This is a genomic window from Hyphomicrobium sp. (assembly GCF_036833075.1).
Taxonomy (GTDB): domain Bacteria; phylum Pseudomonadota; class Alphaproteobacteria; order Rhizobiales; family Hyphomicrobiaceae; genus Hyphomicrobium_C.
Window position 1 is genome coordinate 1 of sequence record NZ_DAITQL010000005.1, and the last position, 56,908, is coordinate 56,908.

Here is a 56,908-nt window from a genome sequence, read left to right on the forward strand (position 1 = left end):
CGGCATCGCGACGGGCAAGCTGCACGCGCGCGGGCCGGTCGGCGTGGAGCAGCTCACCAGCTTCAAATACCTCGTGCACGGAACCGGCCAGACGCGGCCGGTGTGACTTCGGCCGGCGTGAGACGCGCGCTCAGGCGCGAGCTTTCGCGATCGTGTCGGAGAGGATCACGCGACGGCGAGATTAACGAAGCCGTTGGCGGCGAGAACGCCCTCGAGCGTCCGCTCGAGCACATCCAGCTTGAACGGCTTCACGAGATAGCCCGTGGCGCCGGCCGCCTTGGCGGCGAGGATGTTCTCGCGCTTGGCTTCGGCGGTTACGAGGACGAAGGGTGTCTGATGCGTTCGCGGATCGGCGCGCACGACCTTGAGCAGATCGAAACCACTCATGCCGTCCATGTTCCAGTCGGAGAGGATCAGATCATAGCGCTTCTCGCGGATCATCCCGACGGCCTGGCAGCCGTTCGCAGCCTGGTCGATGCGTACGAATCCGAGCTCGACGAGCAGACGACGGATGATCTTGAGCATCACCTCCCGGTCCTCGACGATCAGGAGCTCGAGATCTTTGCGCCGGTCCATGCATCCCCCGCCAGGACGACCGGCTCTATCGGCCGCCCTCCTGCCCGGCCTTCACCATTCCCGACAGCCGTTACGAAATCGTGTGCGCGGACGCTCGGCATCAGTTGCAGGACCGATCGGCGCCGATGCCGCATCCGACACCCGGTGTCTTTTGTGCCCGATCTCGGCGATGCTGGGCGGCTGTCCTTAGAGCCTTTTTCGCCTCTGAAAGAATCAGGGGCGAGGCTCCATGCTTTTGCTTTGACGCGCTTTCTTAACGCGAAGTGGGCACCACTTCGCGTTAAGAAAACGCTCTAGGGGAGACGACGTGAGCACCGGCATCGACATGGCGTCCGCAGCCCCTCCGCAGGGGCGGGCGGAGCCATGAGCGGCCGCGACCGCATCCGGCGCCTCGTCCGCTACACGGGCGTCAATCTCGCGAGCCTTGCGGTCGACTATGCCGTGTTCCTCTGGCTCACCTACGCCTTCGCAATCCCCATCATCGCCAGCATGGCCGGGTACGCGGTGGCGTTCGCCCTCAACTACAAGCTCTCGCGCCGGTTCGTGTTCGCAGGCCACGGCGCGCACAAGAGCGAGCGGCGGCTCTTCACCGAGTTCATGGCCTCGGGCGCGTTCGGGCTCGTGCTCACGGCCGTGGTGACGGGCGGGGGGATTCACCTTCTCGGGCTTTCACCGGCTATCGCCAAGACCGCAGCCGTGCTCCTGTCGTTCGTCGCGCTCTACCTCATCCGCAGCCGGCTGGTGTTCACGCGGCTGGAACAGAACGTGACGTTCCCACGTCCGCACGTCTCGATTGGACCGATGCGCGCCCGCCATACGACCAGAAGCTTCGGATCGCTTGCCGTCCGCCTCCCCCCCGCCGTCAGGGGCCAGCGGATCGGCCTGCTCGGCGGCTCGTTCAACCCGCCGCACCGGGCGCATGTCGCGGTCTCGGAAGCGGTCATGAAGCGGCTTGGGCTCGACGAGGTCTGGTGGATCGTGACGCCGGGAAACCCCCTCAAGGCCCATGGAGACCTCGCCCCGCTCACCGAGCGGCTCGAGGCGTGCCGGCAGCTCGTGACCAATCCGCGGATCCGGATCACGGCGTTCGAAGCCGACCTCGGCTCCACCTCCACCATCGTCACGCTGTCGTTTCTCAGGCGACGGCTGGCGGGCGTCCATTTCGTGTGGATCATGGGCGGCGACAATCTCGCGGGGTTTCACCGCTGGGCCGCCTGGCGCGAGATCGCGTCCCTGATGCCGTTCGTGGTTGCAGATCGGCCGCAATGGCGGCTCCGGGCGCTCTCGGCCCCGGCCGCGCGCGCCCTCGGGCGGTTCCGGCTTGCGGACGACGACGCAGGGGCGCTGGCGCTCGCCAAGCCGCCGGCCTGGTTGTATCTGACGCTGCGGCTCTCCCCGGAATCCTCGACCGAGATCCGCGCCCGCCAGGCCGCACGCAAGCCCGTTTGACGGCCCGTTTCCGGGATATTCTCCCGGCGCCCTCTCCCCAACGGGGTGCGACACTCCGGACTCGCCCCTATTGCTGGCGCCCCCTCCGACCGCTATCCTCTTCGTGCCGTCAGCGTGATGAAACGCCGCGGTGGTGGAGGGCACCGGCCAAAACGTGCGGGTCGGCCGGGTCCGCATACCTGTCGCCAGGCGGCCGCAGTCGGGCATGGCCGCAGGGAGCTCGAACGGAAAGGATATTGAGCCAAAGATGCGAACCGCCATTGAGGGTATCCGCAAGGGTGCGCCTCCCGCCGAGATCGCGCGAAAGCATGCGAGCTCGGAGCCGCTTCTCGAGAAGGTCGTGCACTGGCTCGATGAAGCCAAAGCCGAGCAGATCGTCACCATCGATCTCAAAGGCAAGTCGTCCATGGGCGACTTCATGGTGATCGCCACCGGGCGGTCGGACCGCCACGTCGGCGCGATCGCCGATCAGCTTCGCAAGCATCTCAAGGACAATGGCGTCGGGACCGTGCGTGTCGAGGGTCTCGAGACCTGCGACTGGGTGCTGATCGATGCCGGCGACCTCCTCGTGCACGTGTTCCGCGCCGAGGTCCGGGATTTCTATAATCTCGAAAAGATGTGGTCGCGGCCCGGCGAGCAGATCTCGCACTGACGCCGCCGGTCCGAGGCGGCATCGCACCAGGGCAGCCCTGCGCCCCTCCGTGAGGGCTCAGGGCTCGCGGGCTGGCATGTTTGGCCGGCACGCTCGAATGATCAGGCGCTCCCCAAGCGAGCGGAGCGGGGTCGGATGCGTCTTTCCATCATCGCCGTGGGGCGCCTCAAGGACGGCCCCGAGCGCGACCTCTATCTCAAGTATGCCAAACGGATCGACGAGGCCGGACGCGGTGTTGCGCTCGGCCCGCTCACGCTGTCCGAGCTTCCCGAGGCGCGCCAGGCGAGCGCCACGCAGCGCCGCTCGGACGAGGCCGCGCGGATTGTCGCCGGTGCGGGGGCTGCGGATTTCGCCGTGGCGCTCGAGGCGGGCGGCACGTCTTTCGGCAGCGAAGCCTTCGCGCGTTTCCTCGCGGCGCGGCGCGACGAGGGCCTGCGCACGATGGCCTTCCTGATCGGCGGGCCGGACGGCCACGGAGATCAGGCGCGCCGGCATGCCCGGCTCACGCTCTCGCTCGGCCCCATGACGCTGCCGCACGGCCTCGCGCGCATCGTGCTCGCCGAGCAGCTCTACCGCGCGGCGACGATCCTCGCGGGCCATCCCTACCATCGCGCGTAACGGACGCTCCCAAATCCGGGCGCGGCCGGGCTTCGTCAAATTGCTGAACCAGGCGCGCCCTAGGCTTGATTTCAGGCGCGGCCCCGCGATGGCGCGCGGCTCGGGATTCTGGCGTGGCGATCCCGGTAGCGATCCCGGTCTGGACCATTGCCGGCCCGGGTCGTATCACTTCACCATTCGAGGGGAGGGTTGGCGATGGCGGTTCAGGACGTTGCGATGCCCGAACGACAATCGCTCTCTGCTCCGGAAGATCCTGCCGTCCTCGCGATGCCGTCTCAGGATCTCGTGGCACCCGACGCCGCCCGTCCGCGCGAGCGCTTCATTCCCGTTACGACCTATGCGCTGATCGATCGCCTGACGGTGCCCCACGTGTGGCCCAAGGGACAGGCGCGTCTTGCGCGGCGCTTCTTCCGCTACCTCGAATACTGGCGGCGTCAGCAGCACGGCGTCGGTCTCAGCAACCTCATGCAAGCCTACGAGACCTTCAGCCCGGACAGCGATCTCCTCATCACCCGCGCGTTTACGAGCGAGGAGCGGGCGAGGCTGCAGAAGCGCGTCGTCGCCGAGGTCGAAGCCATCCTCAAGCAGGCCAACTACGTCCGCATCGATCCTTCGGACGTGGAGATGATCCTGACCAAGGAATCGCACTACGGCCTCGACCTCAACGTGGATTTCACGGCCTTCGAGGAGATCCTGATCTATTACCGCGGCGCCTCGAGCCGCCGCGACCAGCGGCGCAGCCTCAGCAAGTTCATGCGCAAGGAAGAGTTCGACGTGCCGATCTTCCAGCGGCTGTTCCTGCTGTTCAAGCTCAAGCCGTTCGAGACGCGCGTCGTCGAGGTGATGCGCAACGAGCGCGTGCCGCGCCGCGAGGCCGAGAAGATCGTGAAGGCCCTGCGGGCGCATGTCCCGCCCCAGGTCAACGACAGCAACATCTATCTCAAGCTGTTCAAGAACATTCCACGCAACGACGTCGAGATGGTGTTCCCCAACACGCGCCTGAAATTCCGCCTGATGGACAAGCTGCGGCTCGGCATCACGAGCGGCGCGGGCCTCGGAATGGGAACGTTCGGCGCCGCCGGAAAAATCGCCGTCGCGGCCACCAACCCGCTCGTGGCCGCGGGCGCCGCGCTCGGCCTCGGCGGCATCGCCTTCCGCCAGGCAATGAACTTCCTCAATCAGCGGCAGCGCTACATGGTGGTCATGGCACAGAACCTCTACTTCCACGCCATGGCCGACAATCGCGGCGTCCTGATCAAGCTCGCCGACCGCGCGGCGGAGGAGGACGTCAAGGAGGAGATGCTGCTCTACAGCGTGCTCGCGAAAGAGCCCGCCAACCGATCCGATCTGCCGGCCATCGACGCGGCCATCGAGCAGTATCTGCATGCGAGCTTCGGCGTCTCAGTCGATTTCGACCTCGAGGATGCGTTGGACCGTCTTCTCAGCGACGGGATCGTGTCCGAGGAGGCGGACGGCACGCTCCACACGCTCGGCCCGCACGAGGCGGCCCTGCACCTCGACGCCAAATGGGACGTGTTCCTCGACAACTTGCCGGACCCGGCCGGCGAGGAAGGGACCGAGGTCGAGCGGACGGTCGCGGCCGCAGGCAGCGACGCGCCGGCTTCCGCCGAAGCGCCCGATACCCCGGCGGCTCAGCCTTCGCCCGAACCGGCCGCAGATCCCCCAGCGGCCGGCGCGCAGCAAACCTGACGCCGGCCCCGCCTTGCGCTACTGTCGCGCGCCCGGCAGACCGGCCGGCCTCTTTGCATGCCTCGATCTCGAACGGACGTCATGACCCCCCACAAACTGATCGCCGAGGTGGACGACCGCGGGCGCGCCATGCGCGTCGCGGGCGCGCTGCAGGACCTCCTCGAGCCGCCGCCGGATGCGCTCTCGATCTTCGAGGACAGGGAGGCCGGCGACGCGGCCCCGCCGACCTGGCGCATCGAAGCCTATTTCTCGGAGCCCCGCACGCCGGCGGCGCTTGCGGCGGAGCTCGACGCGCTGCTCGGCGAGCCCGCGCCGGCCTTCCAGGCGGCGGAGATCCCGGATCTCAACTGGGTGGCGCTCTCGCAGGCGGCCCTGCCACCGGTGCGCGCCTCGCGATTCACGGTGCACGGGAGCCACGACCGGGACCGCGTGCCGCAAGGGCCTCATGCGATCCTGATCGAGGCGGGCGAAGCGTTCGGGACGGCGCATCACGCGACCACCTACGGCTGTCTCGTCGCCCTCGACCAGCTCAGCGCCGTGCGCCGCTTCCGCAACATCCTGGACCTCGGCTGCGGGTCCGGCGTGCTCGCCATCGCGGCGGCGCGCGCCTGGCCGCACGCGGCGCTGCATGGCGTCGACATCGATACGCAATCGGTGGTGGTGGCGCGCGAGAACGCGGAGGTGAACCGCGTCGGGGGGCGCATCGCCTTCACCTGCGGGCCGGGCGTCTCCTCGCCGGCGGTCCGCAACGCGGCGCCGTTCGACCTCATCGTGGCCAACATCCTCGCCGGGCCGCTCGTCGCGCTGGCTCCCGACGTGCGGCGCGTCGCCATGCCCGGGGCCACCGTCGTGCTCTCTGGGCTGCTCACACGCGAGGCGGCCCGCATCCTCGCCGCGTACCGGGCGCAGGGCTTCGCGCTCGCCGCGCACCGCCGCTACGACGGCTGGTCGACGCTCACGCTCTCGAAGCGTAGCTAGGAGATCATGGCATGTTCCAGACCTTCGCCGCGCCGTCCGACGCGTCCGCGATCCCCGAGCGGATGAAGCGGCTGCGCGCGCTCATGGCCGAGGAGAATTTTCAAGCGCTGCTGCTCCCGCGCGGCGACGAGCACCAGGGCGAATACGTGGCACCCTCCTCCGAGCGGCTCAAGTGGCTCACCGGCTTTTCCGGCAGCGCGGGGTTGGTGGCCGTCACGCGGCGGCACGCGGGCCTGTTCGTCGACGGGCGCTACACCGTGCAGGCGCGCGCCGAATGCGGCGGCGGGCTGTTCGAGCTCCCCGGCATCGCGCAGGCACATCTCGTCTCCTGGCTCAAAGGCAAGCTCAAGAGCGGCGACGTCGTCGGGTTCGATCCCTGGCTGCACACGATCGCGCAGATCGAGCGGATGCGGACGGCGCTCGCGGCGCAAGGCATCGCGGTGAAGCCCACGCGCCGTAACCTCGTCGACGTGCTCTGGGGCAAGGACCGGCCCGCTCCCCCCGACGGCCCCGTGGTGGCGCACCCGATCAAGTATGCCGGACGCTCGGCGGAGACCAAGATCGCCGCCGTGCAGAAGGTGCTGAAAGAGGCCGGCCACGATGCCGTGATCCTCACCGCGCCCGACTCCGTCTGCTGGCTCTTCAACATCCGCGGGCAGGACGTGGCGCACAATCCGGTCGTGCTGGCTTTCGCCATCGTGCCGGCGGCCGGAAAGCCGGAGCTGTTCGTCGCCGCCAAGAAGCTCACGCGCGAAGCCCAGGCGCAGCTTGACGGAACCGTCAGGATCTCGCCGCCCGGCGCGCTCAAGGCGCGCGTCCAAGCGCTGCGCAAGGCCCGGCGTCGCGTCCGCATCGACGGCGACCGGGCCGCGTGGTGGTTCCTGCGCGCGCTCGGCAAGAGCGCCCAGCGCGGCGACGATCCGTGCGTGCCGATGAAGGCCGTCAAGAACGCGACCGAGATCAAGGGCGCGCGTGTGGCGCACGTGCGCGACGGCGCGGCCATGGTGCGCTTTCTCGCCTGGCTCGACCGCGCCATCGCCGCCGGCGAGACGGTCGACGAGATCGGCGCCGCCGTCGCGCTCGAGGCGCAACGGGCCGGCAGCCAGGCCCTCAAGGAGATCTCGTTCGACACGATCGCGGGAAGCGGGCCGAACGGCGCCATCGTGCACTATCGCGTGACGGACGCGACCAACCGCCCGCTCGGGGCGGGAGAGCTGTTCCTGCTCGATTCGGGCGCGCAATATCTCGAAGGCACGACCGACATCACGCGCACCGTCGCCATCGGCACGCCGACGGAGGAGATGCGCGAGCGGTTCACGCTCGTGCTCAAGGGGCACATCGCCATCGCTACGGCGCGGTTTCCAAAGGGGACGCGCGGCATCGACCTCGATCCGCTGGCGCGGCGCGCACTCTGGGCACATGGGCTCGACTACGACCATGGCACCGGGCACGGCGTCGGCAGCTATCTCTCGGTGCACGAGGGCCCGCAATCAATCTCGCGCGCGGGGCTCGCCGTGCTCGAGCCTGGCATGATCGTCTCGAACGAGCCCGGCTACTACAAGGAGGGCGCCTACGGCATCCGCATCGAGAACCTCGTGCTCGTCTCAGCCGCCGCACGGCCGGACGGCGGCGACCGGGACATGCTCGGCTTCGAGACGCTGACGCTCGTGCCCATCGATCGCCGGCTCATCGTCAAGGACCTGCTGACGGCGGAGGAAGTGCGCTGGATCGACGGCTATCATGCAAGCGTCCGCGCGCTCATCGGGCCCGAGGTCGACGCGCCGACGTTGCGCTGGCTCGACGCGGCGACGCAGCCGATCTGACCTCTTCGATCCTGCTGGCGGAACACGTTCTCCGCCTCTCTGCCCGGGCGGATGTCGTGGGCTAGGCCGCCGTTTTTCGTATCCGTTGCACATACGCGCCAGAGCCCCGCTACCGGCTTCCTCGTTTTTATTGATTTTTCTCAACGCCTCAGAGCGATTTTCTATTATTATTTATCAACTGTGATTCGGGCGTGCCGCGGCCCAGCGCTGCATAGCCCCTCTGCATCATCTCGGTCGTGCGCAGTCCCGTGCGATTTTCCGCCGGGCGCCCGAAGGGCGTCACCGGTTGAGTCTGGACGTTGAAACCTTTGGAGCGTCTCATGACCGCGAGCAGCCTTCTGCCCGCTCCAAACCTCATGCCCTTGATCCGCTACCGCGACCTCGCGGAAGCGATGGGCTGGCTCGAGCAGGCCTTCGGGTTCGAGAAGCAGATCGCCGTCTCCGACAACGATGGGGCCGTCATCTACGGGCAGATGACCTATCGCGGCAGCCTGATGATGATGGGCGCCGTGCGCGACACCGATCTCGACAAGCTGATGCGCCAGCCCGACGAGGTCGGCGGCGTCGAGACGCAGAGCTGCTATCTCGTGGTCGAGGACGCCGACGCGCATTATGCCCGCGCGCGGGACGCCGGCGCGGATATCGTGCTCGACCTCAAGAGCGACGGGCTCGGGCGGCGCGGCTACTCGTGCCGGGACCCCGAGGGCCACATCTGGAATTTCGGCACCTACAATCCCGGCAGGGGCGTCGCCGTACCGGCCGCCGCTCCGGTCCTCGACGCGGCCGAGGCGCCGCGGCGCAGGCCGCGCTTGCTGATGGGTCTCGCGGGGCTCCTCCTTGCCCTCGGCGCCGCGGGCTGGTGGTTTGCGGATACGATCCGAACGGATCTCTCGTCGCGCATTGCCGTCTATCAATCGGACGAAACCGAGAAAGCCTATGCGGCGCTCGTCCAAGTGCGGGCGGAGAAGCGCAAGGCGGACGAAGCTGCGCGCGATGCGACCCGGGCGCTCGAGGCCGAGCGCGCGCGCCGCGCCAAGCTCGAAGCCAGCTCGGGGCAGGCGAGCGATGCGCTCGCGCAGGAGGTCAGCGCGCGGCGCACGGCGGAGGCCGCGGTCGACACGCTCCGGGAAGAGCTCAAGCGCAAGCAGCAGGCACTCGAGGCCGCCATCGAGGCCAAACGCATCAGCGAGGAGAAGCTCGCCGTCAAATCGGCGTCCGTCGAACCGCCGCAAAAGGCCACGGTACCCGCGGCCCAGCCGGCCGCGCCCCCGCCAGACGCGAGCGATATCGAGACGTCCGCCACGCGGCCGGACGCCACGCCGGAAAGCCCGGAGACCACAAAATCCCAGGCACGGGCCGACAAAGACGACGACACGGAGCGCCCTGCCGCCTCCCGCCGCACCAAGCCGGCGCGGCCGGCGCGATCCACGCAGCAGGCCCCCGCCGTTCCCGCCAAGCCGAGATATCCGCTCTACGTCACGGACGTGGGGCAGACCTGGCCCTATAGCGACTGGTCCACGCGTTAGGTTGCGTACTCATTATTCGGTGGGCATTGACGCGAGGACTTTCGTGCTGCCGGCAGGAGCGGAAGCGCAGCAAACCTCCATGGTTTGCGAGCTTTCGCGCCATGCTGGAAGCATGCCTCCGGCATGAACCGGAGGCGCGAAAGGACCGCGCCCCTTCGGGGTGAGCCAGGACAAGCCAATGGCGGCGTCGTCGTGCCGGAGGCACGCCTTCGGCATGACCCGCTTGCCCGATGCATAGGCATCGAGCTGCGCGATTTTCCTGGCCCTTGGCGTGTCTTGGCTCATCAATGTCCCACCCAATAATGAGTACGCAACCTAGGCGCACGCCCCTCCGCCCCTGTTCCGGAAGGAACAGCGCCGGGCCGCGGCCCGGGCCATGCTCCCTCGGGATCGACCGCTGACGGTCCGTCGCGAGACGGGCCGGCGACAGCCCGATCATCCGGGCCCGCGCGCATGCGCGACCTCCCTCATGCATCACCCTCGAAGAGAGAAAGGGGTACGGCCATGCCTGCCAGGACTTCCCTTGTTTTCGTCGGACTTCTCGCCGGAGCCATGAGCCTTCCGTCTACATTCGCGGCCGCCAACTCGCGCGGCGCCGTGGGTGCCCTCACGACGCATGCCGACGCCGCCTCGCACAAAGCCTCCACCCTCTCCGCAACGAAGGCGCGGAAGACGGCAGCCCTCAAGAAGAAGACATTGCGCCACCCGCACCAGGCCGCCGCCGCCACGGCCGCCGGGGCGAAGACGGCCGGGGCGCTCAAGGCCGGTCCGGAGCAGCCGAAAAAGACATGGCACGCGGACGACCGCGACCGTGGTCTCGACATCGCGTCCGAATACGCGCCGAAGGCGATCGCCCGCGTCCGCAAGAAGACGTCGATCACCACAGGCGACAGCATCCACACCGGAGCCGGCAAGAGAGGCTGGCGGCACTACGTGGACATGTACGCCGCGCGTTGAGCCGACCCGGGCGAGAGGAGCTGCAGGGCGGCTCCGCTTCGTCATTGCGCGGGCGGCGGCCAGCGCAAGACCGGGGCGGCCGCGGGCCTTAGAGCCTGTTCGCCTCTGATAAACTCAGAGGCGAGGCTCTCTGTTTTTAGTTTGACGCGTTTTCTTAACGCGAAGTGGTGCCCACTTCGCTTGAAAACGCTTCAGTCCTTGATGAGAGCGAGCCATTCGTCCTCGGTCAGCACCGCGACGCCAAGCTTGCGGGCGTTGGCGAGCTTCGAGCCCGCGTCCGCACCGGCGACCACGTAGTCCGTCCTCGCCGACACGGATCCAGCGACCTTGGCGCCGAGCCGCTCGGCCTGCGCCTTGGCCTCGCTGCGGCCGACGCGCTCGAGCTTGCCGGTGAACACGACCGTCTTGCCGGTCACGGGCGATTGAACGGCCACCGGACGCTCGAAGGGCGTCACCGTCACGTGGGCGAGGAGATCGTCCAGTGCCTGAGTATTGTGCGGCTCGGAGAAGAAATCGACGAGCGCATCCACGACCGTCTCGCCGATCCCCTCGATGTCGTCGATGTCTCTGTATGCCTCGCTCTCCTTGCCGCCCTCGGCGGCGGCCTCTGCGGCCTTTCGGAACGCGTCGATGGTGCGGAACGCCTTGGCGAGATCCTTGGCCGTGGTCTCGCCGACGTGGCGGATGCCGAGGGCGAAGATGAAACGCTCGAGCCCGATCGTGCGGCGTGTATCGATGGCCCGGAACAGGTTCTCGACCGACTTCTTGCCAAAGCCCTTGCGTTCGGCGAGCGGGCTCGCGCTCGCCGCGTCCCGCGCCTCGAGCGTGAAGATGTCGGCCGGACGGCGAATCAGCCCCTCGTCGAAGAAGGCTTCGACCTTCTCCTCGCCCATGCCCTCGATGTCGAACGCGAGACGCGAGACGAAATGCTTGAGACGCTCCTTGGCCTGGGCCGGGCAGATGAGCCCTCCGGTGCAGCGGCGCACGACGCCGCCCGCTTCGGGATCGTTGTCCGCCTCGCGCACCGCGTGGCTGCCGCAGACGGGGCAGAGCTTGGGAAACGCGTACGGCCCGGTGCCGTGCGGACGCTTCTCCTCGATGACGCGCACGATCTGCGGGATGACGTCGCCTGCGCGCTGAACGACGACCGTATCGCCGATGCGGATGTCCTTGCGCGCAATCTCGTCCTCGTTGTGCAGTGTCGCGTTGGAGACGACGACACCGCCCACCGTCACCGGCTCGAGCTTGGCGACCGGCGTCAGCGCGCCCGTGCGGCCGACCTGGATCTCAATGTCGCGCAGGAGGGTCGTGGCCTGCTCGGCGGGGAACTTGTGGGCGATGGCCCAGCGCGGCGAGCGGGAGACGAAGCCCAGGCGGTCCTGAAGATCGAGGCGGTTCACCTTGTAGACCACGCCGTCGATGTCATAGCCGAGGGCGGCGCGGCGCTCGCCGATCTCGCGATAGAAGGCCAGCATCCCGTCGGCACCATCGCAGAGGCGCATCAGCGGGTTCACGGGCAGCCCCCAGCCGGCGAACGCGGCCACCATGCCCATCTGCGTCTCGGCGGGCATTTCCGACATCTCGCCCCAGGCGTAGGCGAAGAAGCGCAGCGGACGCGCGGCAGTGATCGTGGGATCGAGCTGGCGCAGCGAGCCCGCGGCGGCGTTGCGCGGGTTGGCGAACACCTTGCCGCCGCTCCCGACCTGGGCCGCGTTGAGGGCCGCGAAGTCGGCGTGGCTCATGTAGATCTCGCCGCGCACCTCGGCGACGGCGGGGACGGCCTTGCCTTGGAGGCGTGCCGGGATCTCGCGGATGGTGCGCACGTTGGCGGTCACGTTCTCGCCCTCGGCACCGTCGCCGCGGGTCGCCGCCTCGACAAGGCGGCCCTTCTCGTAGCGGATCGAGATGGAGAGGCCGTCGATCTTGGGCTCTGCGGTTACGGCGAGCGGATCGTCGGCCTTGAGGGAGAGGAAGCGGCGGACGCGAGCGGCGAAGTCGACCACCTCCCCGTCGTCGAACGCATTGCCGAGCGACAGCATCGGCACGCGGTGGCGGACCTTGGCGAAGGTCTCGACGGCCGGAGCGCCTATCCTTTTCGAGGGGCTATCGGCGCGCACGAGCTCTGGAAAGCGCGCCTCGATGGCCTCGTTGCGCCGGCGCAGCTCGTCGTAGTCGGCGTCCGAGATCTCGGGCGCGTCGGACTGATAGTAGAGCCGATCGTGATGGGAGATCTCGGCGGCAAGTCGCGCGAGCTCGGCCGACGCCTCGTCGGCGCTCAGATCCTCAACCGGGGGAGGTGCAGGCTTCTTTCTCGCCATCGCGGCTCGCGGCGGGCGACCTCTGCGATCGCGGTTCCGCTCTTTCTCTGGACCGATGCCTCATCGCTTCGGACAGATAGTGGTGGACGCGGCCGTGGTCCAGTCGAAAAGCAGGCGCGACGCCTCCGGGCTCAACCCGGGCCGCCGAGGCCGAGCTTGGGGACCGCCTTCCAGGCTTTCGTGATCCAGGAGTCGTTGCTCTGCTGGGGCGCGAGGCCGTCAGACTTCAGGAGCGCATAGGCGTCCCGATACCACTTCGACTGCGGGAAGTTGTGGCCGAGGACGGCGACCGCGGTCTGCGCCTCATGCGTGACGCCGAGCGCCATATAGCATTCGGTCAAGCGCATCAGCGCCTCTTCGACATGGGCCGTCGTCTGGAAGTCGGACACCACCACCTTGAAGCGGTTGATGGCGGCGACGAAGTTCTTCTGCTTCATGTAGTAGCGGCCGACCTCCATCTCCGAGGCCGCGAGCGTGTCCTCGGCAATGCGGATGCGGTTGTCGGCGTTCTGGGCGTAGGTGCTGTCGGGATAGCGCGACTTCAGGATCTTGAGCTGCTCAAGCGCCTTGCGCGTCGCGGCCTGGTCGCGGTTCGACGGGTTCATGTCATCGAAGTAGGCGGATGCGATGATGTGATGGGCGAGCGGCGCGTCCTTGGTGCCCGGATGCATGACGGTGTAGCGCTCGGCGGAGGCGATGGCCTCAGGCGCCTTGCCCGCCTTGTAATAGGCGTACGCCGCCAGAACGATGGAACGGCGCGCCTCGGGCGAATAGGGATGCGAGCGGTCGAGGTCCTCGAACTTGCGCGCTGCGTCCTCGAACTTGCCCTTGTTCATCAGCGCATCGGCGTCGGCATACATCTTCTCGGGCGGATCGGCATTGAGGATGCTGGTGGCATCGGTCGACGACGCGCACCCCGCAAGCGCCAGCGCGACGCCGCCCATGGCGCACCACACAATGGCTGCGGCCCAATTTGGCGTCTTGCGCATCGAATGCCGTACTCCCCCAGCCCACCGTCTTACTTCTGAGCGCTGCCGCGAGCGCGGTCGTCCGTACCCGAATCGGAACCGCGCGCGATGAGACCGTTGAACGACGCTGCGGACGGATAGGGCCTCAAGCGCTCAGGGTCTAGCACACTTCGCCACCTGCCTGAAGGCGACACCGCCCCGTCTTCCCCCGCCGTCCACGCTTGCGCGCGAGGCTAGGTTTACATTGTGGTTGATGTGAGGCCCGGCGACCGATCCAGCACTGGGGAAAAGATCCGAAGTGGCTTTGCCGACAAAGGCTTGGCCCGGACGCTTCAGGCCCCGTTCGAGACGGGGCCCGATCGCCGCCCTCAAGGGGTGGCGCAGAGCGGATGAGACGGAAACCGATGCCTACTCGGCTGCGACCGCAACAGCGGCGGTCGCGCGCTCGAATGCGACGGCGCGCGGCTCGCGCACGCGGGGCGCCTGCACGATGGACCACGCCGAGCTGTCCTCGAGCAGCTTCTGCAGCACCAGCGCGTTGAGGCGATGGCCGCCCTTGACCGAGCGATAGGCGCCGAGCAGCGGATGGCCGGACAGGCTGAGGTCGCCTACGGCGTCCAGCATCTTGTGGCGAACGAACTCGAGCGGATCGCGCAGACCTTCGCGGTTCATGATGCGGTCGTCGCCGATGGCCACCGTGTTGGTGAGATTGGCGCCGAGCGCAAGGCCCGCTTTCCACAGCCGCTCCACATCGCTCATGAAGCCGAAGGTGCGGGCGTGGGCGATCTCGTTGCGGAAGACGCCGGGGCTCATCTCAAGCGACAGGCGCTGCTGGCCGATGATCGGCGACGGAAAGTCGATCTCGACATCGAGATGGAAGCCGGCATGAGGCGAAAGCTCTCCCCAGCATCCGCCTTCCTCGACGCGAACCGTTTTCAGGATCTTGAGGAAGCGGCGCGGAGCGGACAGCTCGCGAATGCCGCCCCGATCAATCGCCTCGACGAACGGCGCGGCGCTGCCGTCCATGATCGGGGCTTCCTTGCCCTCGATCTCGATGATGCAGTTGTCGATGTGGAGGCCGCGAAGGGCGGCGAGAAGATGCTCGACGGTGGAAACAGTGGCGCCGCTTTCGTCGCCGATGACCGTGCAGAGCGTGAGATTCTTGACGTTACAGACTTTGGCGGGAATTTCTGCGGTCACCCGACCGCGCTTCATAACCACGAAACGGAGCCCAGTGTCGGCCCCTGCCGGATGCAGGCTGACCGAAACTGGCGCTCCGCTGTGCACCCCCGTGCCGTGGACCTGGATCTCTTGAGCAATCGTCGTCTGTCGCGCGCCGATGAAGCGATTTGACATGCTGCGCCGTCCCTCGATGCCTTCCTCGGCTCCGCCCCCACGGACGGTCCGCCACCCCCGGCCGATGTTCGCTTGCCGCCACTCCGTTCCCCGTCTTTCGTCTGCCCCGGCCAACTCTAAAACGGTGGCTCGCGCCTTATCGGGCGCATGGGCAGATGGGTGGTCGGTTGTCCTGCGAACCGGTCGTTAAGAAACGATAGTCTTCGTCTCCCGGTGGGACAAATCACGCTTTCTTACGTTGTGTTACGTACCGGATACCTGTCGACACACGGCTAGATCCCGTCCCGACCTACCGGCGTTTCTCTCTGAAAAACACAGGTATATCAGTCTCTTGTCGTTCATCCTTATACGGATGCGCGGCATGCGGATAATGCGGGTGGCTTTCGCGACCGCCAGGCATGCCCGCGCTCCCCGCGTCGTCGCCTGCGCGGGCGCCTTCCGAATCACGCGGACGCGCATCCGAATCAGGCGCGCCGCGTGCGCGGCCCGTGATGCGCTCGAACAGTCCGAGGCGCCGCCGCGGCTCCGCATGCTGCGGAGGGCGCTGCATCGGCTGCTGATGACGGTGCGCCACGTCCTCGGCGTAGGATTCGGCCGGTGTGCGGTAGGCGGGCTGACGAGGCGCCTCGGCGGCGGCCTCGGGCAGGGGCGGCAGAGCCTGACGGCGGACCTCCAACGGCGGCTGCGGCGCGAACGCGCCCTGATCGTAGGCGGGCGCATGGGTTTGCGGCAACGGCGGCGGCGTGGCGCCCTGAAGCTGGGGAGGTCCGCTCTCGATCATGACGTTGCCGGGGCCTCGCCACGGCTCGCCGCGGCCGCGCGGGTCGTGCGCCGGCGGCTGCGGGGGGCGACCCGCGGTGGTCGGGACACCGGGCTGGGACTGCTGAAGCGCCTCGGTCAGGCGCTGCTGAAGATCGTGAGCCCCGCCGCGATGGTCGCGCGGGTCGACGGGGATGAAGCCTCCTCCCGCCGGGGCGCGGCTCGCCTGGGGCGGATGCACGGCCTCCTGAGCAGCGGCGGCCGCCGCCTTGGTCCCGCGAACCCAGTTCTCGGCCGGCGCAGGCGGAGCGCGCTCGGCTTCGCCCGAGCGGCTCATGCCCGAGGCGACGATCGAGACGCGGATGCGATCGCCGAGCGAGGGGTCGTAGGTGGCGCCGACGATGATGTTCGCCTCCGGGTCGACCTCCATGCGCACGCGGCTCGCGGCCTCGTCGACCTCGTAGAGCGTCAGGCCGTTGCCGCCCGTGATCGAGAGCAGAAGCCCCTTGGCGCCGCGCAGCGAGACGTCGTCGAGCAGGGGATTGGAGATGGCCTCCTCGGCCGCAACGGTGGCGCGGCGCTCGCCCTCCGCCTCGCCGGTGCCCATCATGGCTGTGCCCATGCCGGTCATCACGGTGCGAACATCCGCGAAGTCGAGGTTGATCAGACCTTCCTTGAGAATGAGATCGACGATGCAGGCGACGCCCGAGTAAAGCACCTGGTCGGCCATGACGAAGGCTTCGGAGAAGGTGGTCTTCTCGCTGGCGATGCGGAACAGGTTCTGATTCGGGATGACGATCAGCGTATCGACGTAGTTGCGCAGCTCGGCAACGCCGGCTTCGGCAATGCGCATGCGCCGCACGCCCTCGAAGAGGAACGGCTTCGTCACGACGCCCACCGTCAGGATGCCGAGCTCGCGCGCGGCGCGCGCGATGACGGACGCCGCGCCGGTCCCCGTGCCGCCGCCCATTCCGGCGGCGATGAAGACCATGTGCGAACCCTTGATCTGGTTGCGGATGTCCTCGATCGCCTCCTCGGCCGCCGCCTCGCCGATCTCGGGGCGCGAGCCTGCGCCCAAGCCCTCGGTGAGCTCGACGCCGAGCTGGATTCGATGCTCGGCGGTGGCGTTGATGAGCGCCTGGGCGTCCGTGTTGGCGACGATGAAATCGACGCCCTCGAGACCCGTCGCGATCATGTTGTTGACGGCGTTGCAGCCGGCGCCGCCGACGCCGATCACCGTGAGTCTGGGTTTTAGATCCGAAGGATCCGGATGTGCCGCCATCTCGTCCTGCCCCATTCCCGCGCGGGAGATGCCTCCGCAGCGCGGCTCCCCGGCATGTTACTGGCCCTGCTCCCGCCAGGCTGACCCGTGCTGGCGCCTCCGCTCATGGGGGCTCAGAACCCTTCGCGCAACCAGGAGCCGACGCGCTTCAGATAGCTCTCCGCCTCGCCGTCGCGGCTGCGATAGATCCGCCGGCCAGCCGCTTCGTGCGTTTCCGCGACAAGCAGCCCGACGGCGGTCGAGAATGCCGGACTCGAACATGCGGGCGGCAGGCCGGCAACCGCCTGCGGACCCGCTACGCGCACCGGCCGCCCCAGCTCGGCGGCCATGAAATCAGCCAAGCCGGTCAACTGGCTCGTGCCCCCCGTGAGCACAAGACAGCGGCCGGCATATGCCGTCATCTCACACTCCTCCAAGCGCTGCCGGATGTGGTGGCACATGGCCGTGATACGCGGCCGGATCACCTCGGCAAGCTCGGCTTTCGTCATGTGATACAGGATGCCGTCGTCCTCGCCCGCAGACGAGTAGGTGAAGGCATCGTGCTCGTCCGACGGAGCGCAGACGACTGTGCCATAAAGCGCTTTGATTCGCTCGGCTTCCGCAAGGGGCGTATGCAACGCGCGGGCGATGTCGAAGGTGATCTGCGTGCCGCCGATCGGCGCGGCGCAGGCATAGACGAAGCGGTCCTCGGCGAACATGGCGAGGCTCGCCGTGCCGGCGCCGATATCGACGACCGTCACGCCGAGACGGCGCTCGTCCTCGGTTGCAACGGCGATCGCGCTCGCGAGCGGGGTCGGGACGTGGGTCGCGGGCTCCAGATAGCAGCGCCCGACGACCATCAGCAGGTTGCGGAGCGGCGCCTCGTCGGCCGTCACGGCATGGAGGTCGAAGGCCAGCTCGCGCGCGGCGAGGCCCCGCGGATCGCGGACGCCCGGCGCGCCGTCGAGCCTGAGCGCCACCTCGTTCATGTGCACGAGCGCGCGACCACCCTGCTCGACGTACGCCTGGCCCGCCGTCATCAGGCGGCGGACGTCGTCCTCCCGGACAACACCGCTTGCGATCTCGGCCCGGGCGGAAAAATTCTGCGACTTGAGGCGGCCGCAGGAGACGGCGACGTGCACCTCGGAGAGCTCGACGCCGGCCATGCGCTCGGCCGCGGCCACGGCGGCACGGGCCGCCTGCTCGGCGCGGTCGAGGTCGATCACGACGCCGCCCTTGACGCCTTCGGCCCGCTGGTGGCCGACGCCGATCACGCGCACGCCTGCGGGCCCTGCCGCGGCGATCAGGCACGCGATCTTGCTGGTGCCGATGTCGAGCACTCCGGTGACGCCCTTCGATCCGCTATGCGGCCTCGCCCTGTCCCGCCCCATGGTGTCCTCCCTCAAGAGCCGGGAGTGGAGGCTGAGGCGGACACCGCCACCGCGGCCTCCGGCTCGGAGCGGACGGCTGCGCGGCCGGGGCCGCGGAAATCGAGCGTGGCGCTGCCGGCGGCGACGCGTTGCATCAGCGCGCCATCGCGCGTGAGCTCCTCCAGCGCCGCCACCTCGTCGTCGGCCGGCAGCTCGATGGTCGCCTTGTTGGCGAGCTTCAGGCGCCAGCGGCGGTCCGAGACGCGCTCGGCCTCGACAAAACGCGCGGCAATCTCGGGGTAGCGGGCGAGCGTGGCGAGAAAACCGGCCGCTTCCGATGCGGCTCCCTCGCCAGAAACGCGCGGCAGATCGGGAAGAGCCGTGCCGTTGACGGCCGCCAGCACGCGCCCCGTGCGGTCGATCAGGTAGACGCGATCGGCGCGCGACCAGACGGCGTAGGGCTTGCGCTCCGTGACGCGGATGTCGAGGCGTCCCGGGAAGACGCGGGTCAGCTCGGCGGTATCGATCCAGGACAGCCGCTCGATGCGCGCCTTCACGGCGGCCGTGTCGAGCGCGGCGAAGGTGCGGACGTTGGCGAGGTCGAGCGCATCGAAGACATCGCGGTCATAGGCGTAGCGATGGCCGACCAGCGCCACCTGATCGATGCCGAAGCCCATGAGACGCGCGAGACGCTCGAGCTTCGGGGCATGTCCGGCGTGGCGGGCCGCCTCCTCGACGGCGCCGAGGGCAAGGCCGATGCCAAGCGCCGCGAGCAGGAGGCGCGCAAGGCGCGGCGTGCGGGGGGCGGCTTGAGGGCCCGGGGCTGCCTCGAGATCGGCGTCGACCTGGTAGGGTTCCTTGGCCGTGAGGCGGGGTCTCTCGTCGGGAGGCGCCGGGGCGTGAGCGCGGGAGAGCAGAAGCGCATCGTGCGCCTGCCGCCGGTTCGTTCCGCTCTGGCCTACCTCGAACAACTCGCGTCCTCGACGATCCATCGGACGAGCTCGCCAAACGACCAGCCCGCGTATGCCGCCAGCTCCGGAACCAGAGAGGTCCCGGTCATGCCCGGCTGCGTGTTCACCTCCAGGCAGATCAGCTCGCCGGTCCCCCCTGCCGTGTCGTCGAAGCGGAAATCCGCGCGCGAGACGCCACGACAGCCGAGCGACGCATGGGCCGCCAGGGTGTATTTCCGGATCAATCGGTAAACATCCGGTAAAATGTCGGCCGGAAGCTCGTGGCGGGAGCCGCCGGGAGCGTATTTCGCCTCGAAATCGTAGAAGGCGAGGCCCTTCTCGGGGACGATCTCGATCACCTCGGTCACGAAGTCGCCGATGACGGCGCAGGTCAGCTCGCGGCCGGGGATGAAGCGCTCGACCATGACGATCTGCTCCGCCGGGCCGCCGTCGCGGATAAGCTTCGCCCAGTCGTTCGTTCCGGCGCGGATGATGAGCACACCCACGCTCGAGCCCTCGTCGACGGGCTTCACGACATAGGGCGGCGGGAGCGCGTGGGCGGCGGCGTCCGCGCGCGAGAGGAGCTTCGCCTCGGCCACCGGCACGCCGGCCGGCTTCATGATCGCCTTGGCCTTCTCCTTGTGCATGGCGAGCGCGGAGGCGAGGACACCCGAATGCGTGTAGGGGATGGCCATCGTCTCGAGCACGCCCTGGATCAGCCCGTCCTCGCCGAAGCAGCCGTGCAGGGCGTTGAAGCAGACCTCGGGGCGGATCTCGTCGAGGCGCCGCGCGATGTCGCGCCCGACGTCGATGCGCGTCACGCGATAGCCCTCGCCTTCGAGCGCGGCCGCCACGGCCTCGCCCGAGCGGAGGCTGACGGCGCGCTCCGCGGAGAGGCCGCCCATCAGCACGGCGACGTGACCGAACGTGCGCGGCGGGGCGGCGGGAAGCTTGTCGGTCATGATATTGCGGTCTCTGCCAGTGCCTCGCCCACGGGGCGGCCGTCCAACGGGCGCCCGAGGCGGATGATCTCCCATTCGAGCGTCACGCCTGCCTTGGCCTTGACGCGCGCGCGTACAGTTTCGCCGAGGCGCTCGATGTCCTCGCCGGAGGCGCCTTCAGTGTTGATCAGAAAGTTGCAGTGTTTCTCCGACACCTGCGCGCCGCCAACGCGAAAGCCGCGACAGCCCGCGTCGTCGATCAGCTTCCAGGCGCTGTGACCGGGCGGGTTCTTGAACGTCGAGCCGCCGGTGCGCTCCTTGATGGGCTGGTTCTGCTCGCGGTAAGCGGCGACGGCCTCCATGTCGCGCAGGATGTCGGCGGGGTTGCCGGGCGTGCCCTGGTAGGTGGCTTCGGTGAAGATCCAATCGCGTGGCACGGCGCTGTGACGATAGGTGAAGCCCATGTCGGCGAGCGAGAGCACGTGGATGTTGCCTTCCGGATCGACGGCGCGGGCCTCGATCAGCACGTCCTTGGTCTCGCTGCCATGGGCGCCGGCGTTCATGCGCAGCGCGCCGCCGATGGAGCCCGGGATGCCGCGGTAGAACGCGAGGCCGGCGATGCCGGCGTCGGCCGCCGCGCGGGCGACCTTGACGTCCGGGCAGGCGGTGCCGGCGCGCAGGCGATGGTTCGGCTCGACCTTGATCTCGGCGAAGCCACGGCCGAGGCGGATGACGATGCCCGGCACGCCGCCGTCGCGTACGAGCAGGTTCGAGCCGAGGCCGATGACGAACACCGGCAGGTCGCTCGGCTTGTGCTTCAGGAAATAGGCGAGGTCGGCTTCATCGGCGGGCGTGAAGAGCACCTGTGCGGGGCCGCCGGCGCGGAACCACGTGATGTCGGCGAGCGCGACGTTGGCGGCGAGGCGGCCGCGCAGCTCGGGCATGCGTCGGGTGAGGTCAGCCGTGATGTCGAGGAAGGTCATGGCTTCCCCTCACCCTTGTGGGGAGGGGTTAGGGGTGGGGGGAACCACGACAATAGCCGTTCTGCAATCCCCCCCTCCCGACCTCCCCCACAAGGGGGGAGGAGAAGTGGGATCCGGTGCGTAATGTCGACGCCGAAAGAGATCACAGCGCGCTCCCGGCGCGGCGGGGCTCGGCGGCGGCGAGCCACTCGGGGAGTGCGTGCGCCCATTCGGTCGAGTTGCCGGCGCCGAGGCAGATCACCATGTCGCCGGGGCGGGTCAGACGCTGCACGATGCCGACGAGCTCCCGCGGGTCACCGATGGTGGCGACGGCCGCATGTCCAGTCGCGCGAATGCCTTCCGCCAGCGCCTCCGGATCGATGCCGTCGATCGGCGCCTCGCCGGCGCTATAGAGAGGGGCCACGACGACGCTGTCGGCGGCGCGGAAGCAGGCCGAGAACTCGCCGAAGAGGTCGCGCACGCGCGTATAGCGGTGCGGCTCGACGACGGCGACGACATTGCCCTTGGCGCCGGCGCGGGCCGCCGCGAGGACGGCCGCGATCTCGGCCGGATGATGGCCGTAGTCGTCGAAGATCTCGACGCCGTTCCAGGTGCCGGTGAGCTGGAAGCGGCGCTTGACGCCGGAAAAGGCCGCGAGCCCAGCGCGGATCACCGCGTCGGAGAGGCCGGCCTCGGCGGCGACGGCGATGGCGGCGAGCGCGTTCAGCGCGTTGTGCTGGCCCGGCATGGGCACGACCCAGCCTCGAATGGCGCGCGGCCCGCCCTTCACCCGCTTACCCAGATCCGCATCCATCACGATCGTGTGCCCGTCGCTCACGATCTGGCGCAGCACGAGATCGGCATCCTCGCGCGTGCCGTAGGTCAAGAGGCGGCGGCCGTCGCGGCGAAGGTGGAGCCGCTCGACCATCCCGCGCACGACCGGGTGATCGATGCAGGCGACGGTCAAGCCGTAGAAGGGGATGTTGCGCAAGAAGGCTTCGTACTCGCGATGCATGGCCTCGACGGTGCCGAAGTAATCGAGGTGCTCGGCATCGATGTTGGTGACGACGCCGATCTCCGTCGGGAGGCGCGTGAACGTGCCGTCGCTCTCGTCGGCTTCGACGATCATCCAGCGGCCCTTGCCGAGGCGCGCGTTCGATCCCCAGGCGTTGATGATGCCGCCGGTGATCACGGTGGGGTCGAGCGCGGCCTGCTCGAAGATGGAGCTGACAAGCGAGGTCGTCGTCGTCTTGCCGTGCGTGCCGGTCACCGAAACGGTCGCGTAGAGGCGCATCAGCTCGGCCAGCATCTCGGCCCGGCGGATGATAGGAAGGCCCTTGGCGCGTGCGGCTTCGAGCTCGGGGTTGGTCTCCTTGACGGCCGTCGAGATGACGACCTGGCCGGCGCCTTCCAGGTTCGCCGCGTCATGGCCGACCGAGACGCGGATGCCCTTGGCGCGAAGGCGGCGCACGTTCGCGCTCTCCTTCTGGTCGCTGCCCTGGACCCGATAGCCTTTCGCGAGCAGGATCTCGGCGATGGCGCTCATGCCGATGCCGCCGATGCCGATGATGTGGAATGGTCCGATGTCGCTCGGCAACTGCATGCGTGGTGCTTCCTGTCTCTGGCGCCCGGCGTAACGGTGCGATCGAGCCTGCGTTCGGCCTGCCGCAACAGGCGTCCCGCGCGGCCTTCCGTCAGCGCCGCAACGCGCTTTCGCCGCCGATCACGTCTTGCACGAGATCGGCCAGCAAACCCACCGCCTGCGCCTGGCCCTGGGCTTTCGCGCGGGCGGCCGCCGCGGCGAGCGTTTCAGGCGCGCCGAGCAGCCGGCCGATCTCCGTCGCCAGCCGCGCCGGCGACAGATCCTTCTGCTCGATACACCAACTACCCCCCGATTCGGCAAGATTGGTCGCGTTCTCAAGCTGATCACTGTCGAGAGAATGCGGCAAAGGTACGAGGATCGACGGGCGGCCGATGACGGCCAGCTCCGCGACCGAGGAGGCGCCAGCCCGCGCGACGATCAGGTGGCTCTCGGCCATGATCTCTGGCAAGCCTTTGAAAAACGGCGCGATCTCGGCGTCGATGCCGGCGGCCGCGATCGCGGCCCTCACCGCGTCGATGTCCTCGGGGCGGGCCTGCTGCACGAGCTTTAGGCGCCGGCGGAGCGGCTCGGGAAGCATCGCGAGCGCGGGGGGGACGGCGTCCGAGAAGAAGCGGGCGCCCTGGCTGCCGCCGAACACCAGGAGCCGGAGCGGGCCCTCGGGCGCGAGCGGGGGATAGGGGATCTTCGCCGCCTCGATGACGGCGCCGCGGACGGGGTTGCCGGTGAAGCGCGCTTTCTCGGCCAGCGGCCCGTCGAGCTTCCGGGTCTTGCGGAACGACGTGGCGATGGCCGCGGCCGGGCGCGCGAGCGCGCGGTTGGCGCGGCCCAGGACCGCGTTCTGCTCGTGGATGATCGACGGGATGCCCAGCATCCACGCGCCGACCAGGGGCGGAATGGTCGGATAGCCGCCGAAGCCCACCACCGCGGCGGGCTTCAGCGTGCGCAGGAGGGCTCTCGCTTGGCGGATGCCGCGCAGGAGCGTCAAGCTCGCCTTCGCAAGCGCGATCGGATTGCGCTTGCTGCCGGGTGTCGCGGCGGGGAGCCGATAGACCGCGCGCGCGGGAAAGCCGGTGCCGTAGCGGTCGCCGCGCATGTCCGTCACCAGATCGACGGGGAAGCCGCGGCGGCCCAGTTCCTCGGCAAGCGCGAAGGCGGGGAACAGGTGTCCGCCGGTTCCGCCGGCGGCTAGCAGGATCGAGGGCGGCTCACGCGTCACGTCGGAGTTCCGGCGAAGGGGAAACGATCATGGTTTGAGGCTCGGAAGGCTCGGCATCAATGGGGGCTTTTTGAGGCGGTCCGCATCCGGACGACGGCGAGTGAGCGCCAGCAGCATACCGAGCGTCAGGGAGATCGCCAGCATGGACGAGCCGCCGGCCGAAAGGAAGGGCAGCGTCATGCCCTTGGCCGGCAGCAGGCCGACGTTGACGCCCATGTTGATCAGGGCCTGGAAGCCGAACATCAGGGCGAGGCCGATGACGGCGAGGCGCGTCGGCGGATCCGGCTCGCTCTCGGCGTGGCGGAGCGCGCGCAGGACGACGAACGCGAACAGCGCGAGAAGCGCGAGGCAGGCGAGCGCGCCGTACTCCTCGGCGACGACGGCGAAGATGTAGTCGGTATGGGCGTCGGGCAGCGAGGTCTTGATGGTGCCCTCGCCCGGCCCGCGGCCGAGGAAGCCCCCTTCGACGAAGGACTGGATGGCGCGTGCGCCCTGGCTGTAGTCGCTGCTCGTCTGGGGGCCGAAGAAGCGGTCGATGCGGAAGGCGACGTGCGGGAAGTAGAGATAGGCGCCGTAGAGGCCGACCGCGCCCATGACGGCCGCAAGGGCCGCCCCTTTCAGCGCCAGTCCCGAAACGAATAGCATCGCGGTCCAGACCAACGTCACGAGCATGGTCTGGCCGACGTCCGGCTGCACGACGAGGAGGCCGGCGAAGACCGCGAACAGCGCCAGCGCCAGCGCCGAGGCCGGCATGTCGGGGCGGCGGCGCGCCTCCGCCAGGAGCCAAGCCGAGACCACCACGAAGGCGGGCTTGGCGAACTCCGACGGCTGGATCGAGCGGCCTTCGATGGAGAGCCAGCGGCGGGCGCCGTTGATCTCCTCGCCGACGAGAAGGACGGCGACGAGACCGATCATCGAAACCGCGAGCACCGCGAGCGAGAGGCGGCGCACGGAAGCGGGCGCCAGCAGCGACACGGCGAGCATGAGCCCCATGCCGATCACCGAGAAGACCACGTGGCGCTCGACGAAGTAATAGGCCGGAAATCCCTTCTTCAGGGCGACGGCGGGGCTCGCCGCAATGGACAGCACGAGCCCGGTCGCGACCACGATCAGGATGGCGTAGAGCAGCACATGGTCGACCGTGAACCACCATTCGGCGAGCCGGCTCCTGTCGGCGCGCGAGAACTTCATGCGCTGGCCCTTCCGGCGACACGCTCGGCCACGAGGTGCCTGAAGGCGTCGCCGCGCTCCTCGAAGTTCCTGAACTGATCGTAGGAGGCGCAGGCCGGCGAAAGCAGCACGACGCTTCCCGGCCGGTTGGCGGCAAGCGCATCGTCGGCGGCGCGGCGGACGGCGGCGCCGAGCGTGCCGCAACGCTCGAAGGGAACAGATTCGCCGAGAGTGGCCGCGAACGCGTCCGTCGCCTCGCCGATCAGATAAGCCCGGGCGATGCGCGGGAAGTAGGCGGCAAGCGTGGCGATGCCGCCGGCCTTCGGCCTGCCGCCGAGGATCCAGTAGATGTCGCCGGCGAAGGACGCGAGGGCCTTCTCGGTGCTGTCGGCGTTGGTCGCCTTGCTGTCGTTGATGAAGTCGACGGGGCCGATTTTGTCCACCACCTCGAGGCGGTGCGCGAGACCGGGAAAGCTTCGAAGCGCCGCTTGCAGATCGCCGCCGGCGTGGAACCTCTCGGGCAGTGCCTCGACGGCGGCGACGGCGGCGGCCGCGTTCTGCCAATTGTGCGCGCCGCGCAGCGTGGCGATGCCATCGAGGGCTGCGCGCTCGCGGCCGTTCTCGTAGAGCTTCGCGTCTTGCGCGTAGATGCCGTCTGCCACGGCGGCGCGCACGGAGATGCGGCGCACCTTCGTCCGCCCGCGCGCCTCGAGCGTATCCGCGATGCGCCGGCACCAGTCGTCGTCGACGCCGATCACGGCGGTCGCCCCGGCGTTGGCGACGAGGCGGCTTTTGACCTCCGCGTAGTGCTCCACGGTGCCGTGGCGGTCGATGTGGTCGGGGGTGACGTTCAAGAGCACGGCGACGGTCGGGGCTGCGCCCGGCGCGAGGTCGATCTGGAAGCTCGACAGCTCGAGCACGTGGATGCGGTCCGGCGCGGGCGCCTCCAGCGTCAGCACGGCGCGGCCGATGTTGCCACCGAGTTGCACGTCGTTGCCGAAGCTGCCCAGGATGTGGGCGATGAGCGCGGTGGTGGTGGACTTGCCGTTGGTGCCGGTGATGGCAATGACGGGCGCCTGAGGGCAGGTTGCAGCCCGCTCGCGGAAGAACAGCTCGACGTCGCCGATCACCTCGATGCCGGCGGCTTTTGCCTTCTCCACCGTCCAATGCGGCTCGGGATGCGTCAGCGGAACGCCGGGCGCCAGCACGAGCGCCGCAAACAGGGACCAGTCGGCGGAGGCGAGGTCGACGAGTGGCACGCCTGCTTCCTCAGCGGCAGCGCGGCCCGCGACGCTGTCGTCCCAGGCGGCGACACGCGCGCCGCCCGCCTCGAGCGCGCGCACGGTGGCGAGGCCCGAGGCGCCGAGCCCGAACACCGCGACCGTCCGATCCTTGAAGGCCGTCACGCGAATCATGGAGTGAGGCTAATGCCTTTTTGAGAGCGGTTGAATCGGGTGCGCGGCGAACGGGGCCCTGTTTGCATCATTCGGATGGGTGTCTGGATCCCGGCCTGCGCCGGGATGACGGCGCGTGTCAGTCTCGCCGCACGCCTCAAAATGGTGCGTCACCCCGACGGAGGTCGGGGTCCAGATGCGATGCCGCATTGCGGTGCCGGGCATCAGCGCAACTTCAGGGTGGCAAGGCCGATCAGGGCCAGGATCACGGCGATGATCCAGAAGCGCACGACGACAGTGCTCTCCTTCCAGCCCTTCTGCTCATAGTGATGGTGCAACGGGGCCATGCGAAAGACACGCTTGCCCGTGAGCTTGTACGAGGTCACCTGGATGATGACCGACAGCGTCTCCAGCACGAACAGGCCGCCGACGATGGCCAGCACGACCTCGTGCTTGGTCGCGACCGCGATGGCGCCGAGCGCGCCGCCGAGCGCGAGCGAGCCGGTGTCGCCCATGAAGATCATGGCGGGCGGCGCGTTGAACCACAGGAAGCCCAGGCCCGCGCCGATCAGGGCGCCGCAGATCACCGCCAGCTCGCCGGTGCCGGCGACGTGGTGGATCTGCAGATAGCCCGCGAACTTGTAGTTGCCGATCAGATAGGAGATGAGGCCGAAGGTGGCGGCCGCGATCATGACGGGAACGATCGCCAGTCCGTCGAGGCCGTCGGTCAGGTTGACCGCATTGCCGGCGCCGACGATCACGAACATGCCGACGATGATGAACATGGCGCCGAGATCGATCAGCGCTGTCTTGAAGAACGGCAGCGCGAGCTTGCCCGAGAGCTCGGGCACGGACAGACCCATGATGACGTAGACCGCGAGCGCCGCCACCAGCATCTCGAGCCCAAGCCGTGCCTTGCCGCCGAAGCCGCTCGACTGCTGCTTGGTGACCTTCAGATAGTCATCGTAGAAGCCGATGCCGCCATAGGCGAGCGTGACCAGAAGAACGACCCAGACGTAGCCGTTCGAGAGATCCGACCAGAGCAGCGTCGCCACGGTGACGCTGGCGAGGATCATCAGGCCGCCCATGGTGGGCGTGCCCTTTTTCGAGAAGTGCGACTGGGGGCCGTCCTCGCGGATGGGCTGGCCCTTGCCCTGCTTCAACCTCAGGAGGTCGATGATGCCGGGGCCGAAGAGAAGCACGAACAGAAGCGCGGTGAAGACGGCGCCGCCGGTGCGGAAGGTGATGTAGCGGAAGACGTTCAGGATGCCGATCTGGTCGCTGAAAGCCACGAGCTCGTACAGCATGTCACCCCTTCCCCCGGCCTCGGCCGTCCCCCGGACCCGACATTACCCAACTCGGCGTCCTCACTTCAACGTCCGGCGCAGGAGATCGGCGAGCGGCCCCATGCGGCTGCCGTTCGAGCCCTTGACCATGACAACGTCGCCCGGTCTCAGCTCTTCCAGCAGCCGCGCGCCCAGCGTGGCCGAGTCCGAGGCCCAGGCGCCCCGCCGTTCGGGCGCAAGCGCCTCGAAAAGGTGAGCCATATTGGGTCCACAGGCAAAAACCAGATCCATGCCGGCAGCGTCAACAGCTTCCTTGAGCGCGACGTGGAGGCTTTTCTCCTGCGGGCCGAGCTCCAGCATGTCGCCGAGCACGGCGATGCGGCGTCCGAAGGCGGATCGCGGCACGGTGCCGAGCACGGCGAGGGCTGCGCGCATGGATGCCGGGTTGGCGTTGTAGCTCTCGTCGATCAGAAGGATTTTGCCGCCCGCGAGCGGCAGCTCGGTGCGCACGCCGCGCCCCGGCGGGGGCGGCAGTGCCGCAAGGACGGACAACGCCTCCTCCACGTCCGCGCCTGCCGCGTGCACGGCCGCGGCGACGGCGAGCGCGTTCAAGGCGATGTGGACGCCCGGCACGGCGAGGCGGACGCGAACGTCGCGGCCGCCGAGGGCGAGATCGATCACCGTCCCCTCCGACGACAGCTCCAGCGCCTTCGGCCGCACGTCGGCGCGGGCATCCTGGCCGAACGACACGACACGGGCGCCCGCAGCCTCGGCGCGGAGGCGCAGGATGTCGAAATGCGTGTTGTCGCGGTTGATGACGGCGGTGCCGCCGGGCTCGAGGCCGAGGAAGATCTCCGCCTTCGCTTCCGCAATCGCCTCGACGTTCGGGAACTGCGCGAGATGCACCGGCTCGACGGTCGTGACGATGGCGACATGCGGCCGGACCAACCGGACCAGCGGCGTGATCTCGCCGGGGTGGTTCATGCCGATCTCGAACACGCCGAAGCGCGTTGAGGCCGGCATGCGCGCGAGCGTCAGCGGCACGCCCCAGTGGTTGTTGAAGGACTTGTCGGCGCCGTGCGTGGGTCCGATGCGGGAGAGGGCCGCGCGCAGCATGTCCTTTGTGCCGGTCTTGCCGGCGCTGCCCGTGACCGCGATGACGCGCGCCTCGGGCGCGAGGCGGGCGCGGGCGGCGCGGCCGATGGCTTCGAGACCGGCCAGCGTATCGGGGACGCGGATCAGCGGGCCGTCGTCGGGCCGGGCCTCATAGCCCTCCGACACGAGCGCGGCAGCGGCGCCCGCAGCGAAGGCATCGGCGACGAACGCGTGACCGTCGCGCTGGTCCTTGAGGGCGACGAAGAGATCGCCGGGCGCCAGCGTGCGCGTGTCGATGGAGAGACCGGCGATCGGGGCGCCGGTCGCCCGCTCGGGGCGGGCCGCCGCGGCGCGCACCAGCTCGTCAAAGGTCCACAGGGGAGCGTCCGACATCGATCATGCTCCACGCGTCTCGACGACGCCGTCTTGCTGTTTATGCTCAGGGGGTTTGCAACGCCTGGCGCAGGCAGTCGTGATCCGAAAACGGGACTACCCTCTGGCCGACGATCTGGCCCGTTTCGTGGCCTTTTCCGGCGACCAGAACGACGTCTCCGGGCCGCATCATCGCCACGGCGGCGCGGATCGCCTCCCCGCGGTCGCCGATCTCGGCCGCACCGGGCGCGCCCGCCAGGATCGCGGCGCGGATGGCGGCCGGATCCTCGTTGCGCGGATTGTCGTCCGTCACGATCGTCACGTCGGCGCGTTTCACGGAGATGGCGCCCATGATCGGGCGCTTGCCGCGGTCGCGGTCGCCGCCGCAGCCGAAGACGCAGATGAGCTTTCCGCTCACAAACGGGCGCACGCCGTCGAGCGCCGCCTCGAGCGCCTCGGGCTTGTGGGCGTAGTCGACGACGGCGAGGCCGCCGTTGCGCTCGCCGACGATCTCGAGACGTCCCTTGACGCCGGAGAGGTGCGCGAGCGCGGGGATGACGACGGCGGGATCCTCGCCGACGGCAAGTGCGAGCCCGACGGCAACGAGCGCATTGGCGGCCTGATAGGTGCCGATCAGCGGCAGACGGACATCGTAGGTGCGGCCGGCACGCGCGATGATGAGTCGTTGCGCGAAGCCGTCGCGGTCGAGCTTCGCAAGGCGCACCGTCTCGCCCGCCGCGCCGACCGTGATCAGGGGCAGCCCGCGTCTCTCCACGACGCGCACCACATCCCCGGCGCACGGTCCGTCGACGTTGACGACGGCGGGCGCGCCGTCCGGCAATAGCTCCTCGAAGAGACGCAGCTTGGCGGCGAGGTAGGCTTCTGTGGTCGGGTGATAGTCGAGATGATCGCGGCCGAGGTTCGTAAAGGCAGCCGCGGCGATCCTCACGCCGTCGAGGCGGTATTGATCCAGGCCGTGGGACGAGGCTTCGAACGCGAGATGGGTGACGCCTTCGCGCGCAAGGCCGGCCAGCGTCTCGTGCAGCGTCACCGGATCGGGCGTGGTCAGCGACCCGTAGACCGCGCCGCCTGGCTTGACGACGCCGATGGTGCCGAGGGAGGCCGCCTCGTGTCCGGCGGCGGCGAAGAGCTGGCGCGTGAACTCGGCGACGGAGGTCTTGCCGCTGGTGCCCGTGACGGCGACGGCGGTTTCGGGCTGGGCGCTGTAGAAGCGGGCCGCCATCCGCGCGAGCGCGCGGCGCGGCTCCCTGGCGCGCAGCACGGGGACGGCGAGACCTTCGGGGACCGCGGCGCCTTCTCCCGCCAGCACCACCACGGCGCCTTTCGCGACGGCATCCGCAATGAACCTGCTGCCGTCCGCCTTGGTCCCGGCGAGGGCGACGAACAACGCGCCCGACGACGCCTGCCGGCTGTCGGCGGTGATGCGCGCGATATCGATCGCATCAGCGCCCGCCGGTTCGGCGGCGATCCCGGTATCCGTCATCAGTGAGGAAAGGCGCATGTCGTCTCGGCCGCGGCGGAGGACTTCGACGCTTCTAAGGTCGGATGCGCGAGCCGTCAAACGCGGCGCAGGTGATTGTCGAACTCCGTCCCGGGAAATTCCCGCACGCTCGCGCGGCCGTCCCGATCCTCGACGCGCACCACACCCTCGCCCGTGCTCATCGCGAACTCGCCCGCTCCCCCGCCGACCGTGATACCGGAGCTGTCCTTGATCGCGATCTCGTGCGCGATGCGGCCGGTTTCGGTGTCCAGGCAGACGATCCGGCCGGCGAGGGGCGCCGATGCGGCGAGCAGGCGGCCGTCGCCACTCACCGCCACAGCGCCGATATAGCCCTTCAAGGCGATGCCCATGGGATCGGTCGTCTCGAGCATGGCGATCGGTCTCTCGAGACCGACGCGTCCGAGCAGCGCCGGGGCGTCCTCGAGGCCGCCCAGCCATTGTGCGCCGAACCAGATATCGCCGCTGGGCGTCTCGGCGAGGTGGCGCAGCGACAGGAGGTTGATGGCGGCCGGCACGCCGTGACGCGCCTTGAGCGCGCCGGTCGAAAGGTCGACGAAGGCGACGTTCGGCTGCATGTCGGCGACGCCGATGCTTTCGCGCCCCGTCGCGGGATCGTTGCCGAAGCCGCCGTTGGCGACCGCAAGCGTGCGGCCATCCGACAGCAGGATCGCCTCGTGGGGGCCCACGCCGTAGGACGGAAACTCGCCGACGCGCCGCCAGCTCCCGGTCGCGTCGTAGATGCCGATCACGCCCTCGCCGGTGTCGACGTCGTGCTCGGTCGCGTAGACGAGGCGACCGTCCCCGGAAAACACGCCGTGTCCGTAGAAATGCCGGTCCGGCGGAGGCACGAAGACCTCCGGCGCGCGGCGCCCCGCGACGTCGAAAGCGAGCGCGAAGAGGCCCGGCCGCCGCGCGAAGATGACGGCGCGGCGCGCCACACGATCGACGGCGATGTCGTGGCCGCGCGCGGACATCGGGATCTCGCGCAGGATGCGGCCGTCGTCGCCGACGACGAGCACGGCATACGTGCCATCGGCCAATCGCGCGCCGGATGCGTAGAGGCAGGGCGCGGCGCCGGCCAGGTCCTCGGAGGACGCCCACGCCTCGCCGGCGGCGGCGAGCGTCACCAGGGAGCCGACCAGAAACTGGCGCCGATCAATCACCATCGAGCTCGTTGAACCCCATGACGATGTCCGCAGCGGGCGCCAGCTCCTTGACGACGATCTGGCGGATGCCGGAGAGGTCGAAGCGCATCTTGCGCAAGGCGTGCAGGTGAGCTTCCGATCCGCGCTCGTCCGCGCGCAGGCCGTCGAGCCGCTCCACGTCGGCGAGCAGGCTGTTCCACGACGTGGATAGGAAGCTCGTCATCCACGGCTTGTCTGGGGGGACGTAGGCGTCGAGGCCGATCGCTTCGTAGAGCTCCTTCAAGGCGACGAGGGAGGACTTCAGGTAGGCACCGGTGAGGCCGGAGGTCTCGAACGCGAGGCGCACGCGCCGCGGGGGCGTGGCGGTCACCGCGGTCAGCTCGGGCAGAATGAACCGGTCGCGGCCGAGCTCGATCCCCGCGACGAACGCCTTCAGGACCTCGCGCACGGTCTCCGAGGCGTCCTTGTAGAGCGGGTTGTCGGAGCCCGGGGTCAGCATCTTAATGCGGAACCCGTCCTCGCCGATCCAGCCCGCCTGGATCTCACCTGCGACGGCATGGATGTTGGCCGCCATGGCGCCGGCCATCGCGCAACGGTAGCGCGCCGCCTCGTCCGCGCCGGAGCCGAGCGGCATCTTCTCGTCGAAGAGCAGGATCTCGAGCGGCGTCAATCCCTGGACGGCGACGCTTTGCGACGCGAGCGCGCCGGGCGCGATGAGCTCGGGCTTCCGCGCGGCCAGAAGCGCGTTCAACTGCCGCGACGTGAACCCGCGCGGGTCGGGCCAGAAGAAGATGCGCTCGAGGCGGTGGGCGCGCGCGGACGGGCCGAATCGGATGAAATCGAGCGCGCCCCAGGCGCGGACGGTGTCGGCGAATGCCGCGCGGGCCGCCTTGCGGGACGCCTCGTCTCCCGTCTTGCAGACGGCCTCGACGGCGGTCGCGAGCGTGCCCGTCGTCTCGGTCAGCGTCTCGAAGCGGGGCAGGAGAAACGTGTCGATGGCGTCGAGCACCATCGTGGCGTGGGTCTTTCGGACGGGGAGTGCCTCGGCCGGGGCGCCTACGACGGCAAGCATCGCGGTCGCGAGAGAGACCGCCCTCAGAACTCTCGGCAGCAGGACGGAAATCACACGGAACTCCACGGGGTGCGATAGGCCCCGATGCTTATGCCGAGACTGCCGGATGGGAAAGGGATTACGAGCAGCCCGCCGGAGCGGGCTACTCCGCCGCCTCGAGCAGCACCACCCGCTTGCCGCGCGTCTGCTGCTGGATGCGCTGGAGACGCTCGCGCGTCGAGAGGCTGAGGTAGGGGCAGATCAGCCCGCGCGTCGCGAGATCCTCGAGCTTGGCGTAAATCACATCGACGGCCACCGGCGCGCAGCCGCAGCACTGCATGCGCCGCTGCATGTAGCGGTAGACGACGCCGGGCGTCGGGATCGGCGCTTCCGGCTGGTTCAGGATGTCGAGCAGCGCGAGCTCGATGTCGAAATCGGAGACCTGCTGACAGGAACAGACAATCATGACGCGTCCCTGCCCTACTGTCTCAACGCTGCGCCGTGCGACGCGGACGCGTAAGCGGCCGCGTTGACGATCAATGCCGGCGGCAGCACCTGATCGAGACCGCGCATGGTGACGGCGAAGCTTTCGGCGTGATGGACAACCTCGTCGATCAGCGAGCTTTCGATCAGCGCGAAGGCGCAGGCGCGCATGGCGGGGCAGGTGTTGTGCTGGCAGGCGGCAATCATCGACAGCGCCAGGCACTCGTCGCGGCAGAAGCCGTCGCAGTCACCGCTCTTGACCTCGATCTCGCGACGGGCGGCCGCGCTCACGGCGCGAACCCAGGCGGAGAGCTCGGATACCGCCGTGCGGGCCGCGTTGGGACCGAGCGCATGCGCATAGATCCGCCAAGCGTCCTCCCAACGGTCGATGTCGCCGGATTTATAGCCGGCGACCCAGTAACGGAAGCCGAGACCGATCAGGCGCTCAGGCCCCTGTGCAACGGCGACCGTGCCGTCGCGACACGGCCTCTCGACGAGTTCAAGCGCGGGGCTAGATCTGCGCATGGCAAACCTCCCACCGGCACAGCTCTGCAACGGGGTTTAGGGCAACGGGATTTCGAGAAGAACGCGCGAGCGCACGGCATGCGTGCGACACCCGGCGCGGGCGCAATTCGCGAACCATCGGATCAGCCTTCCTATTGTCGGGGTTCAAGGCCCCGAAAAGGACACGGTGCACGACCGCAAGCCTGCGGTCGTTGCGCCTAAGCAACCCTTTTCGATGGACGGAGTCAAGCGTGCTGATGAAGCATCAGCCAGTTGGAATCATTCAAAAATTCTCTTTTGAAGAATTCCAAAGTAAAGAAGCGGTATCAGCCGTGGCTCGCCTGCTGGCGGCGTGCGCCGCTGCCGCTCACGGAGAGCGGCTTGCTGCGACGCTGAAGCTTCGTTTTCGCGCGCGCGGCGGGCGTTTCCTTACGCTGCGCCTTGAGCATCTGCTCCAGCGTATGCTCGTCGAGCACGCTGATGAAGGCGCCCAAAGCGTCGTCGAACAGTTGATCGAGCGCCGCGAGCTGCCCTTGCTCCGCCGAGCCCTGCGCGGTCTCGCGCTCGATCTCGAGGTGCAGGATCTCCACGGCGCGAACGACGTCGCCGATCCGAATCTCGGAGGCGGGCCTGGCGAGCCGGACGCCGCCGTGGCGACCGCGCACGGCGCGAATGAAGCCCGCGCGCGACAGGAGATGCACGATCTTGAACGTATTCTGCAGCGTGATGTCGCAACGTTCAGAAATTTCAGCGACTTTCACGAGGTTCGGCTCTGCGAACGCGCAGTCGAGGAGGATGCGGATCGCGTAGTTCGTGGTTTTGCTGAGGCGCATGATCTGTCTGGTTCTCCACCCGCGCTGGTCAGCCCGAACGCGGGCCTCACGATTATCTTTTTATCATAGCTCGATCTAGACTAATTCCAAACTAGATCCTTCAGCAAGAGATCATCCGTTTTCTTTCAAAGATTTTTCAGATTATCAGCCTGGCCCAAATGATCGGATGGCATGCGGCAACCGCCGTAGCGACCTCACGAAGCCACAATCAGACTATGATCGACGCTCCGCATCGATAAAGAATTCCAGAACAATCGCGGCCCTCTGTACCGTTAAGCATTCTTGACTGCGTGCGTCAATAAGCCTAGTCGATTTGCCCGGAATTGCCAACCGAGGAGACGGTTCTTGTCGAAGGGTTATCCAGCCGCATTGCGGTCTCTCGTGCTCGCGGCCGCGGCCTCGGCGGCGATGCTGGCGTCCGGCCCGGCCGGGGCCGAAGCGCCAGCCGTCAAGGACGTGCTCGCGACCTATTCCGACATTGCGGAGGCGGCCTACGGGGACAGCCTCGCGGCGGCGCGCGATCTCAAAACCGCCGTCGACGCCCTGATCGCTTCGCCGAGTGAAGCGACGCTTGCGCGTGCGCGCGAGGCGTGGCGGACGGCGCGCGTGCCCTATATGCAGACCGAGGCGTTCCGCTTCGGCAACCCGGTCGTCGATTCCTGGGAAGGCCGCGTGAACTCCTGGCCGCTCGACGAAGGGCTGATCGACTACGTGGCCGAAGCCTACGGCACGGACAACCCCGAGAACGAGTACTATGCCGCCAACGTGATCGCCAACACGTCGCTCAAGATCGCCGGCGAAACGGTCGACGCCTCGCGGATCACACCCGAGTTGATCCGGTCGCTGCAGGAAGCGGGCGGCATCGAGGCCAACGTCGCCACCGGCTATCATGCCGTCGAATTCCTGCTCTGGGGGCAGGATCTCAACGGCACCGAGCCGGGCGCGGGAAACCGGCCGGCCACGGACTACGACCTCAAGGCGTGCACCAACGGCAACTGCGACCGCCGCGCCGCCTATCTCGCGACCGTCACCGACCTCCTGATCGAGGACCTCGACTGGATGGTGCGGCAATGGGGGCCCACGGGCGATGCGCGGCGCTTCATCACCCGTGACGAGACGGCCGGGCTGACCTCGGTCTTCACCGGCCTCGGCAGCCTCTCCTACGGCGAGCTCGCCGGCGAGCGCATGAAGCTCGGCCTCATGATCCACGACCCCGAGGAGGAGCAGGACTGCTTCTCCGACAACACGCACAACGCCTACTACGGCGACGTGGTGGGCATCCGCAACGTCTACCTCGGACACTATACGCGCACCGACGGCAGCGTGGTCTCGGGCCCCTCCGCCTCGGATCTCGTCAAGGACAAGTCTCCGGAGGCCGACGCGGCGGTGCGCGCCGCGCTCGAGACGACGCTGAGCCGGATGGCGGCGCTGGTCGAGCGCGCGGAAAAGGTCGAGCGCTACGACCAGATGATCGGACTCGACAACCCCGAGGGGAATGCCGTCGTGCAGGCCGGCATCGACGCGTTGATCGCCCAGGCCAAGGAGCTCGAGCGCGCCATCGCGGTGCTCGACCTCAGAGGCATCAAGTTCGAAGGCTCGGACAGCCTCGACAATCCAGGCGTCGTCGAGAGTGCGCCCTGACCGCCAGGCGCTTCGCGCGCGCGGCTCCTGCTCTGACCCGGCCGCTTTCCTGTCGTCAGAAGCGCTGTGAGAGCCCGACCAGGATATTGAGATCGTCCGCGGCCTCGGTGGCTCCGAAGTTGACGGCGGTGTCGAGCTGCAGGTTCTGCGTTGCCGCATACGTCACGCCGCCACCGAGCGTGACGATGGTCTGAGCGCCGCGCTCGGCACTCCGCTCGACGAACACCTCCGCAAAGAGCCCGATGTGCTCGGTCAGCTCGAACCCCAGCGCCGCCGAATTGACGAAGGCTGGCGCATAGCCGCCGCCGTTCTCGCGACGCAGGATGTCGGCCTCGGTCATCAGGGCGAGATCGAAACCGCCGCCGAGATCGATGGCGAAGGGTACGATCACGCCGCCCTCGATATCGTCGTTGAGATCCGCACGCGTGCCCGCCGGCAGCTTGACGAATGGCATGACGGCGAGCGCGGTCGCCCCGCCATCGTTGCCCCAGACGTTGTGCTTCAGGCGCACTGCGACGTCGCCGGAGCCGCGATCCCGCTCATCGAGGCCGGCAGCTCTCGTGCGCACGCGACCGAAGGTGTCGTAGCCGATCTGGAGATCGGTGCGGTTCGTCAGGCCGACCTTGAGATTGAACGGCACCACGTCGAGCGTGCGTGTGGTGATGCCGTCCGCCTTGTCGCGGGTATAGGCCACGAGGTCCATCTCGATCTGGAAACGGCCTGCATCGACCGTATAGGGGCTCTCGGTCTTGTCGGGACGGTCGGTCGCCAAGTCGCGGAGGTGGGCGTCGGGCGTCGGCCGAAGGAGCGAATAGGCGCTCTTGTCTGCGGCGGTGGCGGTCGCGGGCGGCGCGATCAATAGCGCCGCGCAGGCCGCTCTTCGCGCGTTCGTCGCACACCGCATCCCTGGCCCCTCAGCTCTAGTTGCGAATTATTCCTAGTATTTGATCGCATGGGTTCCCGGGTGGCGCAAGCCTTATTGCGAATGGATTGCAACTGAGTTCGCATGCGTGCTGGATCGGCCACGGCGTTCCTCGGGAGCGGCGGCAAGCCTCGATGAGTCTGACAAGGCCGGCGGTGACCCGTGGTGTCCCCGGGGGGACAACTTTCGGGATCGCGCGGCCTGCCGTAGGTCAGCGCCGCGCGGCGAACGGTCCAAACGACGGCTTTCGCCTTGAAGTCGGCCGTTCGGCGTGCTGACTGGCGCAGCCTCTAGAGCAGCCCGAAGAAGAGCGTCGCCACCATGGTCCTGCGCCCCGGCCCTCACGTCTGGACGATTGCGTTCGCGGCCCTCGTGCCGCTGGTGGCAGGCGTGGTTCGGCCGGCCGCCGCACCCACGGGCGATCCCGCCGTCGGGCTCGAGCCCGGCGAGGACATGCCAGGCGGCGCGGCGACCTCGCGCGAAAACGTCACGGATCGTGACGCGTTCTCCCATTTCTCGCACGGCATCGGCTTCGAGGGCGAAGCGCGCTTCAAGGTCGGCAACGCGATCTTCCGCAAGCTGTGGGTCGCAGCGCCCTCCTCCACGAAGGCCTCCGACGGGCTCGGGCCGCTCTATAACGCGCGCGGATGCCAGAACTGCCACTTGAAGGACGGCCGCGGACGGCCCCCGCTCGCCAACTGGCCGGACGAGACCGCCGTCTCGATGTTCCTCAGGCTCTCCATTCCGCCGGAGACGGACGAGCAGAAGCGGCTCCTCGCCGAGCGGCGCGTGAACACCATCCCCGATCCCGTGTACGGCGAGCAGCTGCAGAACATCGCCATCCAGGGCCACGACGGCGAAGGGCAGATGCATATCGCCTATTCGGACGTGCCGGTAACGCTCGCGGGCGGCGAGACCGTGACGCTCAGGGAGCCCGCCTACTCGGTGACCGATCTCAAGTACGGACCGCTCAGCCCCCACGTCATGCTCTCTCCGCGCATCGCGCCGCCGATGATCGGGCTCGGGCTCGTCGAGGCCATCCCCGAGGCGGACATCCGCGCGCGCGCCGATCCGGATGATGCCGACGGCGACGGCATCTCCGGACGCGTCAACGAGGTCTGGTCGCTCTCGCAGGACAAAGTGATGCTCGGACGGTTCGGATGGAAGGCGGGCGTGCCCACCATCCTCGATCAATCAGCGGCGGCGGCGGCCGGCGACATGGGTCTTTCCACCCCGCTGGTGCCGAAGCCGTCCGGCGATTGCACAGATGCGCAGACGGCGTGCCTTGCGGCACCGAACGGAAACTCGGAGCGCGCCGGCGGGTTCGAGCTTCCCGGCGACCTGCTCGATCTCGTGTCATTCTATTCCCACAACCTCGCGGTGCCGGCCCGGCGCGGAGCGTCGGATGCGACCGTGCTCAAGGGCAAGGCGTTGTTCCACGCGTCGGGATGCGCGGCCTGCCACACGCCGTCGTTCATGACCGGAGACGCGCCTGGACAGCCGCATCTCAGCCGACAGAAGATCTGGCCCTATAGCGATTTCCTGCTGCACGACATGGGCGAGGGGCTGGCGGACGGACGGCCCGAAGGGGACGCGGACGGACGCGAGTGGCGCACCGCGCCGCTGTGGGGCGTCGGGCTCACCAAGACGGTGAGCGATCATACGTTCCTTCTGCACGACGGGCGGGCGCGGAACGTCGAGGAAGCCATCCTGTGGCATGGCGGAGAGGCACAGGGCGCGCGCGATGCCTATGCCGCGCTCAGCGCCGAGGAGCGCGCAGCGCTGGTGGCGTTCGTCAACTCGCTGTGAGGGCGGCGCGCGATCACGGGCGCGTGCGCGGCGGGGTCCAGCCGTAGAGCCAGTCGTAGCTCTTCATGAAGCGGTCGGGCGGGATCTGCGCCAACGCCGTGTTGCGCAGGGACGCCAGCGGGCCGCCGAGATGGTAGATCATGCCGTTCATCCGCGACATGCGGGCCACGCGGCGCACGCGGGATCGCCGGGCGGCGGCGTACGCCTCGAGCGCGCGCGCGGGATGGCCCGGATCGGCGGCGAGCGCATCGGCTGCCACCATGGCATCCTCCAGCGCCATCACGCCGCCCTGCGCCAGGAACGGCAGCACGGGATGGGCGGCATCGCCGACCAGCGCCAGCCGTCCCTGCGCCGTGCGGGGGGCGTGCGGCAGCGTCATCAGCGACCAGCGCCGCCAAGCATCCGGCCGCGCAAGCAGCTCACGCAAGAGCGGGGCGAAGCCTGCCGCCCGACCCGAGACCCAGGCGGGATCGCACGCCGCACTCCAGTCCGAGGCGACGCGGCGATCGTCGAAGATCGCGACCAGCGCCACGGCGTGTCCGGCGCTCACGGAATAATGCACCACGTGCACGTCGGAACCGAGCCAGAGGTGCACTTCGGTGCGATGCAGCTCGTCGGGAACGTCGTCGATCGGCAGCACCGCGCGAACGGCGCACTTGCCAGAATAGACGGGACCGTCACCAGAAAACACGCGGCCACGCAGAACCGACCACGCGCCGTCGGCCGCGATCAGCGCGTCGCCCGGCGCCTCATCGGCATTCGCCGACGTGGCCGTGACCCTGCCGTCAGGCGCCTCATCCACGGCCGTGACGTCGAAGCCCATCCGGATCCGGATCAGCGGCTGGCGCTCGGCGGCCGTCAGCAAGGCGTTATGGAGGTCGCGCCGGTGCGCCACCCAGTAGGGCGCGCCGTGGCGCTCCGCCATCCAGCGGCCCAGGGGAAAGGTTGCCAGCGGGCGGGCGGTCGCCGCATCCAGAATGCGCAGGGCGTCCGGCGCCGTGACGCGCGCCCTGAGACCGTCCGCTACGCCGAGCGCTTCAAGGATGCGCGTGCCGTTGGGGCCGATCTGGATGCCGGCACCATCCTCGCCGAACAGGAGCCGCCTTTCGAGCACGGACGAGGCGATGCCGCGCCGGGCGAGCGCCAGCGCCGTCGCCAAGCCACCGATGCCGCCGCCCGCGACGAGCACCTTCTCGAGGCTCGATAACTGGAAAGGCGGAGATGAAACGGCCATGTTCCGCCGCCGCGCGCGCCTCTATGCCGCTTCGTCTGTCAAGGAAACCAGGCAATCGCGCGGGTCGCTCTCACCGGCCTCGAGGCGCGGATCGTGGACGTAGAGCGTCGAGCAGTAGGGGCACAGGATCTGACTGTCGGCACCCATGTCGAGAAACACGTGCGGGTGATCGAAGGGCGGGCGGGCGCCCATGCACTGAAGCTCCTTCACGCCGACGAAAATCTTCTCGGCGCCGACGTCGTTGGCAAAATGGGGTGTCGCTACGCTCGCCATGGGCGTGCCTCATCCGTTCGTTCAAAGCGGTAAATGCTCGCCGCACCATAGCGATGGCGGCGGCGAAATGGTAGGCGTTCAATCATCGCAGCGCTCCGGCTTTGCCGTGCGCAACCGCGGCCCATGGGCACCGGTTTCCGGCCACCCCGGCCGGGCCCCGTTCGCCCCCTTACCGAAGCGCACCCGACATGCATCCGCGACCGCCCCAGCAGACCTTCAATTCCGACGGCGTCGCGATCGCGTATTTCGACCAGCCGGCGCCCGAGCCGGACGCGGAGCCGGTGCTCCTGATCCACGGGTTCGCGTCCAATGCGGCGGTCAACTGGGTCGATACCGGATGGGTCGCCGCGCTCGCGGCCGCCGGCTATCGGGTCGTGGCGTTCGACAACCGCGGACACGGTGAGAGCGAGAAGCTCTACCGGCTCGAGGATTACGGCGCTCCGCTCATGGCGGAGGATGCCCGCCGTCTGCTCGATCACCTCGCCATCCGGCGTGCGCACGTCATCGGCTATTCGATGGGCGCGCGCATCGCCGCGTTCCTGGCGCTGGCGCATCCCGAGCGCGTCGCGAGCCTCGTGTTCGGCGGTCTCGGGATCAACATGGTGCGCGGAATGGCGGGGACGGGCCCGATCGCGCATGCTCTCGAAGCACCCAGCGCGGACGACGTGAAGAGCCAGGCGGCGCGCACTTTCCGCGTGTTCGCCGAGCAGACCCGGAGCGATCTCAAGGCGCTGGCGGCCTGCATCCGCTCCGCCCGGGCGCCGATCACGGCCGAGGCCGTGGCCTCGCTCACGCCTCCGGTGCTGGTCGCGGTCGGCGATCGCGATGTCGTCGGCGGCTCGGCGGGCGAGCTCGCCGCGCTCATTCCGGGGGCTCGCGCTTTCGTGATCGCCGGGCGCGAGCACATGAAGGCGGTCGGCGATCCGACCTTCAAGGCCGCCGCGCAGGACTTCCTCGCGCGCCATCGTCTCTGACCACCCGGCCCGGGCGGCGAAGCCGGCGCGCATCAGATGTCATTGGAAGGAAGGGAGCGGCGGTAGAACGGAAGGGCCCCGGTGGGACGGAAGGTGCTCGTCGAGGGAACATCGTGGGGGATGCCGAGCGAGCAGCTTCGTCCGCGGGCCGGGGCCTCGACGCACGACAGGGTTCGACGCCGTACGCATCACACTGTCCGTCGCAGCGACCCGGCGCATCCACTGAGAGGGAAGGGATGCCACCGCCGGGCATTGCTCGGTTCGGCGTCTCGAACACTGAACAGTTGAATTGTAGCAGACACTCAAATCGTTGGCGTACGCATTCCTCCACCGAATCTCTGTTCTCTGTGGATAACCGTCGCGCTCCCGTCGGAAAACGGTCACGGGCGCGTCCAACAGGCGCCGCATGGCCGGCTGCAAACCGCCGCGAAGGGCTGAGAAAGATGGTCCGCCGGAGGATGGGACATTCACGGTCCGTTAGCCTTAACCCGCCTAATGTCCTAGCGTCATGCGTTTCAGTCGCGTTCTCGTGTTGCCGGCCCTGGTGCCGGCCCTGATCTCCGGATGCAGCTCCGGGCCCAATTTCGTCGCCAAGCTCGAACCTTGGCGGGCGCAGGAAGAGAATGCCTGCCTGCAATCCGGCGTGCTCGCTCACACCACCTTCGCCGCCAGCCGATCCGCTCTCGGCGGACCCAGCGTCTGCGGGACGGAACGCCCCTTCGAGCTTTCCGCCGTCAACGACGGCCGCGTCTCGATCAAGCCCGCGGCGCTGCTGCGCTGCCCCATGATCCCACAGGTCGAACGATGGATCCGCGAAAGCGTAACGCCCGCGGCGCGCTACTATCTCGGCTCGGAGATCGTCGAGGTGTCGATCGCGGGATCCTATGCGTGCCGGCCGATGAACCATGTGTCCGGGGCCAAGCTTTCCGAGCACGGCTATGCCAACGCGCTCGACGTCTCGGGCTTCACGCTGGCGGACGGCCGCAAGATCTCGGTCAAGCGCGACTGGAACGGCGCGGAGGTCAACCAGGCTTATCTGCGTGCCGTCCACCGCGGGGCCTGCCAGTATTTCACGACGGTGCTCGGGCCCGACCATGACCGGGCGCACAACGACCATTTCCATCTCGACCTCGCGCGGCACGGCAAGGACGGGCTCAAGCGCATCTGCAAATAGGCGGCGTGCAAATCTCGCGCCCGCGCTCAGCCTTTGCGCCGCGCGGACCGTCCGGCCGTCTCCGGCCCCTCGAAGGTGCAGCGCGCCGGAGCCACCACCTTCCACACGAGGCCGCCCGGCGCGTAATCGATGTCGACCGTCGCATCGAGCGACTTCTCGACCATGGCGACCATGATCGTGTAGCCGAAACCGCGCCGCTCGGGCGGTTTGACGGGCGGCCCCTCCGTCTCCGTCCAGACCAGTACGAACTCCCGTTCCTCGCCCGACCTCTGCATGCGCCACGAGACGCAAAGGCGGCCGTTGGAATCGGACAGGGCGCCGTATTTGCTGGCGTTGGTGGCGAGCTCGTGGAGCGCCATGCCGATCGCCTGAGCGGCGGGCGGCTGCAGGCGAACGGGCGGACCCGAGATCTCGATGCGGGTGCCGATCAGCTCACGGAAGAGGGCGAGCTGCGAGCGGACCAGATCGGCGACGCGCACGCCTTGCCAGTTGCTTTCGATCAGCAGATCCTGGCTTGCGGCCAGCCCGACGATACGGTCGGAGAACTGGCGCACGAACTGCTTGGGATCGTTGGACGGCATCTGGCGCGCGATGGCCTGCACCACGGCCAGCATGTTCTTCGACCTGTGGTTGACCTCGCGCATCAGGAGGAGGATCTGCTGCTCGGCCTGGGCACGCAGCTCGGCGGCCTCGACGAGGGCGGTGCCGATGGCGTTCGCCTCGCTGACGAGCGTGGGCTTGAACTCCACCGGACGGCCTTCGCCGAGCGCCTTTGCGGCCTCCTCCGCCATATCGAGAGGCCGGGTGATGACGCGGGCCACGCCGACGGCGCCGGCGACGCCGACACAGGTGAAGGCCGCAACGATGAGCACGTAGTTGAGGAGCGCGTCGCGGGCGGCTGCATCGACGAGGGCTGCGGGAACCGACACGTACACCGTCCAGCCCGTCACCCTGGACGGGGCCGTCTCCCACTTCACGTCGCGGCCCTCGAGATCCTTGCCCTGCTCTCCGCGCTCCCGACTTCTAGCGTCGGTCAGCGTCTTGCCGACGAACCCCTCCTGAAGCCCGGTGCGAGCGATGACGATGCTCTCGCGGTCGGCGATGGTGGCCCGCCATTCCTGGGGCAGCTTCTGCCGGTCCAGCAGCTCCTTCATGAGCTGCGGCTCGAGCGATAGCGAGAGCACGTAAAGCAACTTGTTGTTGCGCAGCACCGGCACGTTGACCGACATCACCGCCTTCTTGGCAACTTTGCCGAGCACGACGTTCGAGACGTACGGGCTTTTCTCGGCGAGCATATGCTCGTCCAGATCGGTGACGGGCAGCGTCGATCCGTAGGGCACGCGCGTATTGAAGAGCTGCTGACCGCTCTTGTCGCGGAGAAACGCGTAGAGGCCGCGCGAACTCAGCGCCGCCTCGGCTTGCCGATACACGGTCGCTATATCGTCCTCGCCAAGGGCCGGCGTCGTCGCGAGCGACTCGAGAATGGCGATATAGCCGTTCAGCGTCTGATCGAGATCAGCGGCGATCCGTTCGGCCGTCAGGCGCGCCTCGCTTGAGAGCCTAGCCCGCTCCGACATCATAAGCCGGGCCGCCTCCACGCCCAGGAGAGCCAGCAGCGGCACCGCAAGCGCAATGATGGACAGGGCCAACAGAAACGAAACGGGCCACGGCGGGCGAAGGGAGAAGGATCGTTCCATTCCGTCGTGGCCATCCAAACCGGGGCTCGGGCCTGCCGGTTGTCCCGACGGCTCCTGCAAGACAGGCGGGATACTGGACCATGTACCGCCCGTTGTGAACAGACGCGAAGGCCCGCAGGAGGGCGGTAGCCTCCCGCCGGAAACGCCGCTGGACCGCTGCGGGAGACCTTATTCGGCAGGCATCTCCATACCCGTTCGGACCACCTGCTCGGTGAGCTTGGGGGAGCAATGCTCAATGAAGCGGAATGCGTAACCCCGCAAATAGGTTCCGCGCCGCACCGCGATGCGCGACGTGTTCGCCTCGAACAGATGGTCGGCGTCGATCAGGCGCAACTGGAGGTCTCGCGCCGGATCAAAGGCGTGGGAGGCGACGATGCCGATGCCAAGCCCTAGCCCGACGTAGGCCTTGATCACGTCAGCATCAAGGGCGGAGAGCACGATGTCCGGCACGATGCCGGCGTTGTGGAACGCCGTATCGATCGTGGAGCGGCCGGTGAAGCCTTCGCTGTAGGTGATGATCGGCAGATCGGCCAATGCCTCGAACGCCAGCTTATTCTTGGTGTCGAGGGGATGGCCTTTCGGCACGACGACGCCATGATGCCACGAATAATACGGAAATGCAGCGAGCTCCGGCACGTCGTGCAGGGCCTCGCTGGCGATGCCGATGTCCGCCTTGCCGCTGCGCAGCATCGAGACGATCTCGCCGGGGCTCGCCTCGTGCAGCACGAGGTTGACCTTCGGGAACTCCTTCTTGAATGCAGTCACGACCGGCGGCAGGGCGTAGCAGGCCTGCGTATGGGTCGTGGCGACGACGAGCTGGCCTTTGTCCTTGTTCGAGAACTGCTCGCCGAGCTTCTTGATGTTCTGCGTGTCGAGCAGGATGCGCTCGACGATGCCGATCAGCTCCTGTCCCGGCTCGGTGAGACCCAGGAGCCGCTTTCCACGGCGGACGAACAGCTCGACGCCGAGCTCGTCCTCGAGGTCCTTGATGTGCTTCGACACGCCGGACTGGGACGTGTGAAGGGCGCCGGCCACGTCGGTCAGGTTGAAGTTGCGCTTGACCGTCTCGCGGACGATGCGCAGTTGCTGGAAGTTCATCTGGAATACCCGCGGTCGCGAAAGGACGGGCAGCCGCAGCCACCCTGGGGATATGAAGGGAAGGCACCCGGAACGCCACCGGGGACCCTGAACGCAGGGGCGCATCGACACCGCTGCATACGTACGATGAAACGCCCTTCCGCGTTACGCCCTTTCGCGCGCTCTCTGCCGTCGATCATCATCTCAATCCGGTCGTTCGAGGTTCCGGCTGTCGCCTGTCGCCGAACCGTCTCCCTCTCACGTGTCGCCAAACAGGCTCAGGCGCCTGCTCCTGATGCGAACGCGCTCTCCCGTCGCAAGACCGAGGGTCGCCAGGTCATTGGGCGTCACCTCGACCTCGAAATAGTCCTTCCTGCCCCCGCGGGCATCCCCGTTCGCGATCAGCTCGACGCGCGTGACGGCACCGCTCGTCAGGATCCTGTTGACCTTCGCGGCGACGCCCTCTCCGGATCCGTCCGTGACGATCTCGGTCTCATGCGGCCGGGCGAAGGCGACCACCGGGCTGCCCTCGCTCAAGTCGGAGCGACCGTGCGCCAGCAGATCGTCGCCGACGCGCACATAGCCGCCTTCGACGCGTCCGCGGAACTCGTTGACGGTGCCGATGAAGCCGCAGGCGAACGACGTCGCCGGCTCGTTGTAGATCTCGCGCGGGGAGCCGATCTGCTCGATGCGCCCCTTGTTCATCAGCACGATGCGGTCGGCGACCTCGAGCGCCTCCTCCTGGTCGTGGGTCACGAACACAGAGGAAATGTGCAGCTCGTCGTGGAGGCGGCGCAGCCAGCGGCGCAGCTCCTTCCGCACCTTGGCATCGAGCGCGCCGAACGGCTCGTCGAGGAGCAGCACCTGCGGCTCGACGGCAAGCGCGCGGGCGAGCGCGATGCGCTGGCGCTGGCCGCCCGAGAGCTGCGAGGGGAAGCGGTCGGCCAGCCAGTCGAGCTGCACGAGCTCGAGGAGACGCAGCACCCTGGAGCGGATCTCCTTCTCCGACGGACGCTCGGACCTCGGCTTGACGCGCAAGCCGAAGGCGACGTTCTCGAACACGGTCATGTGACGGAACAGGGCGTAATGCTGGAAGACGAATCCGACATGACGCTCGCGCACATGCTTGCGGGAGGCATCCTCGCCCGAGAGGATGACCGAGCCCTCGTCGGCATAGTCGAGGCCGGCGATGATGCGCAGCAAGGTGGTCTTTCCGCATCCCGACGGCCCGAGAAGAGCGATCAGCTCGCCGCGCGGAAGATCGAGAGAGATATCGTCCAGCGCCTTGAACGCGCCGAAGGACTTCGAGACGTTGCGGACCTCGATGCTCACGACGCCTTCTCCTCGGTAACGAGACCCGTCCGCCATTCGATGCCGATCTTGATGGCGAGCGTTACGAGCGCCAGCAGCGCAAGCAGCGACGCCACAGCGAAGGCGGCCGCGAACTGATATTCATTATATAGGATTTCCACATGCAGCGGCATGGTGTTCGTCTCGCCGCGAATGTGGCCCGAGACGACCGAGACGGCACCGAACTCGCCCATGGCGCGCGCGTTGCAGAGGATCACGCCGTAGAGCAGCGCCCATTTGATGTTGGGCAGCGTGACGCGCCAGAACGTCTGCCATCCCGACGCGCCGAGCGTGACGGCGGCTTCCTCCTCATCCCTGCCCTGGGCCTGCATCAACGCAATGAGCTCGCGCGCGACGAAGGGGAAGGTGACGAAAATCGTCGCCAGAACGATGCCCGGCACGGCGAAGATGATCTTGATGTCGTGCTCCGAGAGCCATGGCCCGATCCAGCCCTGGGCGCCGAAGATCAGCACGTAGACGAAGCCGGCGACGACGGGGGAGACCGAGAACGGGAGGTCGATGAAGGTGACGAGGACATGCTTGCCCGGAAAGTCGAACTTGGCGATGGCCCATGCGGCCGCGACGCCGAAGACCAGATTGAGCGGCACCGCGATGGCGGCCGCGAGCAGCGTGAGCCTTATGGCCGCGAGCGCGTCCGGCTCGACCAGGGCGGCGATGTAGGCCTCCCAGCCCTTGCGGAACGCCTCGGCGAACACGGCAACCAGCGGCAGAACCAGAAAGAGCGCGAAGTACGTCAGCCCGATCGCGAGCAGCGTATATTTCGCATAGGGCCGGTCGCGCGTGGCGACGTTGGCCTCGAAGCGGGTTGCAGACCCCGAGTGGGGCGCAAGGCGTGCCGCCGCGCCTGCCATCAGACGGTCCTCCCCGTGCGCCGTGCGGTCCACGCCTGCAGGCCGTTGATCACGAGCAGCAGGGCGAAGGACACGATCAGCATTACGGATGCGACCGCGGTGGCGCCCTCGTAGTCGTATTGCTCGAGCTTGGTGATGATCATCAGCGGCGTGATCTCCGAGACGAACGGGATGTTGCCGGCGATGAAGATCACCGAGCCGTATTCGCCGACGGCGCGGGCGAATGCCAAGGCGAAGCCGGTCAGAAGCGCGGGCAGGAGTGCGGGAAACACCACGCGGCGGAACGTCTGGAGGCGGTTCGCGCCGAGGCTCGCGGCCGCCTCCTCGAACTCCGCGTCGAGATCCTCGATGATCGGCTGCACCGTTCTCACGATGAAGGGCAGCCCGATGAACGTCAGCGCGACCAGGATGCCCAAGGGCGTGAACGCGACGCGGATGCCCATCGGCTCCAGGAGCTGGCCAACCCAACCGTTCCTGGCGTAGATCGCCGTCAGCGCGATGCCGGCAACGGCGGTGGGAAGCGCGAACGGAAGATCGATCAAAGCGTCCACCAGCTTCCTGCCGGGGAAGGTGTAGCGAACCAGGCTCCAGGCCAGGATCAGACCGAAGACGACGTTGATGGCTGCGGCGAGCAGCGAGGCGCCGAAGCTCAGCCGATAGGAGGCGAGGACCCGGGGCGAGGTGGCGGCGTCGAAAAACGCCTGCCATCCCATTCCGGCCGACTTGATGAAGACGGCCGACAGCGGGATCAGAACGATCAGCGACAGATAGGCGAGCGTGAACCCGAGCGACAGCCCGAATCCGGGCAGAACTCTCTCAGCGCGTGCGTAAGCCATGTCCTCCGCGTCCCGGTCAGTGCGCAATCGTCAGGGCGACAACCACGGCAAGGGAACACAGAAGAGCCGTCCAGGAGATGAGCGTCTCGATATGTGTCAGTTTCGATGGCACGGTCGTTTCTCCGGAACTCATGCTCGCACCCTACGGCCGCGCCTTTCGAACCAAAACGAAGAAGAACTTCGATCCTTATTCGAATTCGTGAAATAGAGGGGGCCGGTGAGGCGGTCCGATCACGACAAGGGCCGCCCCAAGGGGCGGCCCTTCCGCAATCCGATAGATGAGAGACGCGCGGGATCAGAACTTGATGATGGCCCCCGTCTGCACAAGATCGAGATCTTCGAGTGGGACGCCGGCGAGTGCGCCGGTGCTGTTCTGACGTAGCGTCAGATCGCCCTCCACATGGCGATAGGAGAGATAAAGGACCATCGACGCCGCATCGAGCCCCTGAGCGAAGCCGAACCCGTAGACTTCGACGTCGCTGCTGAAAATGGACGCGGACGAGGAGAAGGGATTGAGCGGATCGGGAGACGAGGCGCTCGTTCCGTTGATGCTGCGGGCGATGCCGCCGCCGTCATAATCGTAATACTCGCCGTAGACGGTGGTCTTGCCGAGCGAGAAGAACTTCTTCTCGATGCCCGCCTGGATCGCCCAGAAGTGCGACGTGTCGTCCGGCTTGTTGGCGGCCGCGGCAGAGAACGCCGGGGTCGTTAGCAGAACGTCGTCCTTCACCCGGCCGGCACCGACGTTCACGAAGAGACCTGTCGCCTGGTGCAGGACGCTTACCGAGCCACCGAGGTGACGGCAATCCTCATCCTTGGACAGGCCGGTGCCGCGAGCCGGGCATTCGTGCTTCGTTTCCGGGCCATCGGTGATCTGCAGGTATCCGATACCGGCCGCGACCTCGAAACCGCCGATCTCGCCCGCATAGCGGAGCGCCGCATCCCAATAATCGTCCCCGCCCCAGGACGCCGACGCCGAGAAGCCGGCAAAGGTCGGGCTTTCGTATTTCACCGAGTCCTGACGGCGGTCGCCGTCACCGGGCTGGTCGCCGGAGTCGATCAGGAGGCGACGCCACGACAGCGTCGAGAGATCGCCGGTGACGCTCGACCGCAGGTACAGGCCGAGGCCCGTATCCTCCACGTCGGAATACTTGGCGAAATCGCGGGTCTGCGTGAGGTTGGACTCGGTGATCGCATCCGTGGCGGCCGCCTGCGTGCCGACCGAGACCGCGCCGTACGACTTGCTCTTCAGATACCAATAGCTGTCGCGCAGATCGAGCCCGACATCGTTCGGGTTGTCGTTGCCCGTGGGATTGCTCTGCGTGAAGCGTTTCGAGTTCGCCGTGCGGATGCCGATCTCGATGCGGTAGCCCGCCTCCCAATCGGCATCGATCTTCGCCTTGCCGCGGAAGCCGACGCGCGTACGGGCGTTATCGTTGGTGACGACGTAGGCATTGTCCTCGAAGCCGTCATCCCAGTAGATGATTGATTGATTGATCTGACCGTAGACCTCGAGCGAAAGTTTGCGGTTGCCTTTGCGGGCCGTCGTCGCCTCGAGCTCCGCAATCCGCTCCTCGAGGTCTGCGCAGCAATCTCCCCCGAGATCGGCTGCGAACGACGGCGCCCAGCTTGTCGTGACGAGGAGGCCGGCCGCGATCGCGGCCACCCCTCCGGTCCGTCCCAAATGTCCCCCAACCATGCGACCTTCTCCGTTATGCTCGACGGAAACTCCGTCATAGCGAGTTGAGATTTAATAGATTTTCTTTGTTTTCTACGAAGGCTCACGTCTGGAGCCTTCGTCCTGTCGCAATGAGAAATCGTGACTGCGTTCCACGCTCTTTGGCAACAAAGCCGCGCGCGTTATCCGCCGCCGTGGCCGTCCTGCGACCGGGGCTCAGCTCTTCGAGCTGTAGATCTGGTCGAAGGTGCCACCGTCCTTGAAGTGCTCCTCGTAGGCTTTGGTCCAGCCGCCGAAAGCCTCGTCGATGGTGAACAGCGTTACCGGCACGAGCTGCGCCTTGTACTTTTCAGCGAACTTCGGGTTACGCGGGCGATAGAAGTTTCGGCCGGCAATATCCTGGCCCTCGTCGCTGTAAAGATAGTCGAGGTATGCCTCAGCCACCTTGCGCGTGCCGTGCTTGTCGACGTTCTTGTCGACGACCGCGACGGTCGGCTCGGCCAGGATCGACAGAGAGGGAATCACGATCTCGAACTTGTCGGGGCCAAGCTCCTTGATGGCCAGGTGAGCCTCGTTCTCCCACGAAATGAACACATCACCCACGCCACGCTCGACAAACGTCGTGGTCGAGCCGCGCGCGCCGCTGTCGAGCACCGCCACGTTCCTGTAGAGGTTGGCGACGAACTCCTTGGCCTTCTCCGCGCCGCCGTATTTCTGGTCGGCATAGTGCCAGGCGGCCAGGTAGTTCCATTGGGCGCCGCCCGAGGTCTTGGGGTTCGGCGTGATGATCGAGACGCCGGGCTTGGCGAGATCGTCCCAGTCTTTGATGGACTTCGGATTCCCCTTGCGCACCAGGAAGACGATGGTCGAGGTGTAAGGGGCCGAGTTGTCCTTGAGACGGCTCTGCCAGCCCTCGTTGATCAGACCGCCTTTCTTGCTCACCGCATCGACATCGCGGGCGAGCGCGAGCGTCACCACGTCGGCTCCGAGGCCGTCGATCACGGCGCGCGCCTGCTTTCCGGAGCCGCCGTGCGACTGCTTGATGGTGACGTCCTCGCCGGTCTTCTCCTTCCAATGCTTGGCGAAAGCGGCATTGAACTCGACATAGAGCTCACGGGTCGGGTCATAGGACACGTTCAGGAGCTCGGCCGCGGACGCGGCGGCAGAGAGCCCGGCGAGGCTCACCGAAAGGCTGAGCGCCAGCGCGGTGCGGCGGGTGAAACGGGCGATCGACATGAGACATTCCTCTTCAGCAGGCTTGACTGAATCGACACGGTAAGCATCCGCCCTGCGGGGGCGAACCAAGAAGAAATGCAGAGCTTATGAACGCCTCCGGCACATACTGGCCGGTCAAAGCCGCCCGATCCGGATTTCCGGAGCACCATCCCCCGCCCTCAGGACTGGAAACTCCCGTTGGCCGCGCGGGATCCATCGCAGAAGGCGGGCTATGCCATCCGGATGCAATGCTTCTCAGGTCTTGTTGTTTGACGGCCGTCGGGAAGACGCGTCTTGATGAGGCTGCGACGCGATTGTGCGCCGCCGCGGTGATTTCGAGGTTCGCTTGCGCCGCGTCATCAAACGCTAAGGAGCAGCCGCATGATGGTTTCCCCTTCCATGCCGGCCGCCTCGGCGCCCCGCGCCGAGCCGGCCCGCCACCTGTCCTTCCTCTCGCGCCGGTGTTGTTGTCGCTGATGCGACAGCGGGCCTGCCGCCCGCCCTGCAACCCATTCAGCTTCTGTGCGTTGAGCCCGCCTATACGCGGGAGAAGGATCCATCCATGTCAGACGCATTCGTCATCGAAGTCGCCGACGAGACCGCCGGTATCGTCGTTCGCCTGGGCAACGAGAAGAGCTTCCGCTTCCACGCCTCCCTGCCGCGCTATTTTCCGCTCGACGGGAAGGCCTTCGCGACCCCCCGGGACGCCGAGCGCGCCGCACTCGCGCAAATCGGCCGTCCCGGACGGCAGAAAGCAAGGGCCGCCTGAGAGCGCCCCGACCGCGCGGATGCCTGCCGCGCGGTCGGGTGCCCTGCGGGCTTTTGCGTCCGGTTTTTCCCGCCCCTGCCCCCCGCAAGCATGAAAACGAGGCCTCGCCTCTTCTTTTTTTCCGGCACAAAGAAAGAGCCCATGCGCCGCGCGCGCTTCGAAAAAGCCGTTTTTATTCCCTGAGGGTGCCTTTCCGCCCGCCCGTCTCGCGAATTTTGCCATTATTTGGCCCGAGGTTTCGCGGCGGCTTCTCTCTCGTCCGCGGAGATCTCGGGGGCTTCAGTGCATCTTTCGCGCCCATCTCGCGTTGCCAAGGCAGCGCTCCTCTTGGCTGCAACCGGCGTGCTCGGTGCCGGCGCGCCCACACGTGCTGCGGCCGGAGACTGCGAAACCAAAGCCGGCGTCGCGGTGCTGTCGTCGCCTCTCGCGCCACGGGCAGGGGCTCCCTTGCGCGTCGTCTTCACCGCCGAGCAGCCGGTCGACGGCGAACTTCAGCTCATTGCGCCGGACGGAACCGTTTCGGCCAGATCCGCAGAGCGGCGCGGGGGGCCGCCCTATTCCTGGTTCGCCGAGGTCGAGACACCGGGCGCGGGCATCTGGAAAGCGACCCTGACGCGAAGCGGTGCACCGGCCGACTGCGCCACGCTCACGCACGAGATCGAAGTGCGCCGCAAGCAGGCGGCCGCGCCGCGACAGGCCCAGGGCAGCGTGTGGCCCGTCCGGCTTGCCTGGAACCGGGAGACGGAAAACCTCTACTCCGCCTGGATCGAGAAGCTGTTCGATGCGCCTCTCGACGAGTCGCCGTCGTGGAAGGCTCTGCACGACGTTCTGCGCGACCGCTCGCGCAACGTGCTCTTCAATCACCTTGCGCTCGGCGAGGACGAGAAAGGGCTCGTCATCCGACCCGACTGCGCCGACCTCCCCTATTTCCTGCGCGCATATTTCGCCTTCAAGATGGGCTTGCCGTTCGGCTACTCGAAGTGCACGCGCGGCAGCGGCGGGCGGGCGCCGAAATGCACCCAGTGGTGGAACATCCAGAAGGAGGAGCCGCCTCCGGCGCCACCGCCTTCGCAGGAGGTCGTCGCCTCCAGCGGCAGCCTGTTCGCGATCTTCGATTCCGCGCCGGCCGCGACGCCGTCTGCGGCCGCAGCACCGAAGCTCCCTCAGAGGCCGCAAGGGCTCGTCCCCGGGTTCGGCTACTATATGCGCACCACGATCGCCAACAGCGTCCATTCCGGCAATGGCCGGACGGCGGCCGCGGACGACAACACCGATTACTATCCCGTGGCGCTCACTGAGACCGCGCTGCGCCCCGGAACCATCTATGCCGATCCTTACGGGCACGTGCTCGTCCTGACGCGGCGCATCGCGCAGACGGACGGATCGGCCGGCGTGTTTCTCGCCGTCGACGGACAGCCGGACGGCACGGTCGCGCGCAAGCGGTTCTGGCGCGGCAACTTCCTGTTCGCGCAGAACCCGGCGCTCGGCAGTCCCGGCTTCAAGCGCTTCCGGCCGGTCGTGCGCGGCAAGAGCGGCCTCCGGCAACTGACCAACGCCGAGATCGCAAAGAACCCCGAGTACGGCGATTTCTCGCTCGATCAGTCGAAGCTCGGGATCGAAGACTTCTATGACCGCATGGACGATGTGCTGTCGCCGGCGCCGCTCGATCCCGAACGGGCCATGAAAGAGGCGATCACCGCGCTCGACGAGCAGGTGACCGCGCGCGTGACGTCGGTCGAGAACGGCCGCAAATACCAGAACGACGGAGGCCGGGAGGTCGCCATTCCCGACGGCGCCTCGATCTTCGAGACGACGGGGGCGTGGGAGGATTTCGCGACGCCCTCGCGGGATCTGCGTCTCCTGATCGCCATCGACGTGGTGCGCGGATTTCCCGATCGCGTGGCGCGTCGGCCCGAGCGCTACGCGATGCCCAAGGATGAGAGCGTCGCAGACGTCAAGGCCCGGCTCGACAGCGTGCTCGCAGCGGAGCTTGCGGCGCGCAAGTTTTCCTACACGCGCAGCGACGGCTCGCAATGGGAACTCGCGCTCAAGGATGTCGTCGCGCGCACGCCCGCCCTCGAGATGGCTTACAATATCAACGACTGCGTCGAGCTTCGCTGGGGCGCGACGGAGGGGAGCGACGAGGTCGCGACGTGCAAGCGGCGCGCGCCCGAAGCGCAACGCAAGAAGATGGCTTCGGATTACCGCGCCTGGTTTGCCGAGCGGCGGCGCCCCCCGCGTCCGTAAGGACACTCGGAGCGGCGCGCGGCCGAGGCCAAGCCATGAGGTCTTTGGTGCGGACGGTGGGACTCGAACCCACACGACGTTGCCGTCTCAGGATTTTAAGTCCTGTGTGTCTACCGGTTCCACCACGTCCGCGAGTGTGGGCTCTCCAGGGCGCCCGGGCGGGCCTTTATGCGCCGGGGCGGGCTGCGGCTCAAGCCGCTTGCGTCAAGTGCGAACCTCGCCGCCGCCCGGAGCCGAAGAGTTGGGTCCACCGTGGCGGATGGCGGCTCTCAGCAGAATGAAAAGCATCCACCCGTTGAGACCGTGCCACAGGAAATGACTGCCACGGAGGTGGCCGCCAAAGCGGCTCAGCTCGCATAGCTCGAGATCCAGCGTGCGGACGGTCATCGACATCAGGAAAATGACGGACGCCAGCGCCATCGCACGACCCGCCGGATGGGCTGCGAGCACGACGGCAGCCCCTACCAGCGCGAGCAATGCCGGCGCGTATGCGACCGTCCCGTTCAGGCAGCGCGCGCCGGAGCGCGCCGTGATCGGCAGAAGCTCGCCGTAGCTGCACTGGATCGTGCCCGCGTATCGAGCCGCGGCGTAGAACGCCACCACGCCGAGCCCCACAACGATCCAATGGAGGCCCATGAAGCGGCGCAGCACGAACGCGACATAGGCCACCATGAACAGCGCGATCGGAACCGTGTCGGCCAGCAAAGCCCACCGCGTCGCATAGGTGTGGAAGAGGAAGCTGCCGATGCCGATCACAAACGTAAGCCCGACCAGGGCCGCAGCGGCGGCGGGGCTGCGCCGCTCCGGTGGCAGCGCGGCATACTCTTTCGCCGCGGCCAGGGCCGCAATGACGAACGCCGCGTTGCTCACCGCATTGAGCGGCTCAGCCCAGAATGCGGGGTCGTGGCCGCGCTCGCAGTAGAGATAGATCTTCTCGCCGAGGCTCATGCGCTTCCATCCGGCGCGCCAGACGTCGCGGACGGGCTCAATTCTCGGCGCGCCGGTCCGTGGCGGACGGAGGCGGAGCGCTGCCGGCCGCCTTCAGCATCAGCGTGCGCAACTCGGTCGGATCGTCGAGATCGATCGTGTGCGGATACTCGGGCTCCTTGCCGACGGCATCCTTCATCACATCGCCTTCCGCCGTATAGAAAATCGTGCGCGGAACATACGTGCCATCGGGAGAGAACGCGCCGTTGGCGTCAGGGTCCTTATCGACATCGACGAGGATCATGACGAAGTGCTTCGACGCGGCGACGACCCCCGGATCCTTCCAGACCGCGCGGTAACGCTTGCAGGAGCTGCACCAGGACGCGTGAAAGAGCATGACGACGGGCTTGCCGCTGCGGCTCGCCTCGCGAATGCCCGGGCCCACGTCGCGCCAGGCGATCTCTGCGCCGTTCCACAGCTCCGCCATGTCCGGCTCGCGCGCCGACAGGGGATCGAGCAGCGGGTCGCTCGCCAGGAGCACCAGGGCGAGGCCGGCGGCGGCGAGAGGGGCGGCGGCATAGCGGAGAAAGAGGCGGGCGCGGTTCAGCATCAGAGTTCTCTCCTTGCTCGATGGGTCTTTTTCCCGCGTCCCGGCCACCGACGCAAGATCATGCGCGCCTCACGCGCCGGCACCGATCGGCTTTAACGACTCGGCGACGTTGTTTGCACAAATGTTGCAGCTGCCAGCTCGATCCATTCCTGAGCCGCCGCTGCGCGTCCCCGACCGCACCTGCTGCCCGGAGCGCGCGCCGTGCGTGCGGAAAAAAGAGCGTCCCTTCTCTTGACGGCCCGCCGATCTTCTCCCACATATGTTAATGTGATAAACATTCACATGAGGGGCAGCGTATGCGCGACATGGTTCTGAAGCTCGACGAGATGGGCCGGCCAGCATGGCTCGGCCTCATGGTGATCAGTTTCATTCTCTTCTGGCCGCTGGGACTGGCCGTCCTGGCTTTTCTTCTCTGGAGTGGACGCATGGGACATGGATGGGGTTGTTGCAGCGCCGGCGATCGTTCACGCTGGAAACAGCGGTTCGCGGAAAAATGGGAGCGCCACGGGGCCGAAAGATGGCGCGGCGGCTTCTCCTCGTCGGGCAACCGGGCTTTCGACGAGTACCGGGAGGAAACGCTGAAGCGGCTCGAGGACGAGCAGCGGGAGTTCCGTGAGTTTCTCGAGCGCCTCCGCCTTGCCAAGGACCGCGCCGAGTTCGACCAGTTCATGACCGAACGCAAGAGCCGGCCCGCAGATGAGGCGTCCGGTCGGAGCGGCCCCGACGACGCGGCACCTCCGCCACACGGCTGACGA

General features: G+C 67.8%; 48 protein-coding genes and 1 tRNA gene. 15 read left to right on the top strand and 34 right to left on the bottom strand.

What is annotated here, in order from left to right:
- Positions 1-165 precede the first annotated feature (165 nt).
- On the bottom strand, positions 166-576 hold the full coding sequence (locus V7082_RS02830; protein WP_334146104.1) for a response regulator: 411 nt from the start codon (positions 574-576) through the stop codon (positions 166-168).
- 363 nt (positions 577-939) lie between these two features.
- On the opposite strand from V7082_RS02830, the gene V7082_RS02835 reads away from it, so the two are divergent.
- The 8 genes from V7082_RS02835 to V7082_RS02870 all read left to right on the top strand — a co-directional run bounded on the left by V7082_RS02835 (position 940) and on the right by V7082_RS02870 (position 10,289).
- A complete protein-coding gene (locus V7082_RS02835) occupies positions 940-2,025 on the top strand; it encodes a nicotinate-nucleotide adenylyltransferase (protein ID WP_334146105.1) in 1,086 nt (361 codons plus the stop codon).
- A 247-nt stretch (positions 2,026-2,272) separates the two neighbouring features.
- Positions 2,273-2,677 (top strand): ribosome silencing factor, encoded by a 405-nt coding sequence (rsfS, locus tag V7082_RS02840; RefSeq protein WP_334146106.1) that lies wholly within the window; start codon positions 2,273-2,275, stop codon positions 2,675-2,677.
- 135 nt (positions 2,678-2,812) lie between these two features.
- A complete protein-coding gene (gene rlmH, locus V7082_RS02845; protein ID WP_334146107.1) occupies positions 2,813-3,295 on the top strand; it encodes a 23S rRNA (pseudouridine(1915)-N(3))-methyltransferase RlmH in 483 nt (160 codons plus the stop codon).
- A 216-nt stretch (positions 3,296-3,511) separates the two neighbouring features.
- Complete coding sequence (locus tag V7082_RS02850) at positions 3,512-5,005, top strand: TMEM143 family protein (protein WP_334146108.1); 1,494 nt, start codon at positions 3,512-3,514, stop codon at positions 5,003-5,005.
- 81 nt (positions 5,006-5,086) lie between these two features.
- Positions 5,087-5,983, top strand: coding sequence for a 50S ribosomal protein L11 methyltransferase (locus V7082_RS02855; RefSeq protein WP_334146109.1), 897 nt, complete (start codon positions 5,087-5,089; stop codon positions 5,981-5,983).
- 11 nt (positions 5,984-5,994) lie between these two features.
- Entirely contained in the window at positions 5,995-7,806 is a 1,812-nt protein-coding gene (locus V7082_RS02860; RefSeq protein WP_334146110.1) for an aminopeptidase P family protein, read from the top strand.
- A gap of 320 nt (positions 7,807-8,126) precedes the next feature.
- Positions 8,127-9,332 (top strand): VOC family protein, encoded by a 1,206-nt coding sequence (locus V7082_RS02865; RefSeq protein WP_334146111.1) that lies wholly within the window; start codon positions 8,127-8,129, stop codon positions 9,330-9,332.
- Between the two features lie 504 nt (positions 9,333-9,836).
- On the top strand, positions 9,837-10,289 hold the full coding sequence (locus V7082_RS02870; protein ID WP_334146112.1) for a hypothetical protein: 453 nt from the start codon (positions 9,837-9,839) through the stop codon (positions 10,287-10,289).
- Positions 10,290-10,480: 191 nt separating this feature from the next.
- On the opposite strand, the gene ligA is transcribed toward V7082_RS02870, so the two are convergent.
- From ligA to V7082_RS02970, 20 genes are all read right to left on the bottom strand, one after another.
- The gene (ligA, locus tag V7082_RS02875; RefSeq protein WP_334146113.1) at positions 10,481-12,607 is read right to left on the bottom strand and encodes an NAD-dependent DNA ligase LigA; all 2,127 of its coding nucleotides are present in this window, start codon (positions 12,605-12,607) and stop codon (positions 10,481-10,483) included.
- A 131-nt stretch (positions 12,608-12,738) separates the two neighbouring features.
- Complete coding sequence (locus tag V7082_RS02880; RefSeq protein WP_334146114.1) at positions 12,739-13,596, bottom strand: outer membrane protein assembly factor BamD; 858 nt, start codon at positions 13,594-13,596, stop codon at positions 12,739-12,741.
- 387 nt (positions 13,597-13,983) lie between these two features.
- Positions 13,984-14,931 carry a UDP-3-O-acyl-N-acetylglucosamine deacetylase gene (gene lpxC / locus V7082_RS02885; RefSeq protein ID WP_334146115.1) on the bottom strand — a complete coding sequence of 316 codons (948 nt, stop codon included), beginning with the start codon at positions 14,929-14,931 and terminating at the stop codon, positions 13,984-13,986.
- A gap of 289 nt (positions 14,932-15,220) precedes the next feature.
- On the bottom strand, positions 15,221-16,972 hold the full coding sequence (gene ftsZ / locus V7082_RS02890) for a cell division protein FtsZ (protein WP_334146116.1): 1,752 nt from the start codon (positions 16,970-16,972) through the stop codon (positions 15,221-15,223).
- 113 nt (positions 16,973-17,085) lie between these two features.
- The gene (gene ftsA / locus V7082_RS02895) at positions 17,086-18,342 is read right to left on the bottom strand and encodes a cell division protein FtsA (protein WP_334146117.1); all 1,257 of its coding nucleotides are present in this window, start codon (positions 18,340-18,342) and stop codon (positions 17,086-17,088) included.
- 11 nt (positions 18,343-18,353) lie between these two features.
- A complete protein-coding gene (locus tag V7082_RS02900; RefSeq protein ID WP_334146118.1) occupies positions 18,354-19,313 on the bottom strand; it encodes a cell division protein FtsQ/DivIB in 960 nt (319 codons plus the stop codon).
- Complete coding sequence (locus tag V7082_RS02905; RefSeq protein WP_334146119.1) at positions 19,280-20,233, bottom strand: D-alanine--D-alanine ligase; 954 nt, start codon at positions 20,231-20,233, stop codon at positions 19,280-19,282. The genes V7082_RS02900 and V7082_RS02905 overlap by 34 nt, the downstream gene beginning before the upstream one ends.
- On the bottom strand, positions 20,230-21,195 hold the full coding sequence (gene murB, locus V7082_RS02910) for a UDP-N-acetylmuramate dehydrogenase (protein WP_334146120.1): 966 nt from the start codon (positions 21,193-21,195) through the stop codon (positions 20,230-20,232). The genes V7082_RS02905 and murB overlap by 4 nt, the downstream gene beginning before the upstream one ends.
- A gap of 142 nt (positions 21,196-21,337) precedes the next feature.
- The gene (murC, locus tag V7082_RS02915) at positions 21,338-22,777 is read right to left on the bottom strand and encodes a UDP-N-acetylmuramate--L-alanine ligase (RefSeq protein WP_334146121.1); all 1,440 of its coding nucleotides are present in this window, start codon (positions 22,775-22,777) and stop codon (positions 21,338-21,340) included.
- A 91-nt stretch (positions 22,778-22,868) separates the two neighbouring features.
- Positions 22,869-23,993: an undecaprenyldiphospho-muramoylpentapeptide beta-N-acetylglucosaminyltransferase gene (gene murG / locus V7082_RS02920; protein WP_334146122.1), complete on the bottom strand. Its 1,125-nt coding sequence runs from the start codon at positions 23,991-23,993 to the stop codon at positions 22,869-22,871.
- A gap of 27 nt (positions 23,994-24,020) precedes the next feature.
- On the bottom strand, positions 24,021-25,184 hold the full coding sequence (locus tag V7082_RS02925; RefSeq protein ID WP_334146123.1) for an FtsW/RodA/SpoVE family cell cycle protein: 1,164 nt from the start codon (positions 25,182-25,184) through the stop codon (positions 24,021-24,023).
- Positions 25,181-26,578, bottom strand: coding sequence for a UDP-N-acetylmuramoyl-L-alanine--D-glutamate ligase (murD, locus tag V7082_RS02930; protein ID WP_334146124.1), 1,398 nt, complete (start codon positions 26,576-26,578; stop codon positions 25,181-25,183). Before murD ends, V7082_RS02925 begins: the two co-directional genes overlap by 4 nt.
- Positions 26,579-26,781: 203 nt before the next feature.
- Positions 26,782-27,864, bottom strand: coding sequence for a phospho-N-acetylmuramoyl-pentapeptide-transferase (gene mraY, locus V7082_RS02935; RefSeq protein WP_334146125.1), 1,083 nt, complete (start codon positions 27,862-27,864; stop codon positions 26,782-26,784).
- 60 nt (positions 27,865-27,924) lie between these two features.
- Entirely contained in the window at positions 27,925-29,331 is a 1,407-nt protein-coding gene (locus tag V7082_RS02940; protein ID WP_334146126.1) for a UDP-N-acetylmuramoylalanyl-D-glutamyl-2,6-diaminopimelate--D-alanyl-D-alanine ligase, read from the bottom strand.
- A 46-nt stretch (positions 29,332-29,377) separates the two neighbouring features.
- Positions 29,378-30,832 carry a UDP-N-acetylmuramoyl-L-alanyl-D-glutamate--2,6-diaminopimelate ligase gene (locus V7082_RS02945; protein ID WP_334146127.1) on the bottom strand — a complete coding sequence of 485 codons (1,455 nt, stop codon included), beginning with the start codon at positions 30,830-30,832 and terminating at the stop codon, positions 29,378-29,380.
- A gap of 56 nt (positions 30,833-30,888) precedes the next feature.
- A complete protein-coding gene (locus tag V7082_RS02950) occupies positions 30,889-31,998 on the bottom strand; it encodes a DUF1513 domain-containing protein (protein WP_334146128.1) in 1,110 nt (369 codons plus the stop codon).
- Positions 31,988-33,103, bottom strand: coding sequence for an imelysin family protein (locus tag V7082_RS02955; protein WP_334146129.1), 1,116 nt, complete (start codon positions 33,101-33,103; stop codon positions 31,988-31,990). Before V7082_RS02955 ends, V7082_RS02950 begins: the two co-directional genes overlap by 11 nt.
- 88 nt (positions 33,104-33,191) lie before the next feature.
- Positions 33,192-33,494, bottom strand: coding sequence for a hypothetical protein (locus tag V7082_RS02960; RefSeq protein WP_334146130.1), 303 nt, complete (start codon positions 33,492-33,494; stop codon positions 33,192-33,194).
- 14 nt (positions 33,495-33,508) lie between these two features.
- A complete protein-coding gene (locus tag V7082_RS02965) occupies positions 33,509-34,036 on the bottom strand; it encodes a hypothetical protein (RefSeq protein ID WP_334146131.1) in 528 nt (175 codons plus the stop codon).
- A gap of 305 nt (positions 34,037-34,341) precedes the next feature.
- Positions 34,342-34,848 (bottom strand): RrF2 family transcriptional regulator, encoded by a 507-nt coding sequence (locus V7082_RS02970; RefSeq protein WP_334146132.1) that lies wholly within the window; start codon positions 34,846-34,848, stop codon positions 34,342-34,344.
- A 345-nt stretch (positions 34,849-35,193) separates the two neighbouring features.
- Here V7082_RS02970 and V7082_RS02975 point away from each other — a divergent pair, with 345 nt between their 5' ends.
- The gene (locus tag V7082_RS02975; protein WP_334146133.1) at positions 35,194-36,489 is read left to right on the top strand and encodes an imelysin family protein; all 1,296 of its coding nucleotides are present in this window, start codon (positions 35,194-35,196) and stop codon (positions 36,487-36,489) included.
- Between the two features lie 55 nt (positions 36,490-36,544).
- Here the strand turns inward: V7082_RS02975 and V7082_RS02980 are convergent, their stop codons facing one another.
- Entirely contained in the window at positions 36,545-37,393 is an 849-nt protein-coding gene (locus V7082_RS02980) for a transporter (protein WP_334146134.1), read from the bottom strand.
- Positions 37,394-37,732: 339 nt separating this feature from the next.
- Here V7082_RS02980 and V7082_RS02985 point away from each other — a divergent pair, with 339 nt between their 5' ends.
- Entirely contained in the window at positions 37,733-39,220 is a 1,488-nt protein-coding gene (locus tag V7082_RS02985; protein WP_334146135.1) for a di-heme oxidoreductase family protein, read from the top strand.
- A 13-nt stretch (positions 39,221-39,233) separates the two neighbouring features.
- Here V7082_RS02985 and V7082_RS02990 read toward each other — a convergent pair whose 3' ends face one another.
- Both V7082_RS02990 and V7082_RS02995 read right to left on the bottom strand, forming a co-directional pair.
- Positions 39,234-40,454: an FAD-dependent monooxygenase gene (locus V7082_RS02990; protein ID WP_334146136.1), complete on the bottom strand. Its 1,221-nt coding sequence runs from the start codon at positions 40,452-40,454 to the stop codon at positions 39,234-39,236.
- Between the two features lie 21 nt (positions 40,455-40,475).
- Entirely contained in the window at positions 40,476-40,727 is a 252-nt protein-coding gene (locus tag V7082_RS02995; RefSeq protein WP_334146137.1) for a zinc-finger domain-containing protein, read from the bottom strand.
- A gap of 188 nt (positions 40,728-40,915) precedes the next feature.
- On the opposite strand from V7082_RS02995, the gene V7082_RS03000 reads away from it, so the two are divergent.
- Complete coding sequence (locus V7082_RS03000) at positions 40,916-41,701, top strand: alpha/beta fold hydrolase (protein ID WP_334146138.1); 786 nt, start codon at positions 40,916-40,918, stop codon at positions 41,699-41,701.
- Positions 41,702-42,209: 508 nt separating this feature from the next.
- On the top strand, positions 42,210-42,875 hold the full coding sequence (locus V7082_RS03005; protein WP_334146139.1) for an extensin-like domain-containing protein: 666 nt from the start codon (positions 42,210-42,212) through the stop codon (positions 42,873-42,875).
- A gap of 26 nt (positions 42,876-42,901) precedes the next feature.
- Here the strand turns inward: V7082_RS03005 and V7082_RS03010 are convergent, their stop codons facing one another.
- From V7082_RS03010 to V7082_RS03040, 7 genes are all read right to left on the bottom strand, one after another.
- Entirely contained in the window at positions 42,902-44,572 is a 1,671-nt protein-coding gene (locus tag V7082_RS03010) for an HWE histidine kinase domain-containing protein (RefSeq protein ID WP_334146140.1), read from the bottom strand.
- Positions 44,573-44,740: 168 nt separating this feature from the next.
- Positions 44,741-45,670, bottom strand: coding sequence for a CysB family HTH-type transcriptional regulator (locus V7082_RS03015; RefSeq protein ID WP_334146141.1), 930 nt, complete (start codon positions 45,668-45,670; stop codon positions 44,741-44,743).
- 237 nt (positions 45,671-45,907) lie between these two features.
- Positions 45,908-46,981 (bottom strand): sulfate/molybdate ABC transporter ATP-binding protein, encoded by a 1,074-nt coding sequence (locus V7082_RS03020; protein WP_334146142.1) that lies wholly within the window; start codon positions 46,979-46,981, stop codon positions 45,908-45,910.
- Positions 46,978-47,871, bottom strand: coding sequence for a sulfate ABC transporter permease subunit CysW (gene cysW, locus V7082_RS03025; protein ID WP_334146143.1), 894 nt, complete (start codon positions 47,869-47,871; stop codon positions 46,978-46,980). Before cysW ends, V7082_RS03020 begins: the two co-directional genes overlap by 4 nt.
- Positions 47,871-48,707 (bottom strand): sulfate ABC transporter permease subunit CysT, encoded by an 837-nt coding sequence (gene cysT / locus V7082_RS03030; RefSeq protein WP_334146144.1) that lies wholly within the window; start codon positions 48,705-48,707, stop codon positions 47,871-47,873. Before cysT ends, cysW begins: the two co-directional genes overlap by 1 nt.
- A 295-nt stretch (positions 48,708-49,002) precedes the next feature.
- A complete protein-coding gene (locus V7082_RS03035) occupies positions 49,003-50,406 on the bottom strand; it encodes a porin (protein WP_334146145.1) in 1,404 nt (467 codons plus the stop codon).
- 195 nt (positions 50,407-50,601) lie between these two features.
- Positions 50,602-51,621: a sulfate ABC transporter substrate-binding protein gene (locus tag V7082_RS03040; protein WP_334146146.1), complete on the bottom strand. Its 1,020-nt coding sequence runs from the start codon at positions 51,619-51,621 to the stop codon at positions 50,602-50,604.
- A 541-nt stretch (positions 51,622-52,162) separates the two neighbouring features.
- On the opposite strand from V7082_RS03040, the gene V7082_RS03045 reads away from it, so the two are divergent.
- Positions 52,163-52,369, top strand: a complete 207-nt coding sequence (locus tag V7082_RS03045) for a hypothetical protein (protein WP_334146147.1) — start codon at positions 52,163-52,165, stop codon at positions 52,367-52,369.
- Between the two features lie 327 nt (positions 52,370-52,696).
- Positions 52,697-54,616, top strand: coding sequence for a hypothetical protein (locus tag V7082_RS03050; RefSeq protein WP_334146148.1), 1,920 nt, complete (start codon positions 52,697-52,699; stop codon positions 54,614-54,616).
- Between the two features lie 45 nt (positions 54,617-54,661).
- Here V7082_RS03050 and V7082_RS03055 read toward each other — a convergent pair.
- From V7082_RS03055 to V7082_RS03065, 3 genes are all read right to left on the bottom strand, one after another.
- Positions 54,662-54,748, bottom strand: a tRNA-Leu gene (locus V7082_RS03055).
- 72 nt (positions 54,749-54,820) lie between these two features.
- On the bottom strand, positions 54,821-55,564 hold the full coding sequence (locus tag V7082_RS03060) for a ceramidase domain-containing protein (protein WP_334146149.1): 744 nt from the start codon (positions 55,562-55,564) through the stop codon (positions 54,821-54,823).
- A 37-nt stretch (positions 55,565-55,601) separates the two neighbouring features.
- The gene (locus tag V7082_RS03065; RefSeq protein ID WP_334146150.1) at positions 55,602-56,153 is read right to left on the bottom strand and encodes a thioredoxin family protein; all 552 of its coding nucleotides are present in this window, start codon (positions 56,151-56,153) and stop codon (positions 55,602-55,604) included.
- A gap of 296 nt (positions 56,154-56,449) precedes the next feature.
- Between V7082_RS03065 and V7082_RS03070 the strand changes: the two genes are divergently transcribed.
- Positions 56,450-56,905, top strand: coding sequence for a DUF2852 domain-containing protein (locus V7082_RS03070; protein WP_334146151.1), 456 nt, complete (start codon positions 56,450-56,452; stop codon positions 56,903-56,905).
- The last annotated feature ends 3 nt before the right edge of the window (positions 56,906-56,908 follow it).

What these genes read in the sequence shown, in the direction of transcription:
- V7082_RS02830 (WP_334146104.1), bottom strand. Translation starts at nt 576, where the DNA reads ATGGACCGGCGCAAAGATCTCGAGCTCCTGATCGTCGAGGACCGGGAG.
- V7082_RS02940 (WP_334146126.1), bottom strand. Translation starts at nt 29,331, where the DNA reads ATGTCGGACGCTCCCCTGTGGACCTTTGACGAGCTGGTGCGCGCCGCG.
- V7082_RS02865 (WP_334146111.1), top strand. Translation starts at nt 8,127, where the DNA reads ATGACCGCGAGCAGCCTTCTGCCCGCTCCAAACCTCATGCCCTTGATC.
- V7082_RS02960 (WP_334146130.1), bottom strand. Translation starts at nt 33,494, where the DNA reads ATGATTGTCTGTTCCTGTCAGCAGGTCTCCGATTTCGACATCGAGCTC.
- ftsA (WP_334146117.1), bottom strand. Translation starts at nt 18,342, where the DNA reads ATGGGGCGGGACAGGGCGAGGCCGCATAGCGGATCGAAGGGCGTCACC.
- V7082_RS03040 (WP_334146146.1), bottom strand. Translation starts at nt 51,621, where the DNA reads ATGTCGATCGCCCGTTTCACCCGCCGCACCGCGCTGGCGCTCAGCCTT.
- cysW (WP_334146143.1), bottom strand. Translation starts at nt 47,871, where the DNA reads ATGGCAGGCGCGGCGGCACGCCTTGCGCCCCACTCGGGGTCTGCAACC.
- V7082_RS02980 (WP_334146134.1), bottom strand. Translation starts at nt 37,393, where the DNA reads ATGCGGTGTGCGACGAACGCGCGAAGAGCGGCCTGCGCGGCGCTATTG.
- V7082_RS02870 (WP_334146112.1), top strand. Translation starts at nt 9,837, where the DNA reads ATGCCTGCCAGGACTTCCCTTGTTTTCGTCGGACTTCTCGCCGGAGCC.
- V7082_RS02965 (WP_334146131.1), bottom strand. Translation starts at nt 34,036, where the DNA reads ATGCGCAGATCTAGCCCCGCGCTTGAACTCGTCGAGAGGCCGTGTCGC.
- V7082_RS03065 (WP_334146150.1), bottom strand. Translation starts at nt 56,153, where the DNA reads ATGCTGAACCGCGCCCGCCTCTTTCTCCGCTATGCCGCCGCCCCTCTC.
- V7082_RS02860 (WP_334146110.1), top strand. Translation starts at nt 5,995, where the DNA reads ATGTTCCAGACCTTCGCCGCGCCGTCCGACGCGTCCGCGATCCCCGAG.
- V7082_RS02835 (WP_334146105.1), top strand. Translation starts at nt 940, where the DNA reads ATGAGCGGCCGCGACCGCATCCGGCGCCTCGTCCGCTACACGGGCGTC.
- V7082_RS02945 (WP_334146127.1), bottom strand. Translation starts at nt 30,832, where the DNA reads ATGCGCCTTTCCTCACTGATGACGGATACCGGGATCGCCGCCGAACCG.
- V7082_RS02855 (WP_334146109.1), top strand. Translation starts at nt 5,087, where the DNA reads ATGACCCCCCACAAACTGATCGCCGAGGTGGACGACCGCGGGCGCGCC.
- V7082_RS02985 (WP_334146135.1), top strand. Translation starts at nt 37,733, where the DNA reads ATGGTCCTGCGCCCCGGCCCTCACGTCTGGACGATTGCGTTCGCGGCC.
- V7082_RS03045 (WP_334146147.1), top strand. Translation starts at nt 52,163, where the DNA reads ATGTCAGACGCATTCGTCATCGAAGTCGCCGACGAGACCGCCGGTATC.
- murD (WP_334146124.1), bottom strand. Translation starts at nt 26,578, where the DNA reads ATGATTCGCGTGACGGCCTTCAAGGATCGGACGGTCGCGGTGTTCGGG.
- V7082_RS02950 (WP_334146128.1), bottom strand. Translation starts at nt 31,998, where the DNA reads ATGGTGATTGATCGGCGCCAGTTTCTGGTCGGCTCCCTGGTGACGCTC.
- V7082_RS03070 (WP_334146151.1), top strand. Translation starts at nt 56,450, where the DNA reads ATGCGCGACATGGTTCTGAAGCTCGACGAGATGGGCCGGCCAGCATGG.
- rlmH (WP_334146107.1), top strand. Translation starts at nt 2,813, where the DNA reads ATGCGTCTTTCCATCATCGCCGTGGGGCGCCTCAAGGACGGCCCCGAG.
- V7082_RS02995 (WP_334146137.1), bottom strand. Translation starts at nt 40,727, where the DNA reads ATGGCGAGCGTAGCGACACCCCATTTTGCCAACGACGTCGGCGCCGAG.
- V7082_RS02970 (WP_334146132.1), bottom strand. Translation starts at nt 34,848, where the DNA reads ATGCGCCTCAGCAAAACCACGAACTACGCGATCCGCATCCTCCTCGAC.
- V7082_RS03035 (WP_334146145.1), bottom strand. Translation starts at nt 50,406, where the DNA reads ATGGTTGGGGGACATTTGGGACGGACCGGAGGGGTGGCCGCGATCGCG.
- V7082_RS02925 (WP_334146123.1), bottom strand. Translation starts at nt 25,184, where the DNA reads ATGAAGTTCTCGCGCGCCGACAGGAGCCGGCTCGCCGAATGGTGGTTC.
- rsfS (WP_334146106.1), top strand. Translation starts at nt 2,273, where the DNA reads ATGCGAACCGCCATTGAGGGTATCCGCAAGGGTGCGCCTCCCGCCGAG.
- V7082_RS03000 (WP_334146138.1), top strand. Translation starts at nt 40,916, where the DNA reads ATGCATCCGCGACCGCCCCAGCAGACCTTCAATTCCGACGGCGTCGCG.
- V7082_RS03060 (WP_334146149.1), bottom strand. Translation starts at nt 55,564, where the DNA reads ATGAGCCTCGGCGAGAAGATCTATCTCTACTGCGAGCGCGGCCACGAC.
- V7082_RS03015 (WP_334146141.1), bottom strand. Translation starts at nt 45,670, where the DNA reads ATGAACTTCCAGCAACTGCGCATCGTCCGCGAGACGGTCAAGCGCAAC.
- ftsZ (WP_334146116.1), bottom strand. Translation starts at nt 16,972, where the DNA reads ATGGCGGCACATCCGGATCCTTCGGATCTAAAACCCAGACTCACGGTG.
- cysT (WP_334146144.1), bottom strand. Translation starts at nt 48,707, where the DNA reads ATGGCTTACGCACGCGCTGAGAGAGTTCTGCCCGGATTCGGGCTGTCG.
- V7082_RS02990 (WP_334146136.1), bottom strand. Translation starts at nt 40,454, where the DNA reads ATGGCCGTTTCATCTCCGCCTTTCCAGTTATCGAGCCTCGAGAAGGTG.
- lpxC (WP_334146115.1), bottom strand. Translation starts at nt 14,931, where the DNA reads ATGTCAAATCGCTTCATCGGCGCGCGACAGACGACGATTGCTCAAGAG.
- murC (WP_334146121.1), bottom strand. Translation starts at nt 22,777, where the DNA reads ATGCAGTTGCCGAGCGACATCGGACCATTCCACATCATCGGCATCGGC.
- ligA (WP_334146113.1), bottom strand. Translation starts at nt 12,607, where the DNA reads ATGGCGAGAAAGAAGCCTGCACCTCCCCCGGTTGAGGATCTGAGCGCC.
- murB (WP_334146120.1), bottom strand. Translation starts at nt 21,195, where the DNA reads ATGACCTTCCTCGACATCACGGCTGACCTCACCCGACGCATGCCCGAG.
- V7082_RS03005 (WP_334146139.1), top strand. Translation starts at nt 42,210, where the DNA reads ATGCGTTTCAGTCGCGTTCTCGTGTTGCCGGCCCTGGTGCCGGCCCTG.
- mraY (WP_334146125.1), bottom strand. Translation starts at nt 27,864, where the DNA reads ATGCTGTACGAGCTCGTGGCTTTCAGCGACCAGATCGGCATCCTGAAC.
- V7082_RS02905 (WP_334146119.1), bottom strand. Translation starts at nt 20,233, where the DNA reads ATGACCGACAAGCTTCCCGCCGCCCCGCCGCGCACGTTCGGTCACGTC.
- V7082_RS02880 (WP_334146114.1), bottom strand. Translation starts at nt 13,596, where the DNA reads ATGCGCAAGACGCCAAATTGGGCCGCAGCCATTGTGTGGTGCGCCATG.
- V7082_RS02850 (WP_334146108.1), top strand. Translation starts at nt 3,512, where the DNA reads ATGCCCGAACGACAATCGCTCTCTGCTCCGGAAGATCCTGCCGTCCTC.
- V7082_RS02900 (WP_334146118.1), bottom strand. Translation starts at nt 19,313, where the DNA reads ATGGATCGTCGAGGACGCGAGTTGTTCGAGGTAGGCCAGAGCGGAACG.
- V7082_RS03010 (WP_334146140.1), bottom strand. Translation starts at nt 44,572, where the DNA reads ATGGAACGATCCTTCTCCCTTCGCCCGCCGTGGCCCGTTTCGTTTCTG.